The sequence below is a fragment of the Hyphobacterium lacteum genome (assembly GCF_036330345.1).
In the GTDB taxonomy this organism is placed as follows: Bacteria; Pseudomonadota; Alphaproteobacteria; order Caulobacterales; family Maricaulaceae; genus Hyphobacterium; species Hyphobacterium lacteum.
On sequence record NZ_JAZDRP010000005.1, the window covers coordinates 166,407 to 222,838 of the forward strand.

Here is a 56,432-nt window from a genome sequence, read left to right on the forward strand (position 1 = left end):
GACGATCATTACGAGCTGGACGGCCAACGCTTTACCCGCATCAATGGATTTTCGGAGGGTGACCTTCCTCGCGGCAGCTTCGTGCAGATGCGCGATCTGCTGGACCGAGCGGACTTTTTCCGGCTGCCGGAGAATTACACATTCAGCAATCCTGATGTCTGTCCGGGACCGGAACTGTCCGACATGCCGTCCATCACCATCACCTACACAACCCGCCGCGGGTCGCACACGGTGACCTGGTATCAGGGCTGCCGGGCTCCAAATATGCGCGATCTGCGCGACGGGCTGCGGGATGCGTTCGGCTATGAGGATATTGTCCGGCCGGGTTAGGCAGGCGTCTTCTCGTCAAACCGGCAAAGATCGGCGACGGCACAATTTCCGCAATCCGGCTTGCGCGCCTTGCAGGTATAGCGCCCGTGAAGGATCAGCCAGTGATGGGCGCCCTTCAGATATTGTGACGGCGTGATTTTCTCGAGCTTCAGCTCGACCTCCAGCGGATTCTTTCCGGGCGCAAGGCCGGTCCGGTTCGAGACCCGGAAAATATGGGTGTCGACGGCAATCGTGGGCTCCCCAAAGGCTTCATTCATCACCACATTGGCCGTCTTCCGGCCAACGCCGGGGAGCGTCTCCAATTCCTCGCGAGTTTGCGGAACTTCGCCGCCGAAATCCTCGAGGATCATTCTGGATAGCGCGAAAACATTCTTGGCCTTGTTCCGGAACAGACCGATGGTCTTGATGTGTTCGCGAATGCCATCCTCACCCAGGGCCAGCATCTTTTCCGGCGTATCGGCGACAGCGAAAAGGTTCTTTGTGGCCTTGTTGACCCCGACATCGGTGGCTTGCGCTGACAGGGCAACAGCGACAACCAGCGTAAACGGATTGACATAGTCGAGCTCGGTCGCGGGCTCGGGACGCACTTCCGCCAGGCGGGCAAAGAAATCTGTGGCCTCTTCCGTTGTGAAAGGTGCGGGTTTCTTCTTTCGCGGCATGCAGCGCTCCGGATCCAATAGGTTGAAATCTAGCGTGCGGTGGAGGCCAAAAGCCAGAGCGCAACACCGGCCAGCAACACGGACAGGATCCGCCGCGCCAGCCTGAACCGGGCCGGATGATCGATCAGTCCGTGCAGATGACTGGCGGCGACCACAAGCCCGAGATGGACAAAGGTCGCGATGATAGCGGACAGGATGGCCAGAAAGACGGCCTGTATCGCGATCGCGCCATCGCGGTCGATGAATTGGGGAAGGACGGACACATAGAAGATGGCCGCCTTGGGGTTCAGCACATTGATCGTGAAGCCGTGAAATGCGTGGCGGGCTGATGATTTCCCGATCCGCGCAGCCGAACTTTCTCCGGCCTCGCGCCAACCTTCCCAGGCCAGGAATAAAAGGAACCCACACCCGCCCCATCGCAGGATTTCAAACAGAACCGGATTGCTCTCGACCAGCGCCGCAAGCCCCAAGGCTGACGCGAGGGCAATGGTCAGAAGGCCCAGGCCGATACCGGCTGTCGCGGCAAGGCCGGCGCGCCGGCCTTCAGAGGCACTCATAATGGTCAGCCAGACCATGTTCGGACCGGGCGTTAATTCCATCAGCAGCACAGTCAGGAAAAAAAGCAGAAGAGCGGCGAGATCAGGCATTCCTGAACGCCTACGGCAAACACTTGCGATCGTCACGCGACTTTCCCCGCCCCGGTCCTATAATCCGATCCATGCGCAATCTGATCGAAACCTGCCCCGCCGAACCGGGTTTGCCAGACGCTCCGGAGGAGCCGCTTTTCATGGATGCCGTTCTGGCGCCCAACCGGTCCTTGCCGAATCCGGGATTTATCGTCCTGATGGCGGTGCTTTGTGGCGTCAGCTTCGCAGCCGGGCTGGCCTATTGGCGGATGGGCGCCTGGCCGATCCCCTTCTTTTTCGGCCTGGATGTGGCGCTGGTCTGGATGGCGTTCAAAGTCAGTTATCGCGACGGCCGCCGAAGGGAAATCATCCGGATTGCGCGCGATCGTATCCTGGTTCATCGCCAGCACCCGAACGGGGCGGTTCGTCATTATGTTCTGCCCACGGCATGGACAAAAGTGAGGGTGCATGAGGCCGGAAAGCATGATGCGGCCATTGAATTATCGGCGTCCGGAAAGAGGCTGATCGTCGGCAGCTTCCTCAGTCCGGCGGAGCGGCCGGATCTCGGAGAGGCGATCGGGCGGGCCATCAGGAAGGCCACACTGCCGGCGCCGCAAGAATCGGGTGGCGCAGGGCACTTTCTTGCTTCATCAGGAAGCCATGATGACTTCAAACGATCCGATCCCGTATGATCTTTATGCCGCCGAGCGTGATTTTGACAGGATCAGCGATGCGCTCAGTTTTCTGGGCGATTTCTGGCGCGATCATCCCGATCTGGACTCTGCTGCGCGGTCGGCAGGGCTTTCACCGCATCATTTCCAGCGGATCTTTTCGCGCTGGGTTGGTGTGAGTCCCAAGAAATATGTCGGCGCGCTGGCCCATTCTGCGGCGCGCGAGGCGATTGATGGCGGCGCCAACATTCTGGATGCCAGCTTCGAGGCGGGCCTGTCCGGGCCGGGCCGGTTGCATGACCTGTTCATCGCCCATGAGCAGGTGACACCGGGTCAGGCCAGGGCAAAAGGCGCGGGCCTCGGTTTTCTCTGGGGCACAGCCCCGACACCGTTCGGGAATGGCGTGTTTCTTGTCGCGCCGCGCGGCCTGTCGGCGCTGGCTTTTGCTGATCCCAGTGTCGAATCTGCGTTTGAAGACCTCCGCGCGCGCTATCCTGCCGCCGAGTATGTCCGCGATGATGGCGAAGCCCTGCGCTGGGCGGAGCGTATTTTTGCCGAAGGCGACGGGCCGATCCCTCTGGCTCTTTATGGAACGCCGTGGCAGAGGCAGGTCTGGCGGGCTCTACTGACCATACCGGCCGGTCAGACGGTCACTTATCGGGATATTGCCGCGGAAGTCTGCACCCCGAAAGCGTCACGGGCGGTCGGCGCGGCTGTTGGCGCCAATCCCGTCAGCTGGCTGATCCCCTGTCACCGGGTTCTGGCATCGGACGGACGCCTGACCGGTTATCACTGGGGTGTGAATCGCAAGCGCGCCATGCTGGCGTATGAGGCGGCAAGCGCCTAGATAGTTCGCATGATCAATCCTTTTGCCGTTGCCGGAATTGTTGCCGCGCTAATAGCGGTCCTGCTGGTTTTGCGCTGGTTCATTGCTGTTGCCGGATTGCGCAGCGATGCCCGTTCTGAATACGCTGCCCGGCAGGGTGACCGGCCGCAGACCATCGAGGGGGTCGATCAGCCGACCTTCGTCAGGATCTACGTTGATGGACACGCCCCCCGCTGGACGCTTTATGCCGCTGCAACGCTCATCGCCGCTATTCTGATTACGCCCTTTGCACTCTATGCGCTGTTTGCCTTCTGGGACTGGATTATCGTGGTTCTGGACGCCGGAGAGTGGTTCGCACCGGGCTATTATCCCTGGATGTTCTATCTGTTCTTCGGCCTGATCGGTGCCTGGGCTTTATGTGGCTATGTCGCCGCCCGCTTTCACCACCGCCGGGCACCCGAAGCCTTCCAGGCAGCCCTGATGCGGGCGAGAGGCGAGCCGCTGGATGATGTTGTCATTCGTCGCGGGCGGCCTAAATGGGCTCGCCGGGCCAGTGTGATCGCCGCACAAAGAGAAAATAGCGAGGACTGACGATGGAATATCTCCACACCATGATCCGGATCAGCGATGTCGATGAATCGCTGCGCTTTTTCTGTGACGGCCTGGGGCTGCAGGAGATCCGCCGCTATGACAGCGAGGCGGGACGGTTCACGCTGATCTTTCTCGCCAGCCGTGACGATATGAAACGCGGTGGATTTACGGGCGAGGAAAGCCCGATTCCTTCAGGCCTCCCGACGATTGAACTGACCCACAACTGGGATCCGGAGGAGTATTCCGGTGGCCGGAATTTCGGTCACCTCGCCTATCGCGTCCAGGATATCTATGCCGTCTGCTCCCATCTCGCGGGTATGGGATATACGATCCATCGGCCACCGCGGGACGGCCGCATGGCCTTCGTCAAATCGCCGGACGGCATTTCGGTCGAGCTGTTGCAATCGGGCGAGGCGCGGGAACCCCAAGAACCCTGGGCGTCCATGGAAAACAGCGGCAGCTGGTAGTCAGGCCCGAAGCCGGATTTTGCGAATCCGTTCAGCCCTTAAATGATGCAGCCTGTCATCTACTGACAATGTTAGAATCGACATTTCGCCGATCGGGGTGACAGAGACGGCGCGGCCTTCGATTTCACGATCTTCTTCATCGAGATCGACATAGATTATCCGGACGGGATGGCCGGTCTCCATGGCCTTCCGGAAGGCCGACAGCACCGCCTCCACCGGCCTCAATTTGTCAGTAAGTGACAGCAACGGGTGGGTTTCCAGCCTTGAAACCCGCTGATGGCCCAGCATTTTCTCGAGGGTTTCCTGGGCTCTTTCGGCATCCTCAGCAGCATCTTCATCTGCCGTCAAAGCGATTAGCCTTGCGCCGCGCCAAAGAATTTGTGCCTGGCGCCAGGTGAGTGAGATCGGTGGCGGGCCGTCATCCGGTGCCAGCCAATATCCCAAACCGGCCTCGCCCTCGATGGGAACGCCGGAATCAATGAGCTTGGCCATGTCACGATAGATGGTCCGCTCCGAGACTTTGAAACGCTCGGCAATCTGATGCGCGGTCAAGGAACCGGGGATCGCGGCCTTGAGAACGCGGACAATTTCGACGAGACGGCGGGCGCGGCTCATGTCACCTCCTGACGAAAACTCTTGTCTCGCGTCTGTCAGGCCAGGTCAAGCAGGGGATTGCGCTGTCGCGTAAGGAAAGGCTGCTAGCCGCCAATAATGTCGCGCATGGCATAAAGGCCGGGTTTTTGACGGAGCAGCCATTGGCTGGCAGTGAGGGCGCCAATGGCAAAGACCCGGCGATCGAAAGCCCGGTGACTGATCGATATCTCCTCGAAATCGCCCAGAAAACGGACATCATGGTCACCGATAACCGCCCCGCCGCGCTGGGACGCAAAACCGATAGTGCCCGGAGTGCGGCGGCCCGACCTCGTACTGCGGCCACGTTCGGCGACCATATCCAGTATCTGCTGACGGGCCTTGGCGATCGTTTCGCCCAATATCATGGCGGTTCCCGACGGCGCATCTGCCTTGTAACGGTGGTGGGTTTCGCTGATCTCTGCATCCCACTTTTCCATGGGAAGGCCCGCAGCGGCCGTTGCAACAAGCATTTCCACCAAAGCGATGCCGATCGAGAAATTGCGCGAGGCGAGAACCGGCATGCGCTCGGCGGCCAGGTGCAGGGCATCGGTCTGATCGGCCGACAGGCCCGTCACGCCGCAAATCAGGGCCGGCCCCCCCAGATCGGCGAGCCGGCGGGCGATAGCGGCCGAGGTTTCGGGTGCGGAGGCATCAATGACGACATCGGCACCCTCAAGGGCGTCCTCGAGGCGGATAACGCTGGTGCGGCCTATCCAGTCGGTGCCGGCCAGTTCGCCGAGATCCTTTTCCACATGATCCGAATCCGAGCGGACGACGCCGCCCACCAGTTCGAAGCGTTCATCCTGTATGGCTTCTCGCGCTATTGCCGATCCAAGTCGTCCACCGGCTCCGACAATGGTCAGTTTTATGGTCATGGTGAGCGCTTCCCGGCTGAGCCTGTTTACAGAATCGTATTTCACTCTCTCTACAGGCTATTAACAAGCCTGCACATTCTCCTTCCGCGTGTCCCCCTATTATAAGAACTGGAATTCGGTTCTATTTTATAGTAACCAACAAATAGCTGATTCGTTTCAACTTTCAGGTCGAGCCTGTGAGCAATTGGTTAAAAGAACAGGACGATGTCGCTGCCAGTGAGGCGGGCGTGCGTCCCGCAATGCAGGCGCGGAGCCGTGCGACACGCAAGCGGATTCTGAAAGTTCTCGACCGCGCGCTGAAGGATCAGAGCATCGATTCTCTTACCGTTGCCGACATAGCCCGCGCTGCGAAATCGTCGGTGGGCGCCTTCTATGGCCGCTTTGCGGACAAGGCCGCTGCCATGGACGCGCTTTACGCAGACCGGATGGAGGAACTGGTTGAAAAGCTGGCGGCAGCCAACCAGGACGCGCGCCGGCACCGGGATGTTCACCGCTGGATCGGCAGCCTCTCAACCGAATGCCTTGAGCATGCTCTGGCCAACCGGTCGCTTCTGGCGCGTCTGGCCGGCCGGACGAGCGATCTCGCCGTGCCTCCGCCCGCGTTTGAAGCGGATCTCGCTCAAACCCTGAATGTCCTGAAAATCAAACCGCCACACTTTGCGCCAATGGCGGCAGATTTCATGATCCGGCTTATTCTGGGCCTCAGCCGCGATGGCGCCTTGTTCCAGGGCGATCTCGATCAACGGCCCGAGGCAAGGAAAACCTACGCATCGGATATCCAGAAAGCCGCTCTCTGGTATCTGACGGCTCCGTCCGCCTAGACGCTCGGGCGACCGTCCTCGCTGGTCAGGTCGTCCCAGAAACGCTTGGCCTTGCCGATAAAACCATCGGATTCCGGGTTACAATTTCCGCCCGATAGTTCGCAGAACTCCTCGAGCAGCTCTTTTTGCCGGTCTGTCAGGTTCCTCGGGGTTTCCACATATAGCTCGACAATCATGTCACCACGAGGCCCGCCCCGCAGGCGCGGCATGCCTTTGCCCTTGAGCCGCATGCGCTTGCCGGTCTGGGAGCCCGAGGGGATTTTCAAATCAGCCTTGCCGCCATCAATCACCGGGCAACAGATCGTTCCGCCCAGAGCGGCCGTCACCATGGGAACGGTGGCGCGGCAATACAGATTGGGGCCGTCCCGCTCGAACAACTCATCATGCTTGAGGGAGACGAAAATATAGAGATCGCCCCTGGGTCCGCCGCGCGCGCCGGACTCGCCCTCTCCGGCCAGACGGATGCGCATGCCGTCCTCAACGCCGGCCGGGATGTCGACATCCAGTGTGCGAACCTTGCGAACATGGCCAACGCCATCGCATTCATTGCAGGGGGTTGTCACGGTCTTGCCCTGACCACCGCAACGCGGACAGGTCTGACGGATACGGAACATGCCGTTCCCGGCGGTGATCACCCCGGCTCCGGCGCATTGTGGGCAGGTTTCCAGCGAGGTTCCCGGCTCGGCGCCGTTACCATCGCAGCGCTCGCAGGTCAGATTGGTCGGAACCTTCAGGGTCGTGGACTTGCCGCCAAAAGCATCCTGAAGCGAAATCTCCAGATCATAGCGGAGATCGGAACCGCGGCTCGGCCCGCTACTCCTGCGTCCACCGGCCCTGCGTCCGCCCATACCGCCGAAGACATCACCAAACACCTGTTCGAAAATGTCGGCGAAATCAGCATTCTGTGCACCGGCTCCAAACGGACCCTGACCGCCACCCATGCCGCCTTCGAAGGCCGCATGGCCCATCTGGTCATAGGCAGCGCGTTTCTGGGGGTCAGACAGAACAGCATAGGCTTCGCCGACTTCCTTGAAGCGGGCCTCGGCCTCTGCATCATCCGGATTCCGGTCCGGGTGATATTGCATGGCCAGCTTGCGGTAGGCGCTTTTCAACGCCTTCTCGTCGACCGAACGGTCAACCCCGAGCACTTCGTAATAATCACGCTTGGCCATGGAACACCCCGAATGGACCGGCGCACCCTAAGGTGCGCCAGCCAGTCTTGCAGAAAGTCTTAAGCGCTTTCTTTCTTGTCGCCGTCGCTAGTGTCGTCGCCATCAACCTCGGAATATTCCGCGTCGACAACATCGTCATCCTGCTCGGGCGTCTCGTCATCATTCGACGCTTCCGATTGCTGGGCCGCATACATGGCCTCGCCCAGCTTCATGGCGGCCTGGACCAGAGCCTGGGTCTTGGCCTGGATTTCAGAGGCGTCCTCGCCATCCTTCACGGATTTCAGCTCGTCGGCAGCCGCATTGATGGCGTTCTTTTCCTCTTCGCCGACCTTGTCGCCGAACTCTTCGAGTTGCTTCTCGGTCTGATGGAGCAGGGCTTCCGCATTATTGCGGGCCTCGACCAGCTCCTTGCGCTTCTTGTCGGCGTCGGCATTGGCCTCGGCGTCCTTCACCATCTGATCGATATCGGCATCGGACAGACCGCCAGAGGCCTGGATACGGATCTGCTGCTCCTTGCCCGTTGCCTTGTCCTTCGCCGACACGTTGACGATACCGTTGGCATCAATGTCGAAGGTGACCTCGATTTGCGGCATGCCGCGCGGTGCCGGCGGAATACCCATCAGATCAAACTGGCCCAGCAGCTTGTTATCGGCGGCCATCTGACGCTCGCCCTGGAAGACCTTGATGGTCACGGCCTGCTGGTTGTCTTCAGCCGTCGAGAAGGTCTGGGACTTCTTGGTCGGAATGGTCGTGTTACGTTCGATGAGCGAGGTGAAAACACCGCCCAGCGTCTCGATTCCCAGCGACAGCGGGGTCACGTCGAGCAGCAGAACGTCTTTCACATCACCTTGCAGGACACCCGCCTGGATGGCGGCGCCCATGGCCACGACCTCGTCCGGGTTCACACCCTTGTGCGGTTCCTTGCCGAAGAAGCCCTGAACAGCTTCCTGGACCTTGGGCATGCGGGTCATGCCGCCGACCAGAACCACATCGTCAATGTCGGAAGGCGACAGGCCGGCATCCTTCAGCGCCTTCTTGCAAGGTTCGATCGTGCGCTTGACCAGATCCTCGACCAGCGCTTCCAGCTTGGCGCGGGAGAGCTTCATGGTCAGGTGTTTCGGACCTGAGGCGTCTGCCGTGATAAAGGGCAAATTCACTTCATAGGAGGAAGCAGACGACAGTTCCTTCTTGGCCTTTTCGGCCTCTTCCTTCAGGCGCTGAAGCGCCAGCTTGTCCTGGCGGAGATCGATCGAATTCTCTTTCTTGAACTCGTCAGCAAGGTAATCGACGATCCGGAGGTCAAAATCCTCACCGCCCAGGAAGGTGTCACCATTGGTGGCCTTCACCTCGAACACGCCGTCCCCGATTTCCAGCACGGACACGTCAAACGTGCCGCCGCCGAGGTCGTAGACCGCAATCGTCTTGTTTTCACCCTTGTCGAGACCATAGGCGAGGGCTGCCGCGGTTGGCTCGTTTATGATCCGCAGCACTTCCAGACCGGCAATCTTGCCGGCATCCTTGGTGGCCTGACGCTGTGCGTCATCAAAATAGGCCGGAACCGTGATCACGGCCTTTTCGACCTTGTCGCCAAGATAGGATTCGGCGGTTTCCTTCATTTTCTGGAGAATGAAGGCCGAAATCTCGGACGGAGAATACTTCCTGTCGCGGCCCTGAACCCAGGCATCGTTATTATCGGATGCCACGATCTTGTAGGGCACCATGCCGGCGTCCTTCTTGACCATCGGATCGTCCATATTGCGGCCGATCAGACGCTTGATCGCGAAAAAGGTCTGCTCCGGATTGGTTACAGCCTGGCGCTTGGCCGGCTGGCCGATCAGGCGCTCACCATCCTCGGTGAAAGCCACAACCGACGGCGTGGTACGCACACCTTCGGAATTCTCGATGACCTTGGCGCTGCCGCCGTCCATGACCGCGACACACGAGTTTGTGGTCCCCAGGTCGATACCAATCACTTTGCTCATGACGTATGCGTCTCCGTTTTTGTCGGGCGAGGCTTTCTTGAACATCCGGGCAGCCCGTAGCGCTATCCGGCGTGATGAAAACCCCCCACGGGTTCAGGCCCTGTCGCCTGCTTCATCTGTTACCGATTGCCGGTTTCCCGGCTCGTTTGCGGAGATAGGAAGCCAGAACAGCGCCCGCAAGGGCAAAAGACGAATCATTTCAGGCGCGGTTCAGGCGTTTTTTGACTATGATGTGCGGGAGAAAAGGGAGGTCGGGATGAAAATCCACAAATTGTGTGTGGTTGCCTGCGTGCTGGCAGTTCCGGCACCGGCCATTGCGCAGGACAATGGAAGTGGCGCACCCGTATCCGATGAAGCGCGCTCAGGTATGGAAATTTCGCTGGGCAGTGATTTTTCAAACGTCGCTGTCCATACAGACAGCAGCGCGGACAGCGCGGCGGACAGTGCTGGCGCGCGGGCCTTTTCCAACGGGCGTGATATCACCCTGGGTGAAGCCGGTAGCCCGGATACCGGGCTGATGGGTCATGAGTTGTCGCATGTGATCCAGCAGCGCTCGTCCGCCAATCCGCAATCGTCGGAAGGCAGCGAAGACGCGGAGACTACAGGCGAAGCCGAAGAGCGCGTTCCGGCCAGGCTGCGCCACCGCAACCGCAATATCGATGAGGAGGGTGAGCCGCGCCGGCGTCAGCGGGTGCCGGACTGACGCAATTTACGGGTGGATTTCCGCGCCCAAAGGGCCATCTTGCCCGGCATGAGCGGCGGATTTCCAGACGGTTTCAGATATCTGCCCGGCTATTTTGACCGGGATCAGCAAAAGGCGCTGGTTGATGCGGTAATGGCGGCAACGCAATCTGCCCCTTTCTTCACACCCCGCATGCCGCGCACCGGTCAGCCGATGAGTGTGACGATGACGAATTTCGGTCCGCTGGGCTGGGTGACCGACAAGGAGATAGGCTATCGCTATGAGCCGGCCCATCCGAAAACCGGCGCGCCCTGGCCGGAGCCGCCCGGCCTGCTGACCGGCCTCTGGGATTCGGTTGCTGACTATCCGGCGCGTTTCGAGGCCTGCCTCGTCAATTACTACACAGGAGCCTCGCGGATGGGCTTGCATATCGACCGGGACGAGGAAGCCACCGATGCCGCCGTGGTGTCGGTCTCGCTGGGCGACAAGGCGCGTTTCCGGCTGGGCGGCCCGGAGCGCAAGGGCAAGACCCGCTCCTTCATTGTGTCCTCCGGAGATGTGATCGTCCTCGGCGGTGACGCCCGGCGCTGCTATCACGGCGTTGACCGGATCTATCCGGGTACATCAACCCTGGTGCCGCAGGGTGGCCGGCTGAACCTCACCATGCGAAGGGTGACTCTGCCCTAGGCAAATGCCAGCCGGAGCAGCGTTCCGAGCACGGCCAGTGTGAAAGGCGGAAAGAAGACCTTCACCACCCTCACCGCCCAGCTTTCCGGAAGAAAGAAGATGTCCCGGGCCCAACCCTCATCCATTCCCATGAGCCGCCGCGCCCGGGTCTGTAGAAAACAGCGCCCACGGTTGATCAGCAGGCCGGCGAGAATGGTGAAAGGCGCGACCAGCGACCAGATGGCGGCCGTGCGCCCGGCACCGCTGACGGCAAATATTGCCAGGCAGGCGAGTGCAGCGAGGCAGGCACCGAAGATTACTGTGTGCGCCAACCTCAGCCAGAAGAGCTGGATTTCCGGAGACATTCGCCGCGCTTACTCCGCCAGCTCCTGCATGATGGCTTCGGCGCGGTCGAGACGAAGCTCCGGCGTCTGGTCTTCTGCGCCCAGGGCCAGCTGACCCGCCTTCCATTCCATCGCCATGGAGACCCGGGCCCGGCCGGAGGGATGATCAAAGAAGATGAATTCTTCCCAATAACCCGGATCGATCTTGCGGTAGGAGGCCAGGCGTAAGGAGACCGTGGCAAATCCGTCGGGCTCACGAGCAGCATTCAGGCCGAACAGGTCGGCCTCGGCCTCATTGGTCCGGATCACCGTGTTGAAGACCGGCGTCATGATGAAGAAATAAACCGACAGGCAGGCCGCCAGCAGGGGCAGGCCGGCAATATCGGATATGCCGGAAATCCCCCAATTCCTGCCAAAACGCGCATTGACCGCGTTGAACATCCAGTTGGTGAAGGCAAAGCCGATGGCCAGGACAACTCCGAAGATGGTGAACATCTCCCAGAGATGATTGAGCGCGTAATGGCCCATTTCATGGCCCATCACGGCTAGCACCTCGTCAGGATCGGTATTCTCTATCAGCGTGTCTGACAGGGCGATGCGGGTCGTGCCGAACAGGCCGTTCACATTGGCCGTGATCCGGTTGGACTGGCGGGAAACATCAAAAACGTAGACGTCGTCGGCCGGAATCCCGTTGGCTTCGGCGATGGCGAGAATGTCGGCGCGCAGCTCGCCTTCTTCCATCGGCGTGTATTCGTTGAACAACGGGTCGATATAGACCGGCGCGACAAAGATCATCATTGCCAGCAAAATGACGGAAACGCCGGCGCCCCAGATCCACCAGGCCGATTTGGCAATTCGCAGGACGATATAGAAGATCGTCAGGAAGACGGCGGCCATCACCATGCCCATGACGAGGCCGATCAGTTGCTCATTCAGCCAGGCGCCCATCGTCATGGTCGACAGACCGTATTCATGCTCGCGGAAATAGTTTTGCCAGATGGTCAGCGGGAAGAGGACAAGCGTTGTGACCAGCGTGTAGGCCGCTGCATATACGGCCACGGTGAGGGATTTTGATTTCACAACGCCCTGAACCCGGTCGCGCAGGCCCTTTGAAAAGCCGGTCTGGAGCAGCAGGAAGGCCATGGCGAGCCCGGCGAGCAGATTAACCAGGATCAGCCAGTATCCGCCTTCGAAATAGGCGTCCGATCGCGCCCGGGCGGCAGCATCCATGGTGGCGATATAGGCGTCGGTGGCAGCAGACGGGTCAAAGCCCGCAGCGGCATTGGTGGCCAGCATCCATTCGGTCATGGCTGAGTTCTCCCCTGTGCTGGGTGACAGGGGAGGCCAATATCCTCGGAAAATCAATGGCCGGGAAAACCTAGGCCTTTACATCCACGCCCGACCCCGGTTCCGATGTATCAGGGGCCTCGTCCGCAGCCGCACCGCCCGCCGAGACCGCCACCATGGCGGCGCGCAAAATGCGCTCCCCGATGACATAGCCGGGTGCGAAGCTGGCCGCGATCCTGCCGGCCGGCTGATCGGACGGTATCTGGGCCGTGGCCTGGTGGCGATTGGGGTCGAACGCCTCGCCGGGCTGCGGGTCGATTTTCTTCACGCCATGGCGTTCCAGTGTCGACAAGAGCGATTTCTCTGTCAGCTCGACACCGTCAACAAGGGTTTTCGCTGCGCCTTCCATGGCCTCGGCCTGAGCGGCCTGCAGAGCGCGGGAGAGGTTGTCGGCAACGTTCAACACGTCTCCAGCAAAACGCGAAATGGCATATTCGCGGGCATCCTTGACGTCTTTTTCGGCGCGCCGGCGGGTATTCTGGATTTCCGCGGCGGTCCGCATCAGCTTGTCGCGCGTGTCTTCCAGTTCAGCCTGAAGGGCGCGAACCGCATCTTCCGGGGACGGGTCGCCCGCTTCGGCAATTGCGGCCTCGGCTTCCTCGAGAGCCGCCTTTTCAGCAGCCTCGATTTCCTCGATGCGGTCCTCGATCGGCATATCGTCTTTGTCTTCAGCCATTTTTGTCCTCTGCCCGTCTAGCTGCGGGATTTGTCCAGTAACCGGCCCACGACGCGGGCGGTATAATCAACCATCGGGATGACGCGCGCATAGTTCAGCCGCGTCGGGCCAATCACGCCCAGCGCGCCGACAATACGCCGGTCGCTATCCATATAGGGAGCCACGATGACACTTGAACCCGACAAGGAGAAAAGCGGGTTCTCGGCGCCGATGAACAGGCGCACGCCTTCGGCTTCACGCGCCTTGTCCAGAAGGGCAATCAGCCCCTCCTTGCGCTCCATCTCGTCGAACAGCATGCGAATGCGTTCGAGGTCCTCGGCGGCCTGAAGATTATCCAGAAGCTGGGCCTGACCGCGGATGATCAGGGCCCGGTCCTTACCGCCTGACCAGTCTGCCAACCCCATTTCCACGAGGGATTGTGCGGCCTCGTCCAGAGCGGCGCGCCGTTCGGTGAGCTCGGCTCGTATTTCGTCACCCGCCTCTTTCAGTGTCCTGCCCTTGAGCCGCGCTGACAGATAGTTTCCGGCCTCGACCAGGGCGGATGGCGGAAGGCCTTCCGGGGCCACCATCATTCTGTTCTCTACCGTTCCGTCGGCACCCACGAGGATGGCCAGGGTCTCGCGAGCGGACACGGGCACGAATTCAACATGCCGCAGCGGGCTTTCGCGCGATGGAGAGGTGACCAGCCCGGCACCACCGGCCAGTCCGGCCAACATGGAGGAGGCTTCCGACAGCACATCCTTGACGCTCCGGCTGGTGGCCGCGACGCGCGATTCAATGACCGCCCGGTCTTCGGCCGCCGGCTCGCCAACCTGCAAGAGGCCGTCGACGAACAGGCGCAGTCCGGCATGGGTCGGCAGCCGGCCGGCACTCTGGTGGGGGGCGGTCAAAAGGCCGATGGAGGCCAGATCCGACATGGTGTTCCGGATCGACGCCGGCGACAGATCAACACCCTCCCGCCGTGACAGGGTGCGGGAGCCAACCGGATCGCCGGTATCGAGATAGGCCTCGACGATCTCACGGAATATCATTCGCGAGCGATCATCAAGGTCGGTCAGGCTGGGCGTGGTCCGGTATTCCTGTGACATGGCGCCCATCAGTTAGGACATGGCGCTGTAGTGTTCAATTCCGCGCTGCCGTTGTACGTGGTTTACGCCGCGCTCCGGCGAGGCTAGACGGGCGGGCATAATTTCAAGGGAGTGACGGGATGAGACCCTATGGCCGCGCGCATGATGCGCTCCGCGATGTTGTGATCGAGACCGGGGTTTCTCCCTATGCCGAAGGCTCCTGCCTGATCAAATGCGGCAATACTCACGTCCTTTGCACGGCGACGGTCGAGGAAAACGTTCCACCATGGATGCGTAATTCCGGCAAGGGCTGGGTGACGGCGGAATACGGCATGCTGCCGCGGGCCACGCATACCCGCATGCGTCGGGAAGCCTCGTCGGGGAAGCAGTCCGGCCGAACCCAGGAAATCCAGCGCCTCATCGGTCGATCGCTTCGGGCGGTCGTTGATCTGAAGGCTCTTGGCGAACGTCAGATCACGCTGGACTGCGATGTCATCCAGGCGGATGGCGGAACGCGGACCGCGGCGATCACCGGGGCCTGGGTGGCGCTGAAACTGGCGATCAACTGGCTGATCGAGGAGGGCGTCCTGAAGTCCGATCCCGTCTATGGCCAGCTGGCAGCGGTATCGTGTGGCGTGGTTGGCGGCACGGCCCGGCTCGATCTGGAATATGAGGAAGACAGCCAGGCCGAGACCGATGCGAATTTTGTACTGACCGTTGATGGTGGAATCGTCGAGATCCAGGCCACAGCCGAAGACAAGCCGCTGCCGGAGGCCGATTTCGCGGAATTGTTTGCGCTGGCGCGCAAGGGTGTCGCAGAGCTAGGCGAAATCCAGAAATCCGTATTATAAGGGAAAAAGAAGCAGCGGGAGCGCGCTGGGGGGCTGGAAAAGGCCCGATCGGCGCTCTTGGGAAGGGGCGTATATGCCGATCAGGCCCGCTCCCGCTGCTTCTTCACCAACCGGCCGGGGACCGTCCGGGGTGTTTCGTGTCCGGTTCAGGCGTCTGTGCCGTCACCGTCCTCATCATCGTCGAAGCTCAGAAGGTCGCCGGGCTGGCATTCCAGCACCTCGCATAACGCTTCCAGCGTCGAAAATCTCACTGCCTTGGCTTTTCCTGTCTTGAGGATGGACAGGTTGGCCATTGTGATGCCGACCCGGTCGCACAGCTCTGTCAGGGACATGCGGCGCTCGAGAAGCATCCTGTCGAGGGTGACGCGAATAGGCATGGGTCCGCGCCTCCCTAAATCGTCAGTTTCTGTTCCTGGCGCATCCTGGCTCCTTCACGAAGGACTTCGGACAACACCAGCAAGGCGGCCACGGCGAACCATGAGCCAAGGTTCAGATCGAACTGGGACAATTCCACCCCGCCGATCCGGTATCCAAAGACGGCCAGCGAGATCGCGACCAGTCCCTGGGCGGCATAACGAACGACCTGATAGACCGCAATCGCTGCCGCAATGACCCGGAGGTGCCCTGCATTTTCAGGGACAAACGGGTCCCCTGCAATCAGCGTCCGGACAATCAGCCTGAGGCGATGGACAATCACCAACAAGGCCAGGATTTCTGCCACGACCAGCGGCAGGAGGATGACCAGATCAACGACGCTTCTCAGCGAGTTGGCGGCCGATTCCGGGATCCAGCCGAATAGCTGAAGCCCGAAGACAAGGGTGGCGCCCAGGAAGCCGACAGCGCTGATGAACAGCACGGCCCACAACAGGTACCAGACAATATCGAGTAGCCATTTAAGCCCCCCGATCATCGGTCCGGGTTTGCTTGCCTCCATTTGACCCCTTACCCCCTTTGAGGCTCCCGGCGGCGCCTCGCGCTACCGCCGGGACCTGACTATGCTCATGCGACCGTCGAGGTCAGAGCGGCAACAATGCCGGAACCAACCGCGATGATGAGGAACATGTTGATGGCAGCTGCTGCGAAGAACCGCACTGCACCATTTTCGGACCTGACCATTTCCATCTCTCCTGTGTTTCGTTTCAATCGACCAGAGTGTTTTGTTTTGTTATCCGGACGATCATTTCGCCGTCCGTGGATTTATCGATAAACATAAAATTCAGCGGGCGCAAGCAAAAATATCGTTTTTCGATATGAATTTTTCGAAAGGCGATAAAAAACGGGGGTGAAAACACGCGTGTCAGAGGCGAAAACCTGGGTTCTTGCATCCCATAATCAAGGCAAAATCAAAGAGATAGCGGATCTGTTGGCGCCGTTCGGCATTCAACTGCAATCCGCTGCAGATTTTTCACTTCCCGAGCCGGAAGAGACCGAGCCGGACTTCGCCGGAAATGCCATTCTGAAGGCGAGAGCTGCCAGCGAGGCGACCGGATTGCCGGCTTTGGCCGATGATTCCGGCCTGTGTGTGACGGCGCTTGACGGTGCTCCGGGAATCTATTCGGCCCGCTGGGCCGGAGAGCCGCGCGATTTCGGTGTTGCAATGCGGCGGGTGCATGATGAGCTCGAACAGTGCGGGTCGGCTGACCGGAGCGCAGCCTTTGTCTGCGTTCTCGCCCTGGCCTTCTCCGATGGCGCGGTGCGGACATTCGAGGGCCGCGTCAGCGGCGAGATCGTCTGGCCGCCGCGCGGCGATGGCGGTTTCGGCTATGATCCGGTCTTCCGGCCCGAGGGTGAAAGCCGGGTTTTTGCTGAAATGAGCCGCGAGGAGAAAGCCGGAATGAGCCACAGGGCGCGCGCCCTGGCCAGGCTTGTGGCGGAAGAGTTCGGAGATGACTGACGCTCCGCTGGGTCTTTATGTGCACTGGCCGTATTGCGCGCGGATCTGTCCCTATTGCGACTTCAATGTCTACAAGGCGCGCGGCGATGATGAAGCTCTGTTCCAGAGCTTGGTCGCGGATCTCGGCTATTGGGCCGAGCGGCTCGAACGCCGCTCTCTCGTCTCCATCCATTTCGGGGGCGGCACACCCTCGCTCATGACGCCGGCGCAGATCGGCGAGCTGATTGGCAAGGCGGAATTGATGTTCGGCTTTGCGCCGTTGATCGAAATCGGGCTCGAAGCCAACCCGAATGATTCCGACGGGTTCGAGGGTTTCCGGGCGGCTGGCATCAACCGCCTGTCTCTGGGTGTACAGAGCTTTCAGGACGACGCGCTTGTGGCGCTGGGCCGTGATCATGATGGCGCCGCGGCGCATCGATCCCATGAGCTGGCCCGCAAAAATTTCGATGCCGTGTCACTGGATCTCATCTATGCGCGCGAGGGCCAGACCTTGGCAGACTGGGAGGCCGAGCTGACAGCAATTCTGTCCGAACAGCCCGGCCATGTGTCGGCCTATCAGCTGACGATCGAGCCCGGGACAGCATTTGACCGGCGCGTGGCGCGGGGCGAGCTGATTCCTCCCGGAGACTCGCTGGGGGCCGAGCTTTACACCCTGACCCAGACGCTTTGCGCGGATGCTGGCATGACCGGTTACGAGATTTCCAATCATTGCCGTGAAGGCCAGTCCTCACGCCACAACCGGCTCTACTGGGAGGGGGCTGACTGGATCGGGATTGGTCCGGGCGCTCATGGCCGCATGGGTAATTTCCGCAGTGGCGGGCGAGTGGCCAGTACGACCGTTCTGAAGCCGGCCGCTTATATAGAGCAGGTCACCCGTACGGGCTGTGGTTCGGATATCGAGACTCTGTCCGCTCTGGATGAGGCGCGGGAGCGGATCCTGATGGGCCTGCGGATTTCGGACGGGCTTGATATCGACCGCATCACCGCCCTGACCGGCCATTCCATCGACCTCGAAGAGGCGGGCCGCCTCGAGCGTCAGGGGCTGATCGGGATCGATGACCGCATTGTGCGGCTCACGCCGGACGGGCGGCTCTATGCCGATGGTATCGCCCAGCTGCTTTGCCCGTAGGCGGGATCAGAAAATATCCGGCTCGAACTGGCGCGGCGCGGGATCAATGACGCGGAAGGAATCGCGGCGCACCTCATAAACGGCCAGGCCGCGCTCGATCTGCCCGTCCGCACGGAAACGGAACAGGCCATCTGCGCCATAGAAACCCTCCGGATCCTCCAGCGCTTCGCGGCTGACATCACCCTCATTGGCAAAGTAGATGGCCAACAGGACGGCGTCGTAGGCGTGGCTGGATATCCGCGAGGGCTCGTCTCCGAAGGCGGCCTCATATTCAGCTACATAGGCTTGATGAGCCTCTGCATCCGGACCGGCAAACCAGCCACCATGAAGGACTGGCTCGCGGCGGGTCTCTTCATTATTCCAGAGACCGGTGCCGAGGAAACGCACAATCAGCGGGTCGATCTCGTGATAGGGCAGCAGCGGGCCGAGGGTTCGCAGGCGGGTTCCGCCTTCCGGCAGCATGACCGCCTGGAAAGGCGCGTCAGCCGAGGGCTGCCAGTCGCTTGAGCGGAACTCCAGCGCGGCTTCAGCCTCAAGACTGGTAAAGCCCAGCTCGGCCAGACGCCGGGCGGCCGAGGTCATGGCCTCGACCCCGCCAACATAGGTTTCCTCTGCCGTCAGATAACCACCACTCTGCTCGGCTGAATCCTGCAGCGCATTCCGGACCGTTGCTCCATACGCCCCTCCCGGACCGATGAAGGCATAGCGTTCAACGCCCAGCCGGGATGTATATTCGACAATGCGGGCGACTTCCTGTTGAGGCGGCAGGCTGAGCAGATAAACGCCATTCCCGGCCATGCTGGTGTCGGTCGAGAACGCCAGCACGGGCACATCATAGCGGCTTGCAACTTCACCGGCTGCGCCGGCGGCGGCTCCGAAAAGCGGACCGAGAATGATATCGGCGCCATCATCAATGGCCGCCTGGGCGGCCTCCCGTGCGCCCTCCGCCGTACCGCCCGTATCCTTCGGGATCAGGACCAGCGTGTCCGGGCCGTGCTGGAAGAGTGCGAGCTCGGCTGCGCGCAGAAGATTGGCGGCCTCGGCCCGTGCCGCCGAATTGGGATGACTGAAGGGCAATAGCAGAGCCGCGCGAGTCAGCTCGCGATTATCCAGATGCCGCGGAATCACGCCCCCTGTACGCTCGACGACCGGCTGTTCGACGACCGGCGGCTCGATTACGGGCTGCTCGACGACTGGTGGTGGCGGCGGCGGCGGTGGTGGCGGCGGCGCAGATGTTGTCGCACACGCAGAAACCAGCAAAGTACCGGCCACCGAAATGGCGGAAATGACCACCGGTCTTGGTAAGCCACGCCAGAAGCGCAAAGATGCAGGAAGAATCATGTCCGAGCCGCCTTCACATATTCCCGGCGAAGCTAGCCGCCGCGCGCCCGCGCCGCAACCGCCCGAGCCGGGCCTCAACATTGTTTCCACGCCGATCGGCAATCTTCGCGACATCACGCTCCGGGCGCTGGATGCTTTGGCAGGTGCCGATCGCATCTATGCCGAGGACACACGCATCGCGGCCAGATTGCTCGATGCTTACGGGATTAGCGCCAGAGTCTTGCCATATCACGACCATAACGGGGCAAAGATGCGGCCCGGCATTCTCGAAGCCCTGGCGGCTGGCGAGCGCGTTGTCCTGATCTCCGATGCCGGAACGCCGCTGATTTCCGATCCCGGATACAAGCTTGTGCGCGAGGCCGTCGAGGCGGGCCATCCCGTTCGTGCCCTGCCTGGCGCCTCGGCCTTGCTGACCGGGCTGGCTGCTGCCGGCCTGCCCAGTGACGCCTTTTTCTTTGCCGGTTTCCTGCCGCCGAAATCAGGAGCCCGCCGCAACCGGCTCAGCGAGCTGGCCACTGTCCCCGGTACGCTGGTTTTCTATGAAACCGGCCCTCGTATCGCCGCATGTCTTGTCGATGTTGCCGCTGCACTGGGTAACCGGGATGTCGTGGTCGCGCGAGAACTGACCAAGAAGTTCGAGGAATACCGGCGGGGTCCGGCGTCGGAAATTGCCCGGCATTATGAGGAAGCCGGAGCGCCCAGAGGTGAAATCACACTGATAGTGGCCCCGCCGGGTGAGCCGTCCGCCAGTGATGTGGATGTCGACGCCGAACTGGCCGCCCTGATCCCGTCAGAGGGTGTAAAGGGCGCGGCCTCGCTGTTGGCGCAACAGACAGGCCTCAACAAGCGCGATCTTTATGCCCGCGCCCAGGCGATCAAGGACGGCAAGGCGTGAGCGCCCGAAGACAGGAAGCCGAAAGCCGTGGCCGCCGCGCCGAGGATCTGGCGGCGTTATGGTTGTTCCTGAAAGGGTATCGCATTCTCGGCCGGCGCGAAAAAACCGGCAGTGGCGAGCTGGATATTGTGGCGCGCAAGGGCAATGTGCTGGCCATTGTCGAGGTAAAGGCGCGCACCACGGTGGAGTCCGGCCTGCAGGCTGTCAGCTGGCATCAGCAGCAACGTATTGTTCGCGGGACGTCCAGCTTCATCGGCCGGCGGCGGGATCTTGCCAATCTGGCAATCCGCTATGATCTGATGATTGTGCGGCCCTGGCGGCTGCCGCGCCATGAGCGGCAATTCTTCAGCGCGGACGGGCCGCGCGCGATGGACTTTAATTGAACGGAATCATTTCGGCAGATAGGCTCGTGCCGGGCTGTCGCCTTTCGAGGATGAAGAAATGAAATCTGCCTTTCTACCGGCCGCCCTGGCCATGCTTCTCTCCGCGTGTGCGGCCATGCAGCCAGAGCGCTCCATTGGACGTGATATCGATGATGCGAGTGCTTCACTGTCCATCAAGGCGGCGATGACCCGCGCCGAGGGCTATGCGCTGGAAGGGGTGGATGTCGAGGTGACCGACGGTGTTGCGCTTCTGACCGGAACGGCCCCGCGCGAGGACGACCGGCGTCAGGCGGAATGTCTGGCCTGGTCAGCGCTGGCTGTCCGGGCGGTGGAGAACGAGGTCACTATATCCAATCCCTCGACGATAAGGGACGGCGCCCGTGACGCCTGGATCACCCAGCAAGTCCGCGCCCGCCTGCTTCGGGACCGGTCGGTGCGCAGCGTGAATTATAATGTGGAGGCCGAGAACGGCCGGGTTTTCCTTCTCGGCGTGGCGCGTACGCAGGGCGAACTCGAGCGCGCCGCCCAGCATGCGGCACTCGTTGATGGTGTAACCGAGGTCGTCACCTTTGTACGGGTGACCGGTGAAGCCAGCGAGACCGTTTCCCGCGGTGAACGCCAGGCTGCGGCCTGCGGCGGTGAGGCGATTCCGGTCAATGAGGATGTCCCGGGGCTGGAGCCGCCAGAAGATCTGCGCACCGCGCCGGTCACGCCGATCGACTAGACAGGACAAATCCGAATGAGCCTTCGCATTGCGGTCCAGATGGACCCGATCTCCACCGTCGACATTAATGGCGATACCAGTTTTGCCTTCATCGAGGCTGCGCAGGCGCGCGGCCACAAGGTCTGGACCTATCAGCCGAAACACCTGTCCTGGGAAATGGGACGGATTACGGCCCGCGCGCGGCCTGTCACCGTTCAGCGCGTGAAGGAAAAGCCCGGTATCGAGGGCGACCCGGAAGTGCTGGATCTGGCCGGTGACGTGGATGTCATCCTGATGCGGCAGGACCCGCCCTTCGACATGTCCTACATCACGGCCTGCCATGTGCTGGAATTTCTCAAGGGCACAACGCTGGTTCTGAATGACCCGCAATGGGTGAGGTCCAATCCGGAGAAGATCCTGCCGCTGGAATTTCCTGATTTGATTCCACCGACGCTGATCTCGCGTGATGTCGAGGCGATCAAAGCTTTCCGGAAACAATACAAGGATATCATCCTCAAACCGCTCTATGGCAATGGCGGGGCGGGCGTGTTCCGGGTGAAGCCGGACGATGGAAACTTCTCATCCATTGTGGAGATGTTTGCCGGCATCAATCGGGAACCGATCGTCGCCCAGGCCTTCCTTCCGGATGTCAGTGCCGGTGACCGCCGCGTCATCCTGATCGAAGGCGAGCCGGTCGGGGTGATCAACCGGGTGCCGCAACCGGGCGAAACCCGTTCCAACATGCATGTTGGCGGGCGTGCGGAAGCGGCCGATCTGAGTGCGGTCGACCGGCATATCTGCGAGGTCATCGGTCCGGTTCTGAAGGAGCGCGGCCTGGTTTTCGCCGGCATCGATGTCATTGGCGACCGGCTCACCGAGATCAATGTCACCTCCCCTACCGGCGTGCAGGAGCTGAAGCGCTTTTCCGGCGTCGATGCCGCGGTGCTGTTCTGGGATGCTGTGGAGGCGCGCCTGGCCGGGTAATTCCGACACAACCTTGACTTTAGTCTGATTTTCGTTCCTATTATGTTCCTGTTTTGATCGTCGGCGTTCCAGCCTGTGGAAAACTGACGATATACCAACGGGTTATCGCGGTGATGGCCCGGTATCGGGAGCGGGAACATGGCGGCGGGCACAAAGACAATTGCTTTTGAAGGGGCCGAGGCGCGCCGCGTCGAGGTGGAGGCGCAATTCACGGGCGGCCAGCCGGCTTTCATGGTGGTTGGCCTCGCCGACAAGGCCGTCGCCGAAAGCCGGGAGCGCGTGCGCGCTGCCTTTGCTGCCATTGGCCTGTCATTGCCGCCGGGACGAGTGATCGTCAATCTCGCCCCGGCTGACCGGCCCAAGGAAGGCGCGCATTTTGATCTGCCCATCGCGATCTGCCTGATGGCGGCGATGGACGTCATTCCCCCGGATGCCGCTGCCGATCATCTGGCCATGGGAGAGCTCGGCCTCGATGGTTCGATCAATGCCACGCCGGGGGCCCTTCCCGCGGCGATGGCCGCCAGCCGTCACGATCTCGGCTTTATCTGTCCGGAAGCCTGTGGGCCGGAAGCGGCATGGGCCGGCGGTGATCTGTCGATCCTGGCGCCGGCCTCGCTGATCCAGCTGGTCAATCATTTCAAGGGACGCCAGATGCTGTCCCGGCCCGTGCCCGGCGATCTGATCGATGCTCGCCCGGATCTCGATCTGAAGGATGTGAAAGGACAGGAAAGTGCCAAGCGGGCGCTCGAGATCGCTGCGGCGGGATCGCATAACCTCCTGATGACCGGTCCGCCCGGCTCTGGAAAATCGATGATGGCGGCCCGGCTGCCCGGCCTTCTCCCGCCCCTTTCAGCCGAAGAATTGCTGGACGTTTCCATGATCGCCTCGGTGGCGGGCCTGTTGGAGCGTGGGCGCCTGACCCGGTCGCGCCCTTTCCGCTCCCCGCACCATTCCGCCTCGATGGCCGCCATGGTTGGCGGCGGTCAGCGGGCCAAGCCGGGCGAAGCCTCGCTGGCGCATCATGGCGTTCTCTTCCTCGACGAGCTGCCGGAGTTTCACCCGCAAGTGCTGGACAGTCTGCGCCAGCCACTGGAAACCGGGGAAATCGTCGTGGCGCGCGCCAATGCTCATATCGCCTATCCCGCCCGCTTCCAGCTGGTCGCGGCGATGAATCCCTGCCGTTGCGGCTGGGCCGGCGCGAATGGCGAAGCCTGCAAGCGCGGACCGCGGTGTGCGGCCGATTATCAGGCGCGGGTGTCGGGTCCGTTGATGGATCGCATTGATCTGCATGTCGAAGTGCCGCCGGTGACGCCGGCCGATCTGGCCCTGCCGTCGCCGCCAGAAGGGACAGAGGAGGCCGCGACACGGGTGGCCCTGGCCCGCACCGCGCAGGCCGAGCGCGGACGCCTCAATTCGCAGCTGACAACCGATCTGATTGATCATGTTGCCGAACCGGACCGGGGTGGTCAGCAACTGATCAACCAGGCGGCGGAACTGATGGGCCTGACGGCGCGCGGCTATCATCGCGTTCTCAGGGTGGCCCGGACCATCGCTGATCTCGACGGGTCGGACGGTGTGCGGCGGGTGCATGTGGCTGAAGCCCTGTCGCTGCGCCGGGCAGCGCCGGGTGGAGAGATGCGTGCGGCGTCCGGGCGCGCCATGCGGACCGTTTGAAATCGCAGCGCTTCCTTAACCGGTTTCAGCGTAAACCCGCATCAATGACCGACACTCGAACACCCCCGGTTCCGGCGGAAAATGATGCCGCCCTCATCGCGCTGGACGCTGCCGGCGAGATGGCCATGCTGCGGGCGGGCGATGGACGCGTCGTTTTCGTCAACCACGCTTTTCTGTCGGCCTTCGGCGGAAAGCGATCAGACTGGACCGGCCGATGGTTTGCGGTCGCGCCGGCCGGCCCCGTTGACCGGGGCTCAAGGCGTTTTGAAGCCCTGATGCGTACGCGTTCCGGCAATCGCTGGATCGAGTGGGATGAGCGCCCGGTGGACAGTGGCGGCTCCATCTCCATTGGCCGCGATGTGACGGACAAGCGCGATGCCGATGCCGAGCGGCGCGAAGCCGAAGATGCCCGCACCCGCTTTTTTGCTTCGGTCACGCATGAGCTGAGAACGCCGCTGGCCGGCGTAAAGGGCGTGGCGGATCTGTTGGCAATGACATCGCTGCAGCCGGACCAGCGCGAATATGTCCGCGCCGTATCCGACAGCGCGATGCACGGGCTGCAGCTCATCGACGAGATTCTTGACCTGTCCCGCCTCGAAGCCGGCCATGTCGATTTGCGGCCGGAACCGGTTCGCCCATCCGACCTGGCACGCCAGGCCGTCGAATTGCTGGCACCACGGGCAGGCGAGAAAAACCTGGCGATCGCTAGCGTGATCCGGGAAAGTGCGCCGGAAGAGGTTCTGGCCGATGTCGCCCGCGTGCGGCAGATCCTATTCAACCTGCTCGGCAATGCCGTGAAATTCACATCCGAGGGTGGCTGCTGGGTCGAATTGTCCGGCGATATCGACAGCGAGAACCGGGCCCGTCTGATCATCACAGTGCGCGATACCGGTCCGGGTATCGAGCCGTCAGATCAAGCCAAGATTTTCGACCATTTCGAGCGCGGTAGTGGTGAAGCGCAGCTGCGCGAGAGTGGCGCCGGGCTGGGTCTGTCTATGGTCAAGAAACTGGTCGAAGCCATGGATGGCGAGATCGGTCTGGAAAGCGCGCCGGGCGAAGGGGCTTCCTTCTGGGCAGCTCTGCCGCTACCTATTCGCAAGGGCGTCAGAACCGACCGGCCGCTGGCAGGTCAGGTGGTTATGGTCGCCTCTCCGTCGTCTGTCATCCGCAATGCCTTGTCTGCGCAGATCCTGGCGCTGGGCGGAGATGCGCGCACGCTTTCCAACCCTGAACGGTTAAGCTCTGCCTCCGGAATGACGCTGCTTCTGGATGCCAAGTGGTCTGCCCATGCGCAGGGCTGCGGCGCACGGAAGGTGCTGATCCTGACGGAGGCGGCCGAGAAAGACCGAGTGCGGGACAATCCACCACCGGGCGCAGATGGCTGGCTGGTGATGCCGGTACGGCGTCAGAGCCTGGAAAGGTTCATTGCCAGCGAGGTGCCGGGGCAGGGCAGTGAAGCCGGCTGGCTGGAAGGCGAGGGCTGGCCGCTGGCGGGGCTGCGTGTGCTTGTTGCCGAGGATGATCCGGTGAACGGGTTGATCGCTGAACGGACGCTGACCCGGCTGGGCGCTTCGCCCGAACGCGCTCATGATGGCCGCGAGGCACTGGATCGCCTTCGGGCCGGGGGACTGGACGCTGCGCTGATCGACCTCCGCATGCCGGAAATAGACGGGCCGGGCGTTGCCCGCACCATACGCGAAGAAGGCTTCAATCTGCCGCTGATCGCCTTGACGGCCAATACGTCGGAAACCGACCGGCGGGCCTGTCTGGAAGCCGGCATGAATGCCTTCCTGACCAAGCCGGTCAATCCCGAGACGCTCACAGCTACGCTACTGAGCTTGTCGAAAGCGCAAAAGCGTTTCAGGGTCGTCTCCGGATAAGGCGGAGACCTGCTCATGACGGATGTGGCCCAGCCCGAGCGCAATAATCGCTGGGCAGATTCCCTGCGGATATATGCAAAGCCGGTCATGCTCTCGATGCTGATCCTTGGATTTGCGTCCGGACTGCCGCTGATGATGGTCTTCCAGAAACTGTCATTCTGGCTGCGCGCAGAGGGGATCGACCGCTCTACCATTGGCTTCATCTACTGGGTGACGATTGCCTATACGATCAAATGGATGTGGTCTCCTGCGGTAGACCGAATCCCGATCCCATTTCTGACGAACAAACTGGGCCGCCGGCGGAGCTGGATGTTGCTGGCCATTGCGGGAACGATGGTCGGGCTTCTGGTTATCGGCTTCTCGCGCCCCTCGGAGGCGCTTTGGGTCACTTTGGCAGGAGCCATGATCCTGGCCTATTCCGGAGCAACTCTGGATATCTCGATTGATGCCTGGCGGATCGAAAGCGCCGAGAATGACAATCAGGCCAACATGGCGGCCGCCTATGTCATGGGATATCGAGGCGCCATCATGTTTGCCGGATTCGGTCTTGCGATTGCTGAATGGACGAGTTGGCAGATATCTTTTTCGGTCATGTCGCTGACCATGGGAATAACGGCCTTTCTCATTCTTTTCATGAAGGAGCCGCCACGTGATCCGTCCGTTCTGCTGCCGGATATGGGAATCGCTCAGCGCTTTGCGACGGCGATCATTGATCCCTTCAAGCAATTCATTGGTCGGCTAGGCCCGTGGATCGTGCCTGTATTTCTACTCATCAGCATCTATCGCATGAGTGATTTCACCATGGGTATCATGGCAAGTCCGCTTTATGCTGACCTTGGCTATGGAGGTGACATTATTGGCGGGATTCAAGGTGGCCCAGGTATTCTTGCCACTATAGCCGGCGGTTTTTTCGGAGGGCTGATCGCTTTCCGATTCGGGGTTCTGAAGGCCATGGTCGTCGGCGGGGCCATCACGCTTGTCACCAACGGGGCGTACGCTTGGTTGGCGCAGACCGGTGTGCCAGAAGACGCTTGGCGTGTCGCGATTGCGATCGTCGGTGACAACATTGCAGGTGGCTTTGTCGGAACCGTGTTCATCGCCTATCTGTCATCGCTCACAGACCCTGCAAATGCGGCAACGCAATACGCCCTGTTGTCCTCTCTCTATGCCTTCGTGAATAAAATCCTCGCGGGGTTCTCCGGTGTACTGGCGGATACTGTCGGCTATATGAATTTCTTCCTTATCACGGCCAGTTATGCTGTGCCGGCCACTCTGCTTGTGATTTTGATAATGACCTTCGGCTCACCCGCCGCCAAGGGGCAGGTCCCGACGGGAAAGGAAGCTGAAAGTTAACCCTATTCCGCTGCCAGGGCCTCTGCCGACAGATCATAGGCTGCCAGCGCGGCCAGCGTGACGATCTCGGTGACCGGTGCGCCCAGCCGGGCGATCTGGACCGGCTTTTCGAAGCCGAGCAGCATGGGCCCGAGAACCGTGGCCCCGGCGCCGGCACCCATCAGGCGCGTGGCGATGGAGGCCGAGTGAATGGCTGGCATTACCATGACATTGGCCGGGCCGGTCATGCGCGAAAATGGATAGAGCAGCTTGTGTGCCGGATCGAGCGCGACATCGGCAGCCATCTCCCCCTCGTACTCGAAGTCGACCCCGCGCTCATCGAGCATGTTGACGGCTGCCTGGATCTTTTCAGAACGCTGGCCCGCTGGATTGCCAAAGGTCGAGTAGGAGAGAAACGCCACACGCGGTTCGAACCCGAAGCGCCGGGCGGCCGCCGCGGCTTCGCAGGCGATATCGGCGAGTGCCTCGGAATCCGGGAATTCGGTGACATTGGTGTCGGCAATAAAGAGCGTCCGGTTCTTGGCGAGCACGATGGACATGCCGATCACACGCTCATCCTCGGCGGGATCCAGTACCCGGCCGATATCCTTGAGTGCGGCGTCGTAATTGCGCGTCACGCCGGTGACCATGCCGTCAGCATCGCCCAGCTTGACCATGCAGGCCGAGAAAACGTTGCGGTCATTATTGACCAGGCGCTGGACATCGCGTTTCAGGAATCCCTCGCGCTGGAGCCGGTGATAGAGGAAGTCGGCATAGTCCGAATTGCGCTCCGACAGGCGGGCATTGACGATTTTCAAAGCGTCTTCCGGGACCCCGACCAGGCGCATATTGGCACGGGTCTGCTCCTCGCGGCCAACCAGGATCGCCTCGCCCAGCTCCTGGGTCTGGAAGGCAAAGGCGGCGCGGATGACAGACGGCTCCTCGCCTTCGGCGAAGACAACGCGCTTTCCTTTTCCGGCTACGGCACCCTGGATCCGCTGCAGCAGTGAAGCCGTCGGGTCCAAACGCCGGGCCAGGGAGGCCTTGTAGGCTTTCATGTCCTCTATCGGGCGGCGGGCGACCCCGGTATCCATCGCAGCTTGCGCCACATAGGGCGGGACATAGGAAATCAGGCGCGGGTCAAACGGGGACGGGATGATGTAGTCGCGGCCGAAGCTCGGTCGCTGGCCATGATAGGCTGCCGCCACCTCATCGGGCACATCTTCCTTGGCGAGATTGGCCAGAGCATGGGCGCAGGCAATTTTCATTTCTTCATTGATGGTGCGCGCCCGCACATCCAGCGCCCCACGGAAAATATAGGGGAAGCCGAGGACATTATTGACCTGGTTGGGATAATCCGAGCGTCCCGTCGCCATGATTGCATCCTTGCGGATCTTGCGGACGACTTCCGGGCGGATTTCGGGCTCCGGATTGGCCATGGCGAAGATAATCGGATCTTTCGCCATCGACTTGACCATGTCCTCATCGACAGCGCCGGCTACCGACAGGCCGAGGAAACAGTCAGCGCCTTTCAGCGCTTCGGCCAGGGTGCGCGCCTTGGTGGGCGCCGCATGAGCGGCTTTCCACTGGTTCATTCCGTCCTCGCGGCCCTGATAGATCGGCCCGCGTGAGTCACACAGGATGCAATTGGCGGCCTTGACCCCCATCGCCTTCAGGAGTTCCAGGACCGCGATTCCCGCGGCTCCGGCGCCATTGACGACGACTTTCAGCTTTGAAATGTCCCGCCTGGTGATCTCGCAGGCATTGATGATACCCGCTGCGGCAATGATGGCCGTTCCGTGCTGGTCGTCATGGAAAACCGGAATATCCAGCCGCTCACGCAGCTTCTGCTCGATGATGAAGCAGTCCGGGCCCTTGATGTCTTCCAGATTGATGCCGCCAAAAGTTTCACCAAACCGGGCGACACATTCGATGAATTGATCCGGGTCGTCCTCGGAGACTTCAATGTCCATGCCGTCGATATCGGCAAAGCGTTTGAACAGGACCGCCTTGCCTTCCATCACGGGCTTTGACGCCATTGGCCCCAGATTGCCAAGCCCCAGAATGGCCGTGCCGTTTGAGACCACGGCCACCATGTTGCCTTTGGACGTGTATTCGTAGACGGCGTCAGGATCGGCCGCGATGGCCTTCACTGGTGCTGCGACACCGGGCGAATAGGCGAGGGAAAGATCGCGCTGGGTCGCCATCGGTTTGGTCGGCTGAAGGGCGAGCTTGCCCCGCGTCGGCTGGCTGTGAAATCTCAGCGCGTCTTCATCGCCCACGGGGCTTGTGCGATCAGGCATTCTTGCAATCCGGAATAACAGTCGGTGTATCTGGTGTGAAACTAACGCCGCCTGTTCCCGACGCAAGCGTCATGACCGCTTGCAGAGGACGCGAATCCCCGCCAGTTTCTCGCCGATCATGCTGCCGTCAGACCTTCAAGACAGACACTTTCCCAGCCCGGAAGGCGCAACGCCGATGATGGCGCAATTCCTCGCCCTGCGTGAGGATACGCCGAAGGATGCGCTGCTCTTCTATCGTATGGGTGATTTCTACGAGCTGTTCTTCGACGATGCGCGCCGCGCTTCCGAAGCACTCGACATCGCGCTGACCCAGCGCGGGCAGCACCAGGGTGAACCCATTCCCATGTGTGGCGTGCCGGCGGCAACCGCCGAAGCCTATCTGGCCCGGTTGATCAAGGCCGGCTTCAAAGTGGCAGTCGGGGAGCAGCTGGAAGATCCGGCCGCCGCCAAGGCGCGGGGATCCAAGACGGTGGAACGCGGACTGACCAGGATCGTCACACCCGGAACCCTGACCGAGGATTCCCTGCTGGATGCGCGCAGCTCCAACCGGATTGCGGCGCTGTCTGAGACGGCTGGCGGCGGCACCGCTCTGGCCTGGGCCGAAGTGTCGACAGGGGAGTTCGCGGTCAGCGAGATCGATTCCGGGCAATTGGCAGCCGAGATCAGCGCGCTGAACCCGGCTGAATTACTGGTGCGTGAGGAAAGCTATACGGCCGCGCGCGACTGGGTGCCGGCAGGACGGATCACGCCGCAGGCCCGCGCCAAGTTTGATGCGAAGTCTGGCGAGCGGCGATTGAAGGAGCGCTTCAGTGTTCAGTCGCTGGAGGCCTTTGGCAGTTTTTCGGCAGCCGAACTGGCCGCGTTGGGCGCCTTGCTGGACTATCTGGAGCTGGCGCAAGCCGGCGCACCGGCCAAGCTGTCGCCGCCGCGTCAGGTTCAGCCCGGGCATACGCTTCTGATCGACCCGGCAACGCGGGCGAGCCTGGAGATCGACCGGACGCTGACAGGCGACCGCAAGGGATCCTTGCTGGACTGTATCGATGAAACCGTCACGGCGCCGGGCGCGCGCTTGCTGGCCGCACGGCTAACCCGGCCGTCAACCGATCTCGCGGCGATCCGAAACCGTCATGATTTGCTGGCGCACTTCATCGATTCTCCGGTGACCGAAAGGGTCCGGGAGCGATTGAAGGCGGCCGGCGACCTAGAGCGCGCGGCCACACGATTGGTGCTGTCGCGTAGCGGGCCCCGCGATCTGGCGGCATTGCGTCGCGGTCTTGCCGAAGCGCAGACCCTGTCCGCTCTTCTGCTGGAAACGCCGGGAATTGATGCGCCCGGACATCTTGGCAGTCTGGCAGAGATGTTGAACGTCTCCGCCAGGGCAGAGCTGGCGGCCTTGCAGCACGATCTGGAAGCGGCGCTTGTCGACGAGCCAGGGCTCGCTGCCCGGGATGGCGGTTTCATTGCCGCGGGGTGGATTGCCGCGCTGGATGAAGCGCGGGCGCTGCGGGATGATTCCCGGAAGCTGATTGCCGGTCTCCAGCAGACCTATGGAGAGGCCAGCGGTGTTTCCAACCTGAAGATCAAGCACAACAATGTGCTGGGTTATTTCGTCGAGGTGACGGCGAAGAATGCCGATCCGCTGATGGCGGACGAGGCCTTCATTCATCGTCAGACCATGGCCAATGCGGTGCGGTTCACAACGACCGAACTCGGTGCTCTTGAATCGAAGATCGCCGGAGCGGCAGACCGCGCGCTGGCGCTTGAGCTGGAAGCCTTTTCCGGGTTTCGCGACCGGGTCGAGGCGCAGGCGGAAACCATCCGGTCAATTGCCCGGGCGCTGGCAGAGATTGATGTGGCCTGTGCGAATGCGCAATTGGCGCAGGATCGAAACTGGGCACGGCCGGATCTTGGTGAGACACCGGTATTTACGATTGTCAGCGGCCGGCATCCGGTCGTGGAAGCATCGCTGAAGGCCCAGGGCGAGGCCGGGTTCACCCCGAATGATTGCCGGCTATCGGATGACGCGGAGCGGCTGCTTCTGGTGACCGGTCCGAACATGGCCGGTAAATCGACCTATCTTCGTCAGAACGCGTTGATGCTGATCCTCGCCCAGGCCGGGCTTTACGTTCCGGCCAGTGAAGCCCGGATCGGTATCGCCGACCGGTTGTTCTCGCGGGTCGGGGCGGCGGATGATCTGGCGCGTGGCCGCTCGACCTTCATGAACGAGATGGTCGAGACCTCGGCGATCCTCAATCAGGCGACGGCGCGCAGCTTTGTCATTCTCGATGAGGTTGGCCGCGGCACATCCACCTTTGACGGCCTGTCCATTGCCTGGGCTGCCGCCGAGCATCTGCATGAGGTCAATCGCTGCCGGGCCCTATTCGCCACGCATTATCACGAGCTGACCCGGTTGGCAGAGGATCTGGACCATGCCGGCAATGTCAGCCTCAAAGCCCGCGAATGGAAAGGCGAGCTGGTCTTCCTACACCAGATTGCCGAAGGTCCGGCTGACAAGTCATACGGGATCGAGGTGGCGCGCCGGGCAGGCCTTCCGAAGGCTGCCATTGCCCGCGCGAAGACCATTCTCGAGCGGCTGGAAAGCGAGGACGCCCCGTCGGCGGCGCTGGCTGAATTGCCACTGTTCTCTGCAACACCCATGGCGCAGGAGAGCAAGCCTTCACTTGTTTCCGAGCGTTTGAAGCGGGTCGTGCCGGACGAGTTGAGCCCGCGTGACGCGCTGGAATGTCTCTATGAGCTGAAGCGGCTGGCAGACGAAGAGAGTGAGTGACGCGTTGAGCGGCAAGCGATAGGCTCGGGCGATGCTGGTTTCCGCCCTGCCTGCCTCCCTCGATGGACTAAAGCTCCGCGCCGAGCTTGCGGCAGCTCTGGGAGATAAATCCTGGCAGGATATGCCGGCACGCAATGCGGCAATTGCTCGTATCCGCTCGGCGATCGAGGCCGGCCGGGCGGCCGCGAAAGACAAGCTGAAAGGATCAACCGGCGGGCTGGAATCGGCACGGTTCCTATCAGGCGTCATGAATGCCGTTCTGGCGGCGGTCTATGATTCCATTGCCATGGAAGCAGGCGATGCCGCCCAGGGCATCTCGATGACGGCGATCGGCGGATATGGTGCCGGGGAGCTTGCGCCGCGTTCGGATATCGACCTCCTCTTCCTGAAGCCCAAGCGCGCCGGCAAGGCGCATGAGGCTTTTCTGGAACAGCTGATCTATGTGCTTTGGGACTGCGGGCTAGATGTCGGCGGCGGTGCTGTGCGGACGGTAGACGAAACGCTGGATGTTGCCCGCGACAATATTGGCGAGCGGACGTCGCTGCTTTCGCTTCGGCACCTTGCGGGAAATCCCGGTCTTTCAGAAATGTTGCGGCGGAAGCTGCGCGAGGAAGCTCTGTCAAAGGGCGCTGCCTTCGTGGAAGCCAAGCTCGAGGAACGCGATGCGCGGATATCCAAGGCGGGAGCCTCACGCTACACGGTCGAGCCGAACGTCAAGGAATCCAAGGGTGGTTTGAGAGATTTGCAGCTGCTGCGCTGGTTGGCGCAGTTTCTCTATGGTGCCGATGCCTTCGAGCGCTGGGTGTCCTCCGGGCTGATGACGGTCACCGATGTCGAGAAATATCTCAGGGCGTCCGATTTTTTCTGGACGGTCCGTTTTCACATTCACGACATTATCGACGGCAAGGATGACCGGCTGACGTTCGATATCCAGCCTGAAATCGCGGCCCGGATGGGCTTTGATGATGCCGAGGCCGAAAGCGCTGTCGAACGCTTCATGCGGCGTTACTTCCTGACCGCCATGGATGTGGGAAGCCTGACCCGCCTTGTCTGCGCCAAGCTGGAATCCGACCACCGCAAGTCCCGGCCGCGCGGTCTGGCGCGTTTCCTTCCGGAATCCGATGCGCTGGGCGATCCGGTCGATGAAGCTTTCAAGCTGGTAGACGGACGGATCGATTTTGCCGATCCGTCGGAGATCGAGAATGATCCTGTCCTGCTGATGCGCCTGTTCTGGGCCGCCTCGGCCATGGGTGCCGATCTGCATCCGGATGCCTTTGCAGTTGTCGGGCAGAATATTCGCCGTGTGGACGATGAATTCCGCTCCGATCCACGCGCTGTGAGGGTGTTCTTTTCCATCCTGCTGGATTCAGGCGCTCCGCAGCTGGTTCTGCGTCTGATGACGGAGGCGGGCCTTCTCGGGAAATTTCTCCCCGAATTTGGTGAGATCGTCGCGCGTACCCAGTTCAACATGTATCACCGCTATACGGTGGACGAGCACACGCTGCACCTGGTGGGCTTGTTGCGCGATATCGAGAACGGGGATTTGCAAGGAGACCATCCCGTTGCCAGCAGGATAGTTCACGAGATCAAGAACCGGCGTGCCCTGCATCTCGCGGCGCTTCTTCATGATACCGGAAAGGGCAGGGGCGATCAGTGTGTCGAAGGCGCCGAGCAAGCCCGGACTGCGTGTACACGTCTTGGCTTGCCATCCGCCGAAGTCGAACTGGTGGCCTGGCTGGTCCGGACCCATCTTCTGATGAGCGATACGGCCCAGCGCCGTGACATCGGCGATCCGAAAACCGTCATCGAGTTTGCGCGTGAGGTCGGTACGCTGGAGCGTCTCAATCTTCTGACCATCCTGACGGTTATCGATATCCGGGCAGTGGGCCCCGGCATCTGGAATGGTTGGAAAGGTCAATTACTGCGGGATCTCTACTCTGCGACGCGGTCGGTTCTGGAAAGCGACGCTTCCAGCGATGCGGAGGCAGAGGTTCGTACCATTCTCAAGGCACAAGCGGATGAATCCCGCGCGGCGTTCCGGGAAAAGATTGGCCGTGTCGACGAGGGTTTTGCCGAACGCTGGACGACGGATCTGGACGATGCCTACTGGTTGTCCTTTTCCGAAGCCGACCGGCTGCGGCATGCGGCCTTTGTTCGCGCCGCCAAGGACAGGGGTGATGTCGTTGCTGCCACGGCGCGGATCGACAAGCGGCGGGCGGCCACTGAAGTCATGGTCATTGCGCCGGACAGGGAACGTCTGTTTGCCGATATAGTCGGCGTGCTGGCTGAGTTGGGGGCGAATGTCGTTGGTGCGCAGGTCTCGACGACGGCATCGGGTGATGCCTTCGATGTTTTTTATGTTCAGGACTCCTCCGGCAATCCTTATGGCATTGAGCGGGGGCGGGCGCGGGATGCGCTGGCAGAACGCGTACGGCGTGCGGCTTCAGGATCGAAGACGCGGGCGGCCAAACCGGCAGTGGCGCGTCTCACCCGGCGGGCTGCGGCCTTCACGGTGACACCGTCGGTTTCAGTGGATTCAAGCGCGGCTGAAACGGCAACCCTGATCGAGGCATCCGGACGGGACCGGCCAGGACTTCTGGCAGATTTGTCGGAAGCGATTGCCGATGCGGGGCTGGCCCTGCAATCGGCGCGGATCGATGGCTATGGTGAGCGTGCGACCGACGTATTCTATGTGCTCAGGGACGGAAAAAAGCTGGAGGACTCCGCTGACCGTGAGGCGGTGAGGGAAAGTTTGCTGGACGTGCTGGCACAGGAAGAAGAACGCGTGGCCAAGCGGGCCAGAACCCGCGGTCTCGCCCGGGCCCGCGCCAGTGCGGGCCGCTAGAGCATGAAGATACTGCGCTCCACCCTGGTGATAGGCGGGCTGACGGCGGTCAGCCGGGTTCTGGGGTTTGTCCGCGAGATGTTGCTCGCGGCGGCACTGGGAACCGGACCGGTGATCAACGCTTTTGTCATCGCTTTCCGCTTTCCAAACCTGTTCCGCCGCTTCTTTGCCGAGGGCGCATTCAACTCGGCCTATGTGCCGCTCTATACGCGGACGCTGGAAGGGGATGGGGAAGCCGAGGCGCTGCAGTTTGCCCGGGATACGCTGTCCCTGATGATTGTGGTGCTGTCGGTCTTTACCGTGGCAGCGCAGGTGTTCATGCCGGCCATCATGCGCTGGCTGGCCCCCGGCTTTGTGGATGATCCCGGCCTGTTCGGGATGGCGGTTCTGTTCACCCAGATTACCATGCCCTATCTGCTCCTTGTCTCGCTGACTGCGATGATGGGCGGCACGCTGAATGCGCATGACCGGTTTGCCCTGTCGGCGGCGGCTCCGATTGCACTGAATGTGATCATGGTCGCGGTTTTGCTGCTGGCGCCGGACGATGCTGCTGAAACGGGCCTATGGATCACAATTGCGGTGCCGGTGTCGGGAGTGGTCCAGGCAGCGATCCTGTACTGGGGTTGCCGCCGCGCAGGCATCAGGTTGTCTCTCCGGCTTCCCCGGATAACGCCGAAAATCCGCCGGCTGCTGATCCTTGGTATACCTGGGGCCATTGCTGGCGGCGTGACCCAGATCAATATCGTTGTCAGCCAGCTTATCGCGACCTTCCAGGATGGCGCGGTCGCACTGCTCTACTATGCCGACCGGCTCTATCAGCTGCCGCTGGGCGTGATCGGGATCGCGATGGGTGTTGCCCTGTTGCCGACCCTTTCCCGGCAGCTAAGGGCAGACGATACGGGCGGGGCCGAGGACACGATCAACCGGGCAATCGAAATCTCGATGGCGCTGACCCTGCCTGCCGCCGCCGCCTTGCTGGCCATGCCCGGCCTGCTGGTCGAGGGGCTGTTCCAGCGCGGGGCTTTCACGGCGGAGGATACGGAGAGCACGCGCCTTGCGGTTCAGCTGTTCGCAATCGGCCTGCCGGCCTTTGTCCTGATCAAGGTTTTCTCGCCCGGTTTTTTTGCCCGCGAGGATACGGCAACGCCCATGGTGTTTGCCGCGATATCGATGCTGTTCAACATCGCCGTGGGCGCAGCGCTGTTCTTCTGGATCCGTGAATTTGCTCCCGATCGCGGCCATGTCGGCCTGGCAGCGGCAACCTCCCTGGCGGGATGGATCAATGCCGGTCTGCTGGCAATCTTCCTGGCGCGCCGGGGCGGGTTGAAGCCCGACCGCCGCCTGATGTCGGCCTTGCCGCGTCTTGTGATCGCGGCGGCGCTGGCCGGCGGGGTGATGTGGGGGCTGGATCTCTACAAGGCTGAACTGGCGCATTTTGTGTTCGAATCCCGTCTGCTGACAGCCATTCTGGCGTCGGGTGCGGGACTGGTGATCTACGCGATCCTGGCGCTGGTCACGCGGGGTTTGCGGATTTCGGAGTTGCGAAGCGCGTTTTCCCGTGGCTAAACCCGGCGCTCGCACCAGACCGCAAGAGTAAGCCATGACCGACGCTCCGACCTATTCCGGCCCTGAACGCATCCTGTCCGGCATGCAGCCGACGGGAAATCTGCATCTTGGAAATTATCTCGGCGCACTGGTGAACTGGGTCAAGCTGCAGGACCGTGGCGCGGAGTGTTTCTATTGCGCGGTCGACATGCATGCGATCACCATGCCGCATGACCCGGCCGAATTACCGGGAGCCGTGCGCTCGGTGGCCGCTGCCTACATGGCGGGCGGCGTCGATCCGGAACGCTCGTCCATCTTTGCCCAGAGCGCTGTTCCCGCCCATGCCGAACTGGCTTGGATCCTCCAGTGTGTGGCCCGTCTGGGCTGGATGGAGCGCATGACGCAGTTCAAGGACAAGTCGGGATCCGACCGTGAGCGTGCCAGCGTCGGCATTTTCACCTACCCGGTGCTGATGGCGGCGGACATTCTTGTCTACAAGGCCACGCATGTGCCCGTCGGGCAGGACCAGAAACAGCATCTCGAGCTGGCGCGCGACATCGCGGCCCGCTTCATGCGCGATTATGACTGCGAGGGCTTCTGGCCGCTGCCCGAGCCGATCATCGAGGGTGCCGGCACGCGCATCATGTCGCTGAAGGACGGAAACAAGAAGATGTCCAAGTCGGACCCGTCGGATCTGGCCCGCATCAATCTGACCGATGATGCCGACACGATTGCCCGCAAGGTGAAGAAGGCGAAGACCGATCCGGAACCTCTGCCGGAAACCGTCGAGGGTCTCGAAGGCCGCCCGGAAGCCGGCAATCTGGTGGGGATTTATGCGGCTCTGGCCGGCTCCAATAAGGAGGCTGTCATTGCCGAGTTCGGTGGACAGGGTTTTGGTGCCTTCAAGCCGGCTCTGGCAGAGCTTGCCGTGGCAAAACTCGCGCCTGTAGTGGACGAGTATAATCGGCTGATGGGCGATCCGGCGGAAATTGATCGCATTCTCGAAGCTGGCGCCGAGCGGGCCCGCGAAGTGGCCGCTCCTGTGCTCGCCGACGCCAAGCGCATGGTCGGTTTCTGGGGTTAAAACGCCGCATGGCGTTGGCCGATTTCCGGGTCTAGCAAGTTGCAAACACGGAGATCCCTGTCATGCGCCTTCTTCTTTTGACCCTTCCTGCCCTTGTCCTGACGGCGTGCGGAAATCCGCAATCTGAGCCAGCTGCGGAGATAGACCATTCGGGGCATGGCGACATGGCCGGCACGATGATCGGCAGCGAGAGTGACGGGCCCGTCGCTCAACAGGAAACCGCGATCGACATTCGCGCCAGCTGGATGCGGCCCCACCCGGAAGGCCGCGATGTTACGGCAGCCTATGTTGTCGTACGCCTCAGCGAAGGCACGGAGGATCTGTTGACAGAAGTGCGGATCGACGAGGCGGAGCGCGTCGAGATCCACGGTCATTTCGTCGGCGCTGATGGTGTGATGCAGATGCGCGAGATCGGCCCGCAGCCGGTGACCGATGAAGGCCCGCTGGTTTTTACGCCGGGCGGCCGGCATCTGATGGTCTTTGGCCTGGCACCGGTTTCCGAGGGTGAAACGGTCAATGGCACGCTGGTTTTCCAGAATGCCGGTGAAGTGCCCGTCACCCTGGCTGTGCGCTCCATGCCGCCGGGCATGCCGACCGAGTACTAGGCTTTCCCGGCGTAAATGTCCGGATCATAGGGTTTTGGCGCGCGCGGTTTGAACATCCAGGCCAGATAGACGCCAATGATGATACCGGGAATGCCGCCAGCAAAGAGCGGACTTTCCTCGAGCGCCAGATAGATGGCAAAACCGCCGCCCATCAGCGCAATCAGAAGCCCCAGGCCGGACATGACGAAGCCGAACCAGAGCGGTTGGCCCTCGACAAAGCGGATTGTCTCGCCGAAGGGTGCAAGTGTCCGGTGGACGCAGGCATTGAAGGCCAGAAACCGGTCGGCCTGGTTTTTCCAGACGCCGATGGACGTCCAGGCTCTCGATCCGAAAATGACGCGGGTACCGTCCTTTCCGGTAATCCGGCAGACGATCTGGCTGTCGCGGCCAGCCATTTCCACACCCATGCGGACTTCAACGATATCGGTGAAGGCAATGGCCCGCTTCAGCGTGCCGTTCTCCGATACGCTGATCCGCGTGTCTTCGAGGGCAATCAATTGTTCAGGAGAGGCGGCATTGCGCCGGTCAGTGTAGGTTACTTGCGTCATCAGGCGCATTCCTATCTGGACGAAACGCCCGTGTCAGGCCAATTCTATGCATATGAGCGAGCATCGCAGAAAATTTCTGGTCATTGCCGATCAGAGCGAGGAGTGCCGCACGGCGCTATACTTTGCCGCCAGGCGGGCGAAGGCAACAGATTGCGGGCTGGTCCTGCTGGCTGTCATAGAGCCATCCAACTTCGACCACTGGATCGGCGTGTCTGAAACCATGCGCCGTGAGGCCGAGGAGCAGGCGACCGAATTGCTCGACACAATGGCCGAAGACGCAGAAGCGGTGATGGGTGAGCGGCCTGAACTGGTTCTCCGCGAGGATGAGAAGCGTGATGCTCTGGCCAAGCTGATCGAAGAAGATGATCACATATCGATCCTCATTCTCGGCGCAAAAGAATCGGGTGAAGGCCCCGGCCCGCTGGTGGCCTTGCTGGCGCGTGGCCGCAGCCTGATGGGCGCGCGGCCGGTCCCGGTAACGGTTGTTCCGGGCGGTTTGTCCCGAGAAGCCATTGATGCCCTTACGTAGAGAAGGGTTGCGGTCAGTGCGCTAAAGCGCCATTTGAGACGCTTCCGAAACAGGACGCGATCATGTTTATCCAGACCGAACCGACGCCGAACCCGAACACCATGAAGTTTCTCCCCGGCCGGGAGATTGCGCCGGAAGCCCCGCGCGAATTCACCACGCCGGAAGAGGCAGAGATGTCTGCGCTGGCGAAAGAGCTGTTCGCCGTTGACGGTGTGACGGGTGTGTTTTGCGGCGCAGATTATGTTTCGGTGTCGAAGGACGAGACGGTGGATTGGCCGCACATCAAGCCGGCGATTTTTGGCGCGCTGATGGATGTGCTGCAGTCCGGCGCGCCACTGTTCGCCGATTCTGACGGCGAAGCGGAGTATGACGCCGACAGTGGTCCGGCCAAGGAAATCAAGGAAATCATCGACACCCGCGTCCGCCCTGCTGTGGCGCGGGATGGTGGCGACATCATCTTCAAGGGCTTTGACCAGCAGACCGGTGTCGTGGCCCTGGTCATGCGCGGTGCCTGTGCCGGGTGTCCGTCCTCGACCCTGACCCTGAAGGCCGGGATCGAGAATCTGTTGAAGCATTATGTGCCCGAAGTGCGGGAAGTGGTCGCCGTCGGATAAGAACTTTTTCCATTCCGGAGGTTAAAAAAACCGGCAGGCCGCACTATCTCACCGTTCCAACGCAAGAACGGTGGCTGTCATGCTCGATACGCAATACGAAAATGCCAATGCTCTGGATAAGGCTGCAATTGATCAGCTGTTCCTGAATGCGCGAACCCATACAGCCTGGACAGAACGGAAAATCTCCGAGGATACGCTGCGGGAGCTTTATGACCTGACGCGTATGGGGCCGACGAGCATGAACAACTCGCCGGCCCGGTTCCTGTTCCTGACGTCCGCGGACTCGAAGGCCAGACTGAAACCGCATCTTTCCGTGGGAAACGTCGATAAGACCATGGCAGCGCCGGTAACGGTGATCGTGGCGTGGGACCGGGAGTTCTATGAGCGCATGCCGGAGCTTTTCCCTCATTCCGAGGCAGCCCGCGACATCATGAAGGCGGGTGCCGAGGTCAATGGTTTTCGAAATGGCACGCTCCAGGCCGCTTATCTGATACTCGGCGCCCGGGCGCTGGGCCTGGATACCGGGCCGATGTCCGGCTTCTCTATCGAAGGGGTCGACAGGGAATTCTTCGCCAATGATCCGGAGCGCTCCAACTGGACCACGAACTTCCTCGTCAATCTCGGCTATGGATCGGGTGAGAACCAGAAGCCGCGCCTGCCGCGCCTTTCATTCGACGAGGCTGCTGCAATCCTTTAAACCCCGCAGCGATGCGGATACTGGCAATTGATACGACCGGTCCGGCCTGTTCTGTGGCGCTTCGCCTGCCCGGACCGGCGGATCACGTTTCCAGCGAAACAATGGCTCGCGGCCAGGCCGAGCGGCTGGCGCCGATGGTTCGGGATCTTCTGGCCGAGGTCGGCCTTGCGCCATCCGGTATCGACCGGATTGGTGCGGCTGTTGGCCCCGGCAGTTTTGCCGGAAGCCGGATCGGTGTGGCGTTTGCGCGCGGACTGGCGCTGGCGACGGGGGCGGAGTGTATTGGCATTTCAAACCTCCAATGGTGGGCCAGTTCAGCCGAAATGCCGGAAGCGGGATCCGTTCTTGTTGTCCATGACGCCAGGCGCGGCGAGGTCGTGCTCCAGGGTTTTGACCCGAACGGTCCGCTGGCGGCCGCCGAGACCCGGCCGATGGAAGATGCGCGAGCCGCTCTGGCGGCTTCGCCGGGCAACGGAGCGCATCGGGTGCTGACCGGAACGGGCGCTCACTTACTGGATGGCGGACCGGAAAGACAGCCGCCCCGGCTGGCGGCCTTGCTTGATCTGATCGAGGCCGCGAAACCCCCATTCCACCCTCCCAAGCCATTCTATGCGCGCCCCCCTGATGCGAAATTGCCGGGAGGCCGGGAGGCGTGACCGTAAAGCCTGTTGCAAAATCCGATTGCGGAAAGCTGGCCGCGCTGCATGCCCGCTGTTTTCCATCGGGCTGGCCGGCGGCGGAGATCGCGCGGCTGATCAGCGAAACGGGTGTGATTGCGTTGAAAGCCGGGGATGATGAGCCCACGGGTTTCATCCTCGTCCGCCGGGTGGCCGATGAAGCGGAAATCCTGACGCTCGCTGTTGATCCTGAACATCGCCGCCATGGTCACGCCCGGGCTCTGTTGACGAGTGCAAGCGAAATCCTGATCGCGTCGGGTACTCTCAAATTCTTCCTCGAAGTGTCCGGGGGCAATACTGCGGCAATCAGCCTCTATTCGTTGGCGGGTTTCAGCCAGGCCGGGCGCCGGCGGGCCTATTATTCGGATGGAAGTGATGCTCTGGTGATGGAAAAGACACTCGCGCAATAGACGAAGCGCTGGCGTGGGCTTATGTGTGAAGACATGAATGCACGGGAACACAGCATGCCGGACCGGATCGAGAAGCTCTGCATCGAAAAAGGCCTGCGAATGACGGACCAGCGCCGCGTTATCGCGCGCATTCTGTCGACGGCAGATGACCACCCCGACGCTGAGGAATTGCATCGCAGGGCGGCCGCCGAAGATGACCGGATTTCGCTCGCCACCGTCTACCGTACGGTACGCCTGTTTGAAGAGGCCGGCATCATCGAGCGCCATGATTTCCGTGATGGCCGGGCCCGCTATGAAGAGGCCAGTGATGATCATCACGACCATCTGATTGATCTCAGGTCCGGCGAGGTGATCGAGTTTGTGAATGAGGAGATCGAGCGCCTTCAGGAAGCGGTCGCCCGCAAACTGGGTTACAGGCTCGTCGATCACCGCCTGGAGTTGTATGCCGTTCCTCTTGAGGCCGACGACAAGAAGTAGGCCTTTCGAGGAGATGTCATGATGTCCCGGAAGCCCGGCCGGCACGCACTCGCGTTTATTTTCATTACCGTGCTGGTCGACATGATCGGGCTCGGGATCATCATTCCCGTCCTGCCGCAGCTGATCATGGATTTGACCGGGCTCGAGGAGCCCCGCGCCATCCTGTGGGGCGGCGCTCTCGCGACACTCTACGCCTTCATGCAGTTTGTGTGCGCGCCCATAGTTGGAAATCTTTCGGACCGGTTTGGCCGCCGGCCCGTCCTGATGTTCTCGCTGGCCGGGTTCTCTATTGACTATCTGGTCATGGGGTTAGCCCCCTATCTCTGGGTGCTTTTTATTGGCCGGGCCCTGTCCGGCCTGTTTGGCGCCACCTACACGACAGCAGGAGCGTTCATTGCCGATGTTTCCCCGGCTCATAAACGCGGAGCCAATTTTGCGCTGATTGGCGCAGCCTTTGGCCTCGGTTTCACGATCGGGCCGGTCATTGGCGGCTTCCTTGGCGCTGTGGATCACCGCTTGCCATTTTTTGTTGCCGCCGGTCTCGGTTTCGCGAACCTGATATATGGCTTCCTTGTCCTTCCGGAGACTCTTGCTCCGGAGAACCGCCGGCCTTTCCGTTTCCGGAATGCCAACCCGTTCGGTGCAATGCTGCAGATGCGGCAATTCCCGATTGTCTTCGGCCTGCTCGGCGCTTTTGCCCTTTTCTATCTGGGCCATGCCTCATTGCCGACCGTATGGTCCTATTATGGGCCCTACAAGTTTGGCTGGACCGAGCTGGAGGTCGGGATATCGCTGGGCGTGGTCGGTGTGACAACGGCTTTCGTTCAAGGTTTCCTTGCCAGAAAAGCCATTCCGATGCTTGGCCCCAAGCGCGCGGCCGTTATCGGCTTCACCATTGCGGCAGCTGCCTATTGGGGCTATGCGCTCGCGCCGAATTCGCTGGCCATGTACACGGTCATTGTACTGGGCGCACTTGCCGGCATTGGCGGGCCAGCCATTCAGGGTATCATGTCCAATCAGGTCCCCGCCAACATGCAGGGCGCGCTGTCAGGCTCGACAACCAGCCTGTCATCGCTCATGACGGTGTTCGGACCCGGATTGATGAGTGTCATCTTCAACCGGTTTGCCGCGAGCGACGCGTCGTTTTATTTCCCCGGCGCGCCATTTGCGCTGGCGGGGGTGCTGACGCTGGTTGCAGTTGTAATCATAGCCCGCGTGATCGGGCGGCATGAGGTGGCTGCCTAGGCAGGGCTTGCGAATGCGGCCCGTTTCCATCATAACCCGCGCCTCTTTGGCGAAACCGGTTTGACCATGGCGCTCGAGCGCAAGAAGCTTTTTATCAAGACCTATGGCTGTCAGATGAATGTCTATGACAGCGAGCGCATGCGCGACGTGCTGGCGCCGCTCGGCTATGAGCCGTCGGACATGCCCGATGATGCCGACCTGGTCATTCTCAATACCTGCCATATCCGGGAGAAGGCGGCCGAGAAGGTCTATTCCGAGCTGGGCCGTCTGCGCCCGCTCAAGGAAGGCAAGTCGGAAACCGCCAGCCCGATGACGATTGCGGTTGCGGGTTGTGTCGCCCAGGCCGAAGGCGAGGAAATCATGCGCCGGGCACCGGTCGTCGATCTGGTGGTCGGACCGCAGACCTATCACAAGCTGCCGGAGCTGATTGCCCAGACCCATCGCGCCCGCGGTGAGCGGCTGGAAACCGAGTTTGAGCCCGTCGCCAAGTTCGACGCGCTCGCCGGGGACCGTCAGGTAGAGGGCTATTCTGCCTTCCTCACCGTGCAGGAAGGTTGCGACAAGTTCTGCACTTTCTGTGTCGTGCCGTATACGCGCGGTGCGGAATGGTCGCGGCCGGTGGACCAGATTGTCGCCGAAGCGCGTCAACTGGCGGCCAAGGGCGTGCGCGAAATCACGCTGCTGGGTCAGAATGTCAACGCCTATCATGGCGAGCCACCCTCTGGCCGTGAGGCGGACGGGCCATGGGGTCTGGGCCGGTTGTTGCGGCATCTGGCGCTGATCGGCGGTCTCGACCGGATCCGCTATACGACCTCGCATCCCAATGACATGGATGACGAGCTGATTGCGGCGCATGGCGACCTCGACGCCCTTATGCCGTATCTGCATCTGCCCGTGCAGTCCTGTTCGGACAAGGTGCTGAAGGCGATGAACCGGCGCCATACATTCGAGGATTACGCCCTGCTGATCGAGCGCATCCGGGCAGCTCGGCCGGATATCGCGATTTCAGGCGACTTCATTGTCGGCTTTCCGGGTGAAACCGATGCCGATTTTGAAGCGACACTTCAGGGTGTCCGCGAGATCAATTATGCGTCGGCCTTCTCCTTCAAGTATTCACGCCGTCCCGGAACGCCGGGGGCAGCGCTTCCGATGCAGGTGCCGGAGGAGGTCTCCAGCCAGCGTCTGGCGGCTTTGCAGGCCTTGCTGGAATCCCAGCAGACGGATTTCAACCGGCAACAGATCGGACGCCGCCTGCCAGTCCTGTTTGAACGGGCTGGCCGCGAGCCGGGTCAGCTGCATGGCCGCTCACCCTATCTTCAGGCCATCCATTGCGATGCGCCTTCAGGGCTGATTGGGCAGATCGCCGAGGTCGAGATTGCCGGTGCAACCCGCAATTCGCTGACCGGCAAGCTGGCCGAGAAAGCAGGCGCTGCTTGACCGCTTCCCGCAATTCCCGTTCCCGCCAGACCCGGCCCCGGAAAGATCCCGTCGAAACCCTGCATTTTGACGACGCCGATCGTGTGCGTTTGCTGGCGGGTGCCGCTGACCGGCACCTGATCCTGATCGAGGAGGAGCTGGGTGTGCGCCTGGCAGCCCCCGGTGGCGGCCAGATACAGGTTAGCGCACCGGAGCCGCGCCTGCGGCTCGAAGCCAAGCGGATCCTGAACCGGCTCTATTCGCGTCTTGAACATCAGATGAGCTGTGACGAGGCCGATGTGCGCTCCGTTCTCCATCATGACGATGCCGAGGCGAAAGCGGCCGATTCCACGGTTATCCGTGTGCCGCGGGGTGCCAGCTTCATGGCGCGTACGCCGAAGCAGGCGGACTATATCCGGGCGCTGAACGATACGGCGGGTTGCGATCTGATTTTCGGCGTCGGTCCGGCCGGGACCGGCAAGACGCTGCTGGCCGTGGCGTATGGCGCCGCGCAGCTGGCGATGAAGGCGGCGGATCGTCTGATTATCACGCGCCCGGCCGTCGAGGCTGGCGAGAAGCTGGGTTTCCTGCCCGGCGATCTCGCCGAGAAGGTCGACCCCTACCTGTTGCCGGTCTGGGACGCGCTGAGCGATTCCCTCGGGCGGACGCAGATGGAAAAGCTGCGCGAGGACAAGCGGATCGAAGTGGCGCCTCTGGCCTTCATGCGGGGACGCACACTCAACCGGGCGATCGTCATTGTTGACGAGGCGCAGAACGCCACACGCGCGCAGATGCGCATGGTGCTCACCCGGTTGGGAGAGGGGTCGCGGATGATCGTTACCGGTGATCCGACACAGACCGATCTGGATCATCGCCAACCGTCCGGTCTGCCAGAAGCGCTCGATATCCTGGAAGGCGACAAGGCCGTCAGGATCATCCGGTTCGACCGCCGGGATGTCGTCCGTCACGATCTCGTGGGCCGCATTGTCGATGCGTATGAAAAGCGGGACGCTGATGGAAAAGCCTGACGGGCTCGACATAGCGGTATTGGTGGAAAGCGAAAATTGGCCGGAATCCGGGCGGTTGGAAACGCTTTGCCACCGGGCCATTTCGTCTGTCATCCGGCGGTTGGGCCGATCGGGCTGTGGTGACGTCTGCATCCTGTTCACTGACGATGACGCCATGAAGGCGCTGAACGCGCAATTCCGCGACAAGCCCACCCCGACGAACGTTTTGTCTTTTCCTGCGCATGCGCGTGATGAGGGGCGTGCGGGTGATATTGCGCTGGGCCGGGAAACAGTCTTCCGTGAAGCAGCGGAAAAGGCTATCGAGGTTGAGGACCATATTGTGCATCTGGTTATTCATGGTTTTCTTCATCTGCAAGGCTATGATCACCAGACCGACATGGAAGCAGAAGAGATGGAATCGGTTGAGCGCGGAACGCTCCAGGATCTGGGTATCGCCGACCCCTATGAGGACCGGCGATGAGTGACGACCCCCAAAGCCGAAGTTGGCGCGCCCGCCTCGGGCGACTTCTGGGCCAAAATGACCCGGCTACGGAAACCGACGGCAATGGTTTCGCGGCCAATGTGCAGCTGTTCGACCAGATGCAGGTGGCCGATGTGATGGTGCCGAGGGCCGACATTGTCGGTATCGAGGTCGACACGCCGCTCGGCGAATTGATTCCTGCCTTCGCCGATGCCGCCCACTCGCGCCTTCCGATCTATCGGGAATCCCTGGACGACCCGGTCGGCATCGCTCACATCAAGGATGTGTTGGCGCAGCTGGTTCCGGTGGTTTCCGATCCATCGGGAAACTGGGGCGAACGCAAGATCCTAGAAGAAATCCGCCGACCGCTATTGTTTGCGCCGCCTTCGATGAAGGCCATTGATCTGCTTTTGCGGATGCAGGCGCGCCGCATGCACCTGGCCCTGGTTGTGGATGAGTATGGCGGCACTGACGGGCTGGTCACGCTGGAAGACCTTCTGGAACCGATTGTTGGCGACATCGAGGACGAGCACGATGATGCGGCGGCTCCGGGAATCGTGCCGAAAGGCAATGGGGTCTGGGTTGCCGATGCGCGCGCAACGATTGACGAGCTGGAGGCGATCGCCGGTCAACAAATCCTCGATGACGAGGATGACGATGAGGTCGATACGCTCGGCGGGCTGGTCTTCATGCTGGCCGGACGCATTCCCGAGCGCGGCGAGATGATTCCCCATCCGCGCGGGTTCGAATTTGAAGTGCTCGATGCCGATCCGCGCCGTATCAAGCGGCTGCGTATCCGCCGCCGGCCGCGCAAGGAGGCGTCATCAAAGAGCTGGGAGCCCGCATGACGCTGACACAGGTCATGGGGCAGCTGAGACACCATCTGGCTCCGGATAATATCCGGGATCATCTGATGGGGCTCCCGAAATGGCCTGCGGCGCTGGTTCTGTTCTCGCTCGGTCTGTTTTCCGGCCTTTCGGCCTCACCGATCCATTTCTTCCCGGCGCTCGCTTTCGGCCTGACCGGACTGGTCTGGGCCCTGGATGGATCTATGCAGACCGACCGGCCAGGGCGATCCGGTTTCTGGCGCGCCTTTTTTTTCGCCTGGGCCTATCTGGGCATCGGCGTGTTCTGGGTCGCTTTTGCCTTCTGGAACCGGGGCGGCGCTTTCGTTTTTTTCGGGCCGCTTGTGGCTGTTTTCGGGGCGGCGTTTCTGGCGGCTTTCTGGGGGCTGGCCGGCGCTGCTTATGCCAGGCTCAAACTCAGCGGCCCGGTGAGGGTCATTGCGCTGGCTGTCTTGTTGCTGGCGGCGGAAGCGGCAAAGGGTCTGCCCTTTACGCAGTTTTCCTGGAATCTTCCGGCTCACATCTTTCCAGCGGGCGGAGCCGTATCCCAGTCGGCAGCCTGGTTCGGTGTCTGGGGGCTCAGCTTTCTGACGCTCCTGATGTTCACCAGCCCGGCGACGCTGGCGGGCCCCGGTCACGAAACACACAAGCGATTGCCGGTCCTTATCAGCCTGCTCGTGCTGGCCTCGCTTTATGCCGGTGGGACACAGCGCCTTATGCGGGCCCAGGACGGCTATCAGCCGGATCTGGTTTTCCGGATGGTCACGGTGGATGTGGATCAGCAAGTGAAATGGGGCCCTGGCGGCGAAGATCTCATGCGCCGGCGTTATCTCGAGCTGACCGCCGCCGAAGGCGTCGAAAATGTTACCCATGTCATCTGGCCGGAAGGCGCCTTGCCTCTATTCCTTCTGGAGGACGGGCCGGCGATTGCTGCGCTGACGGAAATTCTCAACCGGGACCAGGTGCTGCTGGCCGGCACGCCCCGCCGCGAACGGCATGAAGGCAATGAGACCCGCTATTACAATTCGCTGATCGCCATATCCTTCGACGAGGACCGGCCCCGGGTTCGCGGGCTTTACGACAAGGTCTATCTGGTTCCGTTCGGTGAGTATGTGCCGTTGAGCGGCCTGGTCGCGTCCCTGGGTGTTTCGTCATTGCAGGAGCTGGTCGCGGGCTATTCTCCGGGATCGGAAATCGTGGTGATGGACAATACAGGCGCGCCTGCGTTTACCCCGCTGATCTGTTACGAGGTCGTTTTTTCCGGTCTCGTTCCGCAGGGCGCGGACCGGCCGGACTGGATTTTGAACATATCCAATGATGCCTGGTTCGGGCCCACAGCAGGTCCGCGGCAGCATCTGAACATCACGCGATTTCAGGCGATCGAGACGGGACTGCCGGTCATCCGGGTGGCTTCGAGGGGATATTCCGGCACCATCGATGCCTACGGGCGTATGCCTGTAAGGGTCGACCGCCGGTATGAGGGCGCGACGGATGTCCGGCTCCCGTCCCCGGCGGCCCGGACCCTCTATACAATGACTTCCGGGTTGTTTTTCTGGGCTTTTTACATCTTAAGTATATTAATTATTTCTGCGATTGTCATTCAACGTCAAATGCGGCGCTAAAAAATCGCAGTAATTGATGAATTTAGACTTCGTCTTACAAAAAATTTAAGATACTTGATAATGCGAGGGACTTGTCACAAACTCTTCATAGCCGGGGGATGGCCATGAAACGTAATCCGCGTGAAGCAAACCAGATTGATGCCCATGTCGGGTCGCGAGTCAGATTGCGCCGTCAGCTGCTCAAGATGAGCCAGGAGAAGCTGGGCGATGAACTCGGGGTGACATTCCAGCAGGTCCAGAAATATGAGCGCGGCGCCAACAGAATTGGTGCCAGCCGTCTTTTCAGCCTGTCCAAGGTTCTTGATGTTCCGGTGAGTTTTTTCTTCGACGGCCTGTCCGGCGTGACCGCCGACGGTGTGGCGGAGACCGAGCAAAGCCCCGTCATTTACGACTTCATCCAGAGTTCTGACGGCGTTTCCCTGGCCGAGGCCTTTTCCCGTATCAAGACGCCGAAAGTCCGCCGCCGCGTTCTGGAACTCGTCCGTTCGCTCGCCGATGAGGACGAAGCCGAGAACGGCAAGGGCTGACAAAAAAGCAGCAAAATGGCGCCTATCAGTTGCGCGCCCCCGCTGAAGCGCGTAATCGGCTCATCATATAAAGAAGTCTTTATATGAAAGGCAGAGTCCTGTGAGCCGGAATTCCTACATCTTCACATCCGAGAGCGTGTCCGAAGGCCATCCTGACAAGGTCTGCGACCGCATTTCCGATGCCGTGGTCGACCTGTTCCTTGGCCGTGATCCGGAGGCCCGAGTGGCCTGCGAAACCCTGACCACGACCAACCGGATTGTGCTGGCAGGCGAAGTGCGGTCAGCCAACCCGGTCGAACAAGACGAGATCGAGGGCGTGGCACGCGCGGCTGTCCGGGATATCGGCTACGAACAGGATGGCTTCCACTGGCGCCATGCCGACTTCCAGAATTTCCTGCATGAGCAATCCGCCGACATTGCGATGGGCGTTGATGCGGCGGGAAACAAGGATGAGGGTGCTGGCGACCAGGGGATCATGTTCGGATATGCGACGGACGAGACGCCGGAATTGATGCCGGCGCCGATTCTCTACTCGCACCAGATCCTCAAAGAGATGGCGCGCCAGCGCAAAAGCGGCGAACGGCCCGAATTCGAGCCGGACGCCAAATCACAGGTGACACTGCGGTATGAAAACGGCCAGCCGGTCGGTGTTACTTCGGTCGTCGTTTCAACCCAGCACCGCAGCGGCCTCACGCCGGAGGATGTGCGCGAGCTGGTGCGCCCCGTCGTGACAAGCGTTCTGCCAGACGGGTGGTTCCCGCCTGAAGAGGAATTCTACGTCAATCCGACGGGCAATTTTGTCATTGGCGGCCCGGATGGGGATGCCGGCCTGACCGGCCGCAAGATTATCGTCGATACTTATGGCGGCGCTGCGCCCCATGGCGGCGGCGCATTCTCGGGCAAGGATCCGACCAAGGTGGACCGCTCGGCCGCCTATGCCTGCCGCTGGCTGGCGAAGAATGTCGTGGCAGCCGGCCTGTCGAAGAAGTGTACGATCCAGGTGTCCTATGCGATCGGTGTTTCCAAGCCACTGTCGCTCTATGTCGACTTTCACGGGACCGGCAAGGTTGATGAAGCGAAGCTGGAAGATGCGCTGATGCAGATTGCCAATCTGTCGCCGCGCGGCATTCGCGAGCGCCTTGGCCTGTCACGCCCGATCTATGCGCGCACCGCCGCTTACGGCCATTTCGGCCGGACGCCGGACGATGATGGTGGCTTTTCCTGGGAAAAACTCGACCTGGTCGATGAGCTCAAAACCCTCGCCTGAGGACAAGCGTCTGCGGACGTTCGGACGAACCAAGTCGCGCACCCTCTCGGCGCGGCAGCAGGCGCTTGTTGACGCGTTTCTCCCCCGGATTGCGATCCCTGAGACGGGTCCGGTCATTCCGGCGGACCTTGTCCCCGCCAAACGCGAATACGTCCTTGAGATCGGTTTCGGCGGCGGCGAGCATCTCAGCGGGCAGGCGGCGCGCAATCCGGATACAGGTTATCTGGGCGTCGAACCCTTCATCAACGGGGTCGCCAAGGCGCTGACCCAGATTGACGAGGCCGGTCTGACCAATGTCCGCCTGTTCGAAGGTGATGCCCGCGAGGTGATGGAGCGGATGCCGGATCAGTGTCTCGACCGGATATTCCTGCTCTTTCCGGACCCCTGGCCGAAGGCTCGACATGCCAAGCGGCGCTTTGTGCAGGATGAAACCGCTGCGGAGTTCGTGCGCGTGCTGAAGCCCAGAGGCGCGCTGCGCGTTGCCACGGACGTCAAGGCATATGCTGACCACGCATTATGGATCCTGCGCGGCCATCCGGACCTTGAATGGCAGGCGAAGGCGGCCGCCGATTGGCGGGAGCCGCCAGCCGATCATCTGACGACCCGATACGAAACCAAGAAGCTCGGCGATTGCGCGCCGGTGTTTTTTGATTTCGTTCGCGTGTGACCCAATCCTTGCGCTTTTTGCCATAGGGGCGTATATCCCTGCCAACACGTTCGATTGACGTTGGATAACGTCTGTCGGCGGCTCCGGTCCGGAGCCGCCGTTTTTGTTGGCGAAAAGGAGGTCCGCGCTTGCGTACACGGACTGCCCAGGATGATGCGATCTACAAGCTGGCTGCCCCGATTGCCGAGGCGCTGGACATGGAGATCGTGCGAATCCGGGTGAAGTCGGGCAAGCGCCAGACCGTTCAGATCATGGCCGAGAAATCCGACGGCACGATGGATGTCGAGGATTGCGCCAGCCTGTCGCGGGGCCTGTCGGAAGTCCTCGAGGAAACCGACCCGATCCGCGGCGAGTACAATCTGGAAGTCTCCTCGCCGGGCATTGACCGGCCTTTGACGGCCCCGGCGCATTTCGAGCGCTGGGCAGGCTTCAAGGCGAAACTGGAACTCGATCGCCTGGTCGAGGGCCGCAAGAAATTTACCGGGCAGCTCGCCGGCTTCGAAGACAATTCGGTGCTCATTGATCTGCCCAATGAGGACGAGACGGCGCTGATCCCGTTTGACTGGATTGCAGATGCCAAGCTGGTCCTGACCGATGAATTGATGAAAGCCGATCTGGCCGCGCGTGGCGGTCCGGCCCCTGAAGACAACAGCAGTGGAGAAACGCCATGAATATCGGCGTGAGTGCAAACAAGACCGAGATGCTCGCCATCGCCCGGGCCGTGGCCCACGAGAAGTCGATCGATGAAAGTATCGTGATCGAGGCGATCGAGGAGGCGATCGAGAAGGCGGCCCGCTCGCGCTATGGCGCCGAACTGGATATCCGCGCCAAGATCGACCCGCAAACGGGCGAGATGTCTCTGACCCGCTGTACGACAGTGGTCGAAGAGGTCGAGAACGAGGCCCAGGAAATGAGCCTCGCTGAAGCGAAGAAAATCGACAAGGCTGCCGAGATCGGCACGGTCTTCTCCGAAGAGCTGCCGCCGATCGAGTTCGGCCGCGTGGCTTCGATGACCGCCAAGCAGGTGATCACGCAGAAAGTGCGCGATGCCGAGCGCGAACGTCAGTTCGAAGAATACAAGGACCGGGTCGGCGAGATCATCAACGGTATCGTCAAGCGCGTCGAATACGGCAATGTGTTTGTCGATATCGGCCGCGCCGAAGGCATTATCCGTCGCAATGACGGTATTCCGCGCGAAAACCTGAAGAATGGCGATCGCGTTCGCGCTTACATTTACGATGTCCGCCGCGAGACGCGCGGCCCGCAGATCTTCCTGTCGCGCGCCCATCCTGACTTCATGGCAGCCCTGTTCGCGCAGGAAGTTCCGGAAGTCTATGAAGGCATTATCGAGATTCCGGCCGTGGCTCGCGATCCGGGGTCGCGCGCCAAGATCGCTGTGATTTCCAATGATGGTTCGATTGATCCGGTCGGTGCCTGTGTCGGTATGCGCGGTTCGCGCGTGCAGGCGGTTGTGTCTGAACTGGCCGGTGAGAAGATCGATATCATTCCATGGAATCACGATCCGGCGACCTTCATCGTCAATGCGCTGCAACCGGCGGAAGTGGCCAAAGTGGTGCTGGACGAAGACGATCAGCGGATCGAAGTCGTGGTCCCGGATGACCAGCTTTCGCTGGCGATCGGCCGCCGCGGCCAGAATGTCCGCCTGGCCTCGCAGCTGACCGGCTGGTCGATCGACATTCTGACCGAGCAGGAAGAATCCGAGCGCCGTCAGAAGGAATTTGCCGAGCGCACTGCGATCTTCATGGAGGCGCTGGACGTTGACGAGGTCATCGCCCAGCTGCTGGCGACGGAAGGCTTCGAGAGTGTCGAGGAACTGGCCTATGTCGATCTGGGCGAGATTGCCATTATCGAGGGCTTTGACGATGACACGGCTGTCGAGATCCAGACCCGCGCGCGGGAGCATCTGGACAAGGTGGCTGCCGAGCAGGATGCCAAGCGGACCGAACTGGGCGTCGAGGATGCCTTGCTTGAGATCGACGGTGTCGATCTAGCCATGGCTGTGAAGCTCGGCGAAGCCGGTGTGAAGTCGGCCGACGATCTGGCCGGGTATACGCCGGATGATCTGCGCGGCTGGTTCGAGACCCGTGATGGCGAGCGCGTGCGTGAGCCGGGCATTCTCGAGGAATTCGAGCTGAGCCAGGAAGATGCCGAGATGCTGATCCTGAAGGCGCGCGTCGCGGCGGGCTGGATTTCCGAGGAAGACCTGCCGCAGCCGGAAGTCGAGGAAGCAGAAGAAGGTGGTGAAGAGATGGATATCGATATCAGCGATATGGATCTCGATGCGCTGGAAGCTGAAGCCGCCGCTTTGGGTGTCGATCTGGATGCACCGGCCGAGGCCGAAGAGGAACGGGAGTAGAAAGGGCCGGACGTGCGCGAACGCCGCTGTGTTGTCACTCAGCAGAGTGGGCCGGAAGACGGGTTGATCCGTTTTGTGGCAGGGCCGGACGGGACTATTGTTCCGGATATCTCTGCCAAGCTGCCTGGCCGCGGTGCCTGGGTCACAGCCCGCGCGGACCATCTGGCGGAGGCGGTGAAGAAAGGGCGGCTGGCGCGCGCTCTGGACGGCGCAAAAGCGGGCGATGATCTGGCGGATCAGATCGTTTCGCTGCTTGGCGCCAAAGCCCTTTCCCTGCTGGGCCTGGCCCGGCGTGCGGGTGGGCTGGCCATTGGAATGGATGCCGCCCGGCTGGCCTTGAAGGCCAAACGGCCGGCATGGCGTGTAGAAGCGGCGGATGGCGCGCCCGATGGTCGCCAGAAGCTGGACCGCCTGACGGCGGCGAATTGGGGAGAAATACCGGTTGCCGGATGTTTCTCTGCCGGGGAATTGGGACGGGCATTGGGCCGCGATCATGTGGTCCATGCCGTTCTGGCAGAAGGGCCGCATGCGCGGTCTTTCGGCGAAGTGATGACGAAGCTTTCCGGCTTCCGGGAAATCGATCCCGGACGGAAAGCAGGCGAGAGTGGTTGAATCCGGCTTGAAGCTGGCTAGGTTAGCGGGCCTTCAAGCCTTGATGGACTTGAAATCGGGACGTTGGTTGAACGGCTGCCGGCGATTTCCCTCAGTATAGCCGTGTTGAAAGGTTCGCATGAGCGACAACGACGATCGTAATCAGGGTGGTTCTGGCCGCCGGCCCCTCTCGCTGAACCGCGGGGGACCCGGAACCGTGCAGCAAAGCTTTGCGCGCGGCCGCTCCAAGTCTGTGGTAGTCGAGAAGAAGCGCAAGCGGGTTGTGACGCCGCAATCCGGCGGTGCCGGTAGCGCGTCAGGCGGTAAGCCGGCGGCCAAAGCCGGTGCGCCCAAGAAGGCTGAATCCGCTCTTGCCGCAAAAGCACGTGAGCTGGGCCTGTCCGAGGAAGAACTGGTCGCCCGCCAGCGCGCTATCCAGCGTGCCCGTGCTGAAGCCGCCCAGAAGGAAGAGCGCCGCAAGACGGAAGAAGCTGAACGGGTCCGCCGCGCGGAAGAAGAACAGCGCCTTCTGGAAGAAAAACAGCGCCGCGAAGCTGAAGAAGCGGCCGAGGCCGAACGCAAGCGCGCCGAAGCCGAAGCAGCAGCTGCCGCTGCTGAAGCGGCCTCCAAAGTACAGCCCGATGATGTGGCGCCGGCTCGCAAGGAAGCGCCAAAACCCAAGGACAAGCCGCGCAAGGATGAGGATGGCGACGCCGACTCCCTGCTGGAATCCATGGGTGGCCGCGTCAAGAAGAAGGGCGCTGGTGGTCCGGGCCGGGCAACCCCAGAGAAAACCCGCACCAAGAACGACCGTGGCCGTCAGAAGGGCAAGCTGACGATCCAGAACATTCTTGATGGTGATGAAGATCGCCAGCGTTCGCTGGCGTCGGTCCGCCGTGCGCGCGAACGTGAAAAGCAGCGCCGCGAACAGGGCGGTGAGCGTGACAAGATCCAGCGCGAAGTCGTTCTGCCGGAAGCCATTACGGTCCAGGACCTGGCGGCCCGTATGGCGGAACGCGCCGCAGATGTTGTGAAATACCTGATGAAACAGGGCCAGATGGTCCGCGTGAACGACGTGCTCGATAGCGATACGGCCGAGCTGATCATCGAGGATTTCGGTCACATTGCGAAACGGGTGTCCGAATCCGATGTCGAAGAAGGCTTTATTGATAGCGACGACCCGGAAGAGGCGAAGAAGCCCCGTCCGCCGGTTGTGACCGTCATGGGCCATGTCGACCATGGCAAGACCTCACTGCTCGATGCCTTGCGGGAAACCGATGTCGCTGCCGGTGAAGCCGGGGGCATTACCCAGCATATCGGCGCCTATCAGGTGAAGCTGAAATCCGGCGACCGGATCACCTTCCTCGATACGCCGGGCCACGCCGCGTTCTCGGCCATGCGTTCGCGTGGGGCCCAGGCGACCGACATTGTCATTCTGGTGGTGGCGGCTGATGACGGCGTGATGCCGCAGACGATTGAGGCCATCAAACACGCTCAGGCCGCGAATGCGCCAATCATTGTTGCGGTCAACAAGATGGACCGTGAAGGCGCCAATCCGCAGAAAGTCCTGACCGATCTCCTGCAACACGAGGTGATCGTGGAAAGCATGGGTGGTGAGGTTCAGGCGATTGAAGTCTCGGCTCTGAAGAAGACCGGCCTGAATGATCTGACCGATGCGATCACCATGCAGGCTGAACTGCTCGAACTGACCGCCAATCCCGACCGTCCTGCGGATGGTGTGGTGGTGGAAAGCCAAGTTGAACA

Annotated in this window: 57 protein-coding genes (2 of these 57 cut by a window edge); 42 read left to right on the forward strand and 15 right to left on the reverse strand. The window is 61.4% G+C overall.

The genetic code is table 11. The features are described 5' to 3' along the window. Positions 1-330: the 3' portion of a DUF6438 domain-containing protein gene (locus V0U79_RS09720; RefSeq protein WP_330199307.1), read on the forward strand. 138 nt of this gene lie to the left of the window's left edge; only the last 330 of its 468 coding nucleotides appear in the window; its start codon lies off the left edge, out of view; its stop codon occupies positions 328-330. Here the strand turns inward: V0U79_RS09720 and nth are convergent. After that, a complete protein-coding gene (gene nth / locus V0U79_RS09725) occupies positions 327-989 on the reverse strand; it encodes an endonuclease III (protein WP_330199308.1) in 663 nt (220 codons plus the stop codon). The genes V0U79_RS09720 and nth overlap by 4 nt on opposite strands. A gap of 29 nt (positions 990-1,018) precedes the next feature. Continuing rightward, positions 1,019-1,636, reverse strand: coding sequence for a LysE family translocator (locus V0U79_RS09730; RefSeq protein WP_330199309.1), 618 nt, complete (start codon positions 1,634-1,636; stop codon positions 1,019-1,021). A 71-nt stretch (positions 1,637-1,707) separates the two neighbouring features. Between V0U79_RS09730 and V0U79_RS09735 the strand changes: the two genes are divergently transcribed. Genes V0U79_RS09735 through V0U79_RS09750 form a run of 4 tightly spaced genes read left to right on the forward strand, consistent with a single transcriptional unit; the run spans position 1,708 to position 4,170 of the window. Beyond that, positions 1,708-2,307, forward strand: coding sequence for a DUF2244 domain-containing protein (locus V0U79_RS09735; RefSeq protein ID WP_330199310.1), 600 nt, complete (start codon positions 1,708-1,710; stop codon positions 2,305-2,307). Further along, complete coding sequence (locus V0U79_RS09740) at positions 2,279-3,133, forward strand: methylated-DNA--[protein]-cysteine S-methyltransferase (RefSeq protein WP_330199311.1); 855 nt, start codon at positions 2,279-2,281, stop codon at positions 3,131-3,133. The genes V0U79_RS09735 and V0U79_RS09740 overlap by 29 nt, the downstream gene beginning before the upstream one ends. Before the next feature lie 9 nt (positions 3,134-3,142). Beyond that, positions 3,143-3,703 carry a hypothetical protein gene (locus tag V0U79_RS09745; RefSeq protein WP_330199312.1) on the forward strand — a complete coding sequence of 187 codons (561 nt, stop codon included), beginning with the start codon at positions 3,143-3,145 and terminating at the stop codon, positions 3,701-3,703. 2 nt (positions 3,704-3,705) lie between these two features. Then, complete coding sequence (locus V0U79_RS09750; RefSeq protein WP_330199313.1) at positions 3,706-4,170, forward strand: VOC family protein; 465 nt, start codon at positions 3,706-3,708, stop codon at positions 4,168-4,170. Here V0U79_RS09750 and V0U79_RS09755 read toward each other — a convergent pair whose 3' ends face one another. Together V0U79_RS09755 and dapB are read right to left on the reverse strand one after the other, a co-directional pair. Continuing rightward, positions 4,171-4,785, reverse strand: a complete 615-nt coding sequence (locus V0U79_RS09755; protein ID WP_330199314.1) for a helix-turn-helix transcriptional regulator — start codon at positions 4,783-4,785, stop codon at positions 4,171-4,173. It abuts the gene before it with no gap. An 83-nt stretch (positions 4,786-4,868) separates the two neighbouring features. Next, complete coding sequence (gene dapB / locus V0U79_RS09760) at positions 4,869-5,678, reverse strand: 4-hydroxy-tetrahydrodipicolinate reductase (protein WP_330199315.1); 810 nt, start codon at positions 5,676-5,678, stop codon at positions 4,869-4,871. A gap of 176 nt (positions 5,679-5,854) precedes the next feature. Between dapB and V0U79_RS09765 the strand changes: the two genes are divergently transcribed. Next, entirely contained in the window at positions 5,855-6,499 is a 645-nt protein-coding gene (locus V0U79_RS09765) for a TetR/AcrR family transcriptional regulator (RefSeq protein WP_330199316.1), read from the forward strand. Here V0U79_RS09765 and dnaJ read toward each other — a convergent pair. After that, complete coding sequence (gene dnaJ, locus V0U79_RS09770; RefSeq protein WP_330199317.1) at positions 6,496-7,671, reverse strand: molecular chaperone DnaJ; 1,176 nt, start codon at positions 7,669-7,671, stop codon at positions 6,496-6,498. The genes V0U79_RS09765 and dnaJ overlap by 4 nt on opposite strands. A gap of 59 nt (positions 7,672-7,730) precedes the next feature. Further along, complete coding sequence (gene dnaK, locus V0U79_RS09775; RefSeq protein ID WP_373696462.1) at positions 7,731-9,653, reverse strand: molecular chaperone DnaK; 1,923 nt, start codon at positions 9,651-9,653, stop codon at positions 7,731-7,733. Between the two features lie 256 nt (positions 9,654-9,909). Here dnaK and V0U79_RS09780 point away from each other — a divergent pair, with 256 nt between their 5' ends. Beyond that, complete coding sequence (locus tag V0U79_RS09780) at positions 9,910-10,356, forward strand: eCIS core domain-containing protein (protein ID WP_330199319.1); 447 nt, start codon at positions 9,910-9,912, stop codon at positions 10,354-10,356. A gap of 48 nt (positions 10,357-10,404) precedes the next feature. Continuing rightward, positions 10,405-11,022 (forward strand): alpha-ketoglutarate-dependent dioxygenase AlkB family protein, encoded by a 618-nt coding sequence (locus V0U79_RS09785; RefSeq protein WP_330199320.1) that lies wholly within the window; start codon positions 10,405-10,407, stop codon positions 11,020-11,022. Here V0U79_RS09785 and V0U79_RS09790 read toward each other — a convergent pair. The 4 genes from V0U79_RS09790 to hrcA all read right to left on the reverse strand — a co-directional run bounded on the left by V0U79_RS09790 (position 11,019) and on the right by hrcA (position 14,456). Next, complete coding sequence (locus V0U79_RS09790; RefSeq protein ID WP_330199321.1) at positions 11,019-11,366, reverse strand: hypothetical protein; 348 nt, start codon at positions 11,364-11,366, stop codon at positions 11,019-11,021. The genes V0U79_RS09785 and V0U79_RS09790 overlap by 4 nt on opposite strands. A gap of 9 nt (positions 11,367-11,375) precedes the next feature. Next, positions 11,376-12,653, reverse strand: coding sequence for a M48 family metallopeptidase (locus tag V0U79_RS09795; RefSeq protein WP_330199322.1), 1,278 nt, complete (start codon positions 12,651-12,653; stop codon positions 11,376-11,378). A gap of 70 nt (positions 12,654-12,723) precedes the next feature. Next, on the reverse strand, positions 12,724-13,368 hold the full coding sequence (grpE, locus tag V0U79_RS09800; RefSeq protein ID WP_330199323.1) for a nucleotide exchange factor GrpE: 645 nt from the start codon (positions 13,366-13,368) through the stop codon (positions 12,724-12,726). A 17-nt stretch (positions 13,369-13,385) separates the two neighbouring features. Next, a complete protein-coding gene (hrcA, locus tag V0U79_RS09805; protein ID WP_330199324.1) occupies positions 13,386-14,456 on the reverse strand; it encodes a heat-inducible transcriptional repressor HrcA in 1,071 nt (356 codons plus the stop codon). Positions 14,457-14,575: 119 nt separating this feature from the next. Here hrcA and rph point away from each other — a divergent pair, with 119 nt between their 5' ends. Beyond that, complete coding sequence (gene rph, locus V0U79_RS09810; protein ID WP_330199325.1) at positions 14,576-15,286, forward strand: ribonuclease PH; 711 nt, start codon at positions 14,576-14,578, stop codon at positions 15,284-15,286. 146 nt (positions 15,287-15,432) lie between these two features. On the opposite strand, the gene V0U79_RS09815 is transcribed toward rph, so the two are convergent. Beyond that, positions 15,433-15,663 (reverse strand): helix-turn-helix domain-containing protein, encoded by a 231-nt coding sequence (locus V0U79_RS09815; protein ID WP_330199326.1) that lies wholly within the window; start codon positions 15,661-15,663, stop codon positions 15,433-15,435. 14 nt (positions 15,664-15,677) lie between these two features. Then, a complete protein-coding gene (locus tag V0U79_RS09820) occupies positions 15,678-16,220 on the reverse strand; it encodes a DUF2975 domain-containing protein (RefSeq protein WP_330199327.1) in 543 nt (180 codons plus the stop codon). A 348-nt stretch (positions 16,221-16,568) separates the two neighbouring features. Between V0U79_RS09820 and rdgB the strand changes: the two genes are divergently transcribed. Continuing rightward, complete coding sequence (gene rdgB, locus V0U79_RS09825; RefSeq protein WP_373696463.1) at positions 16,569-17,180, forward strand: RdgB/HAM1 family non-canonical purine NTP pyrophosphatase; 612 nt, start codon at positions 16,569-16,571, stop codon at positions 17,178-17,180. Beyond that, complete coding sequence (hemW, locus tag V0U79_RS09830; protein WP_330199329.1) at positions 17,173-18,309, forward strand: radical SAM family heme chaperone HemW; 1,137 nt, start codon at positions 17,173-17,175, stop codon at positions 18,307-18,309. Before rdgB ends, hemW begins: the two co-directional genes overlap by 8 nt. A gap of 6 nt (positions 18,310-18,315) precedes the next feature. Here the strand turns inward: hemW and V0U79_RS09835 are convergent, their stop codons facing one another. Continuing rightward, positions 18,316-19,650: a penicillin-binding protein activator gene (locus V0U79_RS09835; protein ID WP_330199330.1), complete on the reverse strand. Its 1,335-nt coding sequence runs from the start codon at positions 19,648-19,650 to the stop codon at positions 18,316-18,318. On the opposite strand from V0U79_RS09835, the gene rsmI reads away from it, so the two are divergent. From rsmI to V0U79_RS09870, 7 genes are all read left to right on the forward strand, one after another. Next, positions 19,649-20,545: a 16S rRNA (cytidine(1402)-2'-O)-methyltransferase gene (gene rsmI, locus V0U79_RS09840; RefSeq protein WP_330199331.1), complete on the forward strand. Its 897-nt coding sequence runs from the start codon at positions 19,649-19,651 to the stop codon at positions 20,543-20,545. The genes V0U79_RS09835 and rsmI overlap by 2 nt on opposite strands. After that, positions 20,542-20,928 carry a YraN family protein gene (locus V0U79_RS09845; protein WP_330199332.1) on the forward strand — a complete coding sequence of 129 codons (387 nt, stop codon included), beginning with the start codon at positions 20,542-20,544 and terminating at the stop codon, positions 20,926-20,928. Before rsmI ends, V0U79_RS09845 begins: the two co-directional genes overlap by 4 nt. A gap of 58 nt (positions 20,929-20,986) precedes the next feature. Next, on the forward strand, positions 20,987-21,652 hold the full coding sequence (locus tag V0U79_RS09850; RefSeq protein WP_330199333.1) for a BON domain-containing protein: 666 nt from the start codon (positions 20,987-20,989) through the stop codon (positions 21,650-21,652). Between the two features lie 15 nt (positions 21,653-21,667). Further along, positions 21,668-22,615 carry a glutathione synthase gene (gshB, locus tag V0U79_RS09855; RefSeq protein ID WP_330199334.1) on the forward strand — a complete coding sequence of 316 codons (948 nt, stop codon included), beginning with the start codon at positions 21,668-21,670 and terminating at the stop codon, positions 22,613-22,615. A gap of 138 nt (positions 22,616-22,753) precedes the next feature. Next, the gene (locus V0U79_RS09860; RefSeq protein WP_330199335.1) at positions 22,754-24,289 is read left to right on the forward strand and encodes a YifB family Mg chelatase-like AAA ATPase; all 1,536 of its coding nucleotides are present in this window, start codon (positions 22,754-22,756) and stop codon (positions 24,287-24,289) included. Between the two features lie 44 nt (positions 24,290-24,333). Continuing rightward, positions 24,334-26,169, forward strand: a complete 1,836-nt coding sequence (locus V0U79_RS09865; RefSeq protein ID WP_330199336.1) for a hybrid sensor histidine kinase/response regulator — start codon at positions 24,334-24,336, stop codon at positions 26,167-26,169. 15 nt (positions 26,170-26,184) lie between these two features. Continuing rightward, on the forward strand, positions 26,185-27,522 hold the full coding sequence (locus tag V0U79_RS09870) for an AmpG family muropeptide MFS transporter (protein ID WP_330199337.1): 1,338 nt from the start codon (positions 26,185-26,187) through the stop codon (positions 27,520-27,522). 2 nt (positions 27,523-27,524) lie between these two features. Here V0U79_RS09870 and V0U79_RS09875 read toward each other — a convergent pair whose 3' ends face one another. Continuing rightward, entirely contained in the window at positions 27,525-29,804 is a 2,280-nt protein-coding gene (locus tag V0U79_RS09875) for an NADP-dependent malic enzyme (protein ID WP_330199338.1), read from the reverse strand. 175 nt (positions 29,805-29,979) lie between these two features. Between V0U79_RS09875 and mutS the strand changes: the two genes are divergently transcribed. The 5 genes from mutS (at position 29,980) to V0U79_RS09900 (ending at position 38,671) form a co-directional block, all read left to right on the forward strand. Then, positions 29,980-32,592: a DNA mismatch repair protein MutS gene (gene mutS / locus V0U79_RS09880; protein WP_330199339.1), complete on the forward strand. Its 2,613-nt coding sequence runs from the start codon at positions 29,980-29,982 to the stop codon at positions 32,590-32,592. A 31-nt stretch (positions 32,593-32,623) separates the two neighbouring features. Next, a complete protein-coding gene (locus V0U79_RS09885; RefSeq protein WP_330199340.1) occupies positions 32,624-35,437 on the forward strand; it encodes a [protein-PII] uridylyltransferase in 2,814 nt (937 codons plus the stop codon). Between the two features lie 3 nt (positions 35,438-35,440). Next, entirely contained in the window at positions 35,441-37,003 is a 1,563-nt protein-coding gene (gene murJ, locus V0U79_RS09890; protein WP_330199341.1) for a murein biosynthesis integral membrane protein MurJ, read from the forward strand. 34 nt (positions 37,004-37,037) lie between these two features. Continuing rightward, complete coding sequence (gene trpS / locus V0U79_RS09895; protein WP_330199342.1) at positions 37,038-38,066, forward strand: tryptophan--tRNA ligase; 1,029 nt, start codon at positions 37,038-37,040, stop codon at positions 38,064-38,066. Positions 38,067-38,128: 62 nt separating this feature from the next. Then, entirely contained in the window at positions 38,129-38,671 is a 543-nt protein-coding gene (locus tag V0U79_RS09900; RefSeq protein WP_330199343.1) for a copper chaperone PCu(A)C, read from the forward strand. Here the strand turns inward: V0U79_RS09900 and V0U79_RS09905 are convergent. Next, a complete protein-coding gene (locus V0U79_RS09905; RefSeq protein WP_330199344.1) occupies positions 38,668-39,219 on the reverse strand; it encodes a hypothetical protein in 552 nt (183 codons plus the stop codon). The two genes, V0U79_RS09900 and V0U79_RS09905, sit on opposite strands and share 4 nt — an antisense overlap. A 52-nt stretch (positions 39,220-39,271) precedes the next feature. Here V0U79_RS09905 and V0U79_RS09910 point away from each other — a divergent pair, with 52 nt between their 5' ends. The 19 genes from V0U79_RS09910 to infB form a co-directional block, all read left to right on the forward strand. After that, positions 39,272-39,748 carry a universal stress protein gene (locus V0U79_RS09910; protein WP_330199345.1) on the forward strand — a complete coding sequence of 159 codons (477 nt, stop codon included), beginning with the start codon at positions 39,272-39,274 and terminating at the stop codon, positions 39,746-39,748. A gap of 62 nt (positions 39,749-39,810) precedes the next feature. After that, positions 39,811-40,362, forward strand: a complete 552-nt coding sequence (locus tag V0U79_RS09915; protein WP_330199346.1) for a NifU family protein — start codon at positions 39,811-39,813, stop codon at positions 40,360-40,362. 79 nt (positions 40,363-40,441) lie between these two features. Next, positions 40,442-41,059 carry a malonic semialdehyde reductase gene (locus tag V0U79_RS09920; protein WP_330199347.1) on the forward strand — a complete coding sequence of 206 codons (618 nt, stop codon included), beginning with the start codon at positions 40,442-40,444 and terminating at the stop codon, positions 41,057-41,059. 11 nt (positions 41,060-41,070) lie between these two features. After that, positions 41,071-41,715 carry a tRNA (adenosine(37)-N6)-threonylcarbamoyltransferase complex dimerization subunit type 1 TsaB gene (tsaB, locus tag V0U79_RS09925; protein WP_330199348.1) on the forward strand — a complete coding sequence of 215 codons (645 nt, stop codon included), beginning with the start codon at positions 41,071-41,073 and terminating at the stop codon, positions 41,713-41,715. Continuing rightward, complete coding sequence (locus V0U79_RS09930; RefSeq protein ID WP_330199349.1) at positions 41,712-42,146, forward strand: GNAT family N-acetyltransferase; 435 nt, start codon at positions 41,712-41,714, stop codon at positions 42,144-42,146. The genes tsaB and V0U79_RS09930 overlap by 4 nt, the downstream gene beginning before the upstream one ends. Before the next feature lie 54 nt (positions 42,147-42,200). Further along, the gene (locus tag V0U79_RS09935) at positions 42,201-42,623 is read left to right on the forward strand and encodes a Fur family transcriptional regulator (protein ID WP_330199439.1); all 423 of its coding nucleotides are present in this window, start codon (positions 42,201-42,203) and stop codon (positions 42,621-42,623) included. A gap of 21 nt (positions 42,624-42,644) precedes the next feature. Further along, a complete protein-coding gene (locus tag V0U79_RS09940) occupies positions 42,645-43,868 on the forward strand; it encodes a TCR/Tet family MFS transporter (RefSeq protein ID WP_330199350.1) in 1,224 nt (407 codons plus the stop codon). Between the two features lie 66 nt (positions 43,869-43,934). Then, positions 43,935-45,305: a tRNA (N6-isopentenyl adenosine(37)-C2)-methylthiotransferase MiaB gene (gene miaB / locus V0U79_RS09945; protein WP_330199351.1), complete on the forward strand. Its 1,371-nt coding sequence runs from the start codon at positions 43,935-43,937 to the stop codon at positions 45,303-45,305. Continuing rightward, complete coding sequence (locus tag V0U79_RS09950; protein ID WP_330199352.1) at positions 45,302-46,312, forward strand: PhoH family protein; 1,011 nt, start codon at positions 45,302-45,304, stop codon at positions 46,310-46,312. The genes miaB and V0U79_RS09950 overlap by 4 nt, the downstream gene beginning before the upstream one ends. After that, complete coding sequence (gene ybeY, locus V0U79_RS09955; protein WP_330199353.1) at positions 46,299-46,772, forward strand: rRNA maturation RNase YbeY; 474 nt, start codon at positions 46,299-46,301, stop codon at positions 46,770-46,772. Before V0U79_RS09950 ends, ybeY begins: the two co-directional genes overlap by 14 nt. Further along, positions 46,769-47,620 carry a hemolysin family protein gene (locus V0U79_RS09960; protein ID WP_330199354.1) on the forward strand — a complete coding sequence of 284 codons (852 nt, stop codon included), beginning with the start codon at positions 46,769-46,771 and terminating at the stop codon, positions 47,618-47,620. Before ybeY ends, V0U79_RS09960 begins: the two co-directional genes overlap by 4 nt. After that, a complete protein-coding gene (gene lnt, locus V0U79_RS09965; RefSeq protein WP_330199355.1) occupies positions 47,617-49,239 on the forward strand; it encodes an apolipoprotein N-acyltransferase in 1,623 nt (540 codons plus the stop codon). The genes V0U79_RS09960 and lnt overlap by 4 nt, the downstream gene beginning before the upstream one ends. Positions 49,240-49,343: 104 nt before the next feature. Continuing rightward, entirely contained in the window at positions 49,344-49,766 is a 423-nt protein-coding gene (locus V0U79_RS09970) for a helix-turn-helix domain-containing protein (RefSeq protein WP_330199356.1), read from the forward strand. 100 nt (positions 49,767-49,866) lie between these two features. Next, positions 49,867-51,033 (forward strand): methionine adenosyltransferase, encoded by a 1,167-nt coding sequence (gene metK / locus V0U79_RS09975; protein WP_330199357.1) that lies wholly within the window; start codon positions 49,867-49,869, stop codon positions 51,031-51,033. Beyond that, a complete protein-coding gene (gene trmB, locus V0U79_RS09980) occupies positions 51,011-51,700 on the forward strand; it encodes a tRNA (guanosine(46)-N7)-methyltransferase TrmB (RefSeq protein WP_330199358.1) in 690 nt (229 codons plus the stop codon). The genes metK and trmB overlap by 23 nt, the downstream gene beginning before the upstream one ends. 128 nt (positions 51,701-51,828) lie before the next feature. Continuing rightward, entirely contained in the window at positions 51,829-52,371 is a 543-nt protein-coding gene (gene rimP, locus V0U79_RS09985; protein WP_330199359.1) for a ribosome maturation factor RimP, read from the forward strand. Continuing rightward, positions 52,368-54,077, forward strand: coding sequence for a transcription termination factor NusA (gene nusA / locus V0U79_RS09990; RefSeq protein WP_330199360.1), 1,710 nt, complete (start codon positions 52,368-52,370; stop codon positions 54,075-54,077). Before rimP ends, nusA begins: the two co-directional genes overlap by 4 nt. Positions 54,078-54,089: 12 nt before the next feature. After that, positions 54,090-54,689, forward strand: a complete 600-nt coding sequence (locus V0U79_RS09995) for an RNA-binding protein (protein ID WP_330199361.1) — start codon at positions 54,090-54,092, stop codon at positions 54,687-54,689. Between the two features lie 118 nt (positions 54,690-54,807). Next, positions 54,808-56,432 carry the 5' portion of a translation initiation factor IF-2 gene (gene infB / locus V0U79_RS10000; RefSeq protein WP_330199362.1) on the forward strand. The gene runs 946 nt beyond the window's last position, so the window shows 1,625 of its 2,571 coding nt (coding positions 1-1,625); its start codon is at positions 54,808-54,810; its stop codon lies beyond the right edge, outside the window.

Bases quoted from the DNA above. Each gene is read 5' to 3' on its own strand.
- nth (WP_330199308.1), bottom strand. From the start codon at position 989: ATGCCGCGAAAGAAGAAACCCGCACCTTTCACAACGGAAGAGGCCACA.
- V0U79_RS09730 (WP_330199309.1), bottom strand. From the start codon at position 1,636: ATGCCTGATCTCGCCGCTCTTCTGCTTTTTTTCCTGACTGTGCTGCTG.
- V0U79_RS09735 (WP_330199310.1), top strand. From the start codon at position 1,708: ATGCGCAATCTGATCGAAACCTGCCCCGCCGAACCGGGTTTGCCAGAC.
- V0U79_RS09740 (WP_330199311.1), top strand. From the start codon at position 2,279: ATGACTTCAAACGATCCGATCCCGTATGATCTTTATGCCGCCGAGCGT.
- V0U79_RS09745 (WP_330199312.1), top strand. From the start codon at position 3,143: ATGATCAATCCTTTTGCCGTTGCCGGAATTGTTGCCGCGCTAATAGCG.
- V0U79_RS09750 (WP_330199313.1), top strand. From the start codon at position 3,706: ATGGAATATCTCCACACCATGATCCGGATCAGCGATGTCGATGAATCG.
- V0U79_RS09755 (WP_330199314.1), bottom strand. From the start codon at position 4,785: ATGAGCCGCGCCCGCCGTCTCGTCGAAATTGTCCGCGTTCTCAAGGCC.
- dapB (WP_330199315.1), bottom strand. From the start codon at position 5,678: ATGACCATAAAACTGACCATTGTCGGAGCCGGTGGACGACTTGGATCG.
- dnaJ (WP_330199317.1), bottom strand. From the start codon at position 7,671: ATGGCCAAGCGTGATTATTACGAAGTGCTCGGGGTTGACCGTTCGGTC.
- dnaK (WP_373696462.1), bottom strand. From the start codon at position 9,653: ATGAGCAAAGTGATTGGTATCGACCTGGGGACCACAAACTCGTGTGTC.
- V0U79_RS09780 (WP_330199319.1), top strand. From the start codon at position 9,910: ATGAAAATCCACAAATTGTGTGTGGTTGCCTGCGTGCTGGCAGTTCCG.
- V0U79_RS09785 (WP_330199320.1), top strand. From the start codon at position 10,405: ATGAGCGGCGGATTTCCAGACGGTTTCAGATATCTGCCCGGCTATTTT.
- V0U79_RS09790 (WP_330199321.1), bottom strand. From the start codon at position 11,366: ATGTCTCCGGAAATCCAGCTCTTCTGGCTGAGGTTGGCGCACACAGTA.
- V0U79_RS09795 (WP_330199322.1), bottom strand. From the start codon at position 12,653: ATGACCGAATGGATGCTGGCCACCAATGCCGCTGCGGGCTTTGACCCG.
- grpE (WP_330199323.1), bottom strand. From the start codon at position 13,368: ATGGCTGAAGACAAAGACGATATGCCGATCGAGGACCGCATCGAGGAA.
- hrcA (WP_330199324.1), bottom strand. From the start codon at position 14,456: ATGTCACAGGAATACCGGACCACGCCCAGCCTGACCGACCTTGATGAT.
- rph (WP_330199325.1), top strand. From the start codon at position 14,576: ATGAGACCCTATGGCCGCGCGCATGATGCGCTCCGCGATGTTGTGATC.
- V0U79_RS09815 (WP_330199326.1), bottom strand. From the start codon at position 15,663: ATGCCTATTCGCGTCACCCTCGACAGGATGCTTCTCGAGCGCCGCATG.
- V0U79_RS09820 (WP_330199327.1), bottom strand. From the start codon at position 16,220: ATGGAGGCAAGCAAACCCGGACCGATGATCGGGGGGCTTAAATGGCTA.
- hemW (WP_330199329.1), top strand. From the start codon at position 17,173: ATGACTGACGCTCCGCTGGGTCTTTATGTGCACTGGCCGTATTGCGCG.
- rsmI (WP_330199331.1), top strand. From the start codon at position 19,649: ATGTCCGAGCCGCCTTCACATATTCCCGGCGAAGCTAGCCGCCGCGCG.
- V0U79_RS09835 (WP_330199330.1), bottom strand. From the start codon at position 19,650: ATGATTCTTCCTGCATCTTTGCGCTTCTGGCGTGGCTTACCAAGACCG.
- V0U79_RS09850 (WP_330199333.1), top strand. From the start codon at position 20,987: ATGAAATCTGCCTTTCTACCGGCCGCCCTGGCCATGCTTCTCTCCGCG.
- gshB (WP_330199334.1), top strand. From the start codon at position 21,668: ATGAGCCTTCGCATTGCGGTCCAGATGGACCCGATCTCCACCGTCGAC.
- V0U79_RS09860 (WP_330199335.1), top strand. From the start codon at position 22,754: ATGGCGGCGGGCACAAAGACAATTGCTTTTGAAGGGGCCGAGGCGCGC.
- V0U79_RS09865 (WP_330199336.1), top strand. From the start codon at position 24,334: ATGACCGACACTCGAACACCCCCGGTTCCGGCGGAAAATGATGCCGCC.
- V0U79_RS09870 (WP_330199337.1), top strand. From the start codon at position 26,185: ATGACGGATGTGGCCCAGCCCGAGCGCAATAATCGCTGGGCAGATTCC.
- V0U79_RS09875 (WP_330199338.1), bottom strand. From the start codon at position 29,804: ATGCCTGATCGCACAAGCCCCGTGGGCGATGAAGACGCGCTGAGATTT.
- mutS (WP_330199339.1), top strand. From the start codon at position 29,980: ATGATGGCGCAATTCCTCGCCCTGCGTGAGGATACGCCGAAGGATGCG.
- V0U79_RS09885 (WP_330199340.1), top strand. From the start codon at position 32,624: ATGCTGGTTTCCGCCCTGCCTGCCTCCCTCGATGGACTAAAGCTCCGC.
- murJ (WP_330199341.1), top strand. From the start codon at position 35,441: ATGAAGATACTGCGCTCCACCCTGGTGATAGGCGGGCTGACGGCGGTC.
- trpS (WP_330199342.1), top strand. From the start codon at position 37,038: ATGACCGACGCTCCGACCTATTCCGGCCCTGAACGCATCCTGTCCGGC.
- V0U79_RS09900 (WP_330199343.1), top strand. From the start codon at position 38,129: ATGCGCCTTCTTCTTTTGACCCTTCCTGCCCTTGTCCTGACGGCGTGC.
- V0U79_RS09905 (WP_330199344.1), bottom strand. From the start codon at position 39,219: ATGACGCAAGTAACCTACACTGACCGGCGCAATGCCGCCTCTCCTGAA.
- V0U79_RS09910 (WP_330199345.1), top strand. From the start codon at position 39,272: ATGAGCGAGCATCGCAGAAAATTTCTGGTCATTGCCGATCAGAGCGAG.
- V0U79_RS09915 (WP_330199346.1), top strand. From the start codon at position 39,811: ATGTTTATCCAGACCGAACCGACGCCGAACCCGAACACCATGAAGTTT.
- V0U79_RS09920 (WP_330199347.1), top strand. From the start codon at position 40,442: ATGCTCGATACGCAATACGAAAATGCCAATGCTCTGGATAAGGCTGCA.
- tsaB (WP_330199348.1), top strand. From the start codon at position 41,071: ATGCGGATACTGGCAATTGATACGACCGGTCCGGCCTGTTCTGTGGCG.
- V0U79_RS09935 (WP_330199439.1), top strand. From the start codon at position 42,201: ATGCCGGACCGGATCGAGAAGCTCTGCATCGAAAAAGGCCTGCGAATG.
- V0U79_RS09940 (WP_330199350.1), top strand. From the start codon at position 42,645: ATGTCCCGGAAGCCCGGCCGGCACGCACTCGCGTTTATTTTCATTACC.
- miaB (WP_330199351.1), top strand. From the start codon at position 43,935: ATGGCGCTCGAGCGCAAGAAGCTTTTTATCAAGACCTATGGCTGTCAG.
- ybeY (WP_330199353.1), top strand. From the start codon at position 46,299: ATGGAAAAGCCTGACGGGCTCGACATAGCGGTATTGGTGGAAAGCGAA.
- V0U79_RS09960 (WP_330199354.1), top strand. From the start codon at position 46,769: ATGAGTGACGACCCCCAAAGCCGAAGTTGGCGCGCCCGCCTCGGGCGA.
- lnt (WP_330199355.1), top strand. From the start codon at position 47,617: ATGACGCTGACACAGGTCATGGGGCAGCTGAGACACCATCTGGCTCCG.
- V0U79_RS09970 (WP_330199356.1), top strand. From the start codon at position 49,344: ATGAAACGTAATCCGCGTGAAGCAAACCAGATTGATGCCCATGTCGGG.
- trmB (WP_330199358.1), top strand. From the start codon at position 51,011: ATGAGCTCAAAACCCTCGCCTGAGGACAAGCGTCTGCGGACGTTCGGA.
- nusA (WP_330199360.1), top strand. From the start codon at position 52,368: ATGAATATCGGCGTGAGTGCAAACAAGACCGAGATGCTCGCCATCGCC.